General features: G+C 34.0%; 53 protein-coding genes (2 of these 53 cut by a window edge). 21 read left to right on the top strand and 32 right to left on the bottom strand.

Annotated features, from left to right (window positions below; all coding sequences use genetic code 11):
• Together O6P34_RS09260 and O6P34_RS09265 are read right to left on the bottom strand one after the other, a co-directional pair.
• Window positions 1-439: the beginning of a CCA tRNA nucleotidyltransferase gene (locus O6P34_RS09260; protein ID WP_269684224.1), read on the bottom strand. It extends 995 nt beyond the left edge of the window; only the first 439 of its 1,434 coding nucleotides appear in the window; the start codon lies at window positions 437-439; its stop codon lies off the left edge, out of view.
• Window positions 440-505: 66 nt separating this feature from the next.
• Window positions 506-1,066: an L-threonylcarbamoyladenylate synthase gene (locus O6P34_RS09265; RefSeq protein WP_269684225.1), complete on the bottom strand. Its 561-nt coding sequence runs from the start codon at window positions 1,064-1,066 to the stop codon at window positions 506-508.
• 69 nt (window positions 1,067-1,135) lie between these two features.
• Here O6P34_RS09265 and O6P34_RS09270 point away from each other — a divergent pair, with 69 nt between their 5' ends.
• Complete coding sequence (locus tag O6P34_RS09270; RefSeq protein WP_269684226.1) at window positions 1,136-2,113, top strand: WaaS/CpsH family glycosyltransferase; 978 nt, start codon at window positions 1,136-1,138, stop codon at window positions 2,111-2,113.
• Here the strand turns inward: O6P34_RS09270 and O6P34_RS09275 are convergent.
• Window positions 2,095-3,198 carry a glycosyltransferase family 4 protein gene (locus O6P34_RS09275; protein ID WP_269684227.1) on the bottom strand — a complete coding sequence of 368 codons (1,104 nt, stop codon included), beginning with the start codon at window positions 3,196-3,198 and terminating at the stop codon, window positions 2,095-2,097. The genes O6P34_RS09270 and O6P34_RS09275 overlap by 19 nt on opposite strands.
• 153 nt (window positions 3,199-3,351) lie before the next feature.
• On the opposite strand from O6P34_RS09275, the gene O6P34_RS09280 reads away from it, so the two are divergent.
• Window positions 3,352-4,116, top strand: a complete 765-nt coding sequence (locus tag O6P34_RS09280) for a lipopolysaccharide kinase InaA family protein (RefSeq protein ID WP_269684228.1) — start codon at window positions 3,352-3,354, stop codon at window positions 4,114-4,116.
• On the opposite strand, the gene O6P34_RS14930 is transcribed toward O6P34_RS09280, so the two are convergent.
• Together O6P34_RS14930 and O6P34_RS09295 are read right to left on the bottom strand one after the other, a co-directional pair.
• Entirely contained in the window at window positions 4,096-5,964 is a 1,869-nt protein-coding gene (locus tag O6P34_RS14930) for a glycosyltransferase family 9 protein (RefSeq protein ID WP_349293435.1), read from the bottom strand. The two genes, O6P34_RS09280 and O6P34_RS14930, sit on opposite strands and share 21 nt — an antisense overlap.
• 60 nt (window positions 5,965-6,024) lie before the next feature.
• On the bottom strand, window positions 6,025-6,840 hold the full coding sequence (locus O6P34_RS09295) for a 2,3,4,5-tetrahydropyridine-2,6-dicarboxylate N-succinyltransferase (protein ID WP_269684229.1): 816 nt from the start codon (window positions 6,838-6,840) through the stop codon (window positions 6,025-6,027).
• A 203-nt stretch (window positions 6,841-7,043) separates the two neighbouring features.
• On the opposite strand from O6P34_RS09295, the gene ruvX reads away from it, so the two are divergent.
• Window positions 7,044-7,460, top strand: a complete 417-nt coding sequence (gene ruvX / locus O6P34_RS09300) for a Holliday junction resolvase RuvX (protein ID WP_269684230.1) — start codon at window positions 7,044-7,046, stop codon at window positions 7,458-7,460.
• A gap of 120 nt (window positions 7,461-7,580) precedes the next feature.
• Window positions 7,581-9,077, top strand: coding sequence for a malate:quinone oxidoreductase (locus O6P34_RS09305; protein WP_269684231.1), 1,497 nt, complete (start codon window positions 7,581-7,583; stop codon window positions 9,075-9,077).
• A 64-nt stretch (window positions 9,078-9,141) separates the two neighbouring features.
• Here the strand turns inward: O6P34_RS09305 and O6P34_RS09310 are convergent, their stop codons facing one another.
• Window positions 9,142-11,355, bottom strand: a complete 2,214-nt coding sequence (locus tag O6P34_RS09310; RefSeq protein WP_269684232.1) for an FUSC family protein — start codon at window positions 11,353-11,355, stop codon at window positions 9,142-9,144.
• Window positions 11,356-11,542: 187 nt separating this feature from the next.
• Between O6P34_RS09310 and def the strand changes: the two genes are divergently transcribed.
• The 3 genes from def (at window position 11,543) to mazG (ending at window position 13,550) form a co-directional block, all read left to right on the top strand.
• Window positions 11,543-12,130, top strand: coding sequence for a peptide deformylase (gene def / locus O6P34_RS09315; RefSeq protein ID WP_269684233.1), 588 nt, complete (start codon window positions 11,543-11,545; stop codon window positions 12,128-12,130).
• An 86-nt stretch (window positions 12,131-12,216) separates the two neighbouring features.
• The gene (locus O6P34_RS09320; RefSeq protein WP_269684234.1) at window positions 12,217-12,690 is read left to right on the top strand and encodes a DUF5606 family protein; all 474 of its coding nucleotides are present in this window, start codon (window positions 12,217-12,219) and stop codon (window positions 12,688-12,690) included.
• Window positions 12,691-12,776: 86 nt separating this feature from the next.
• The gene (gene mazG, locus O6P34_RS09325) at window positions 12,777-13,550 is read left to right on the top strand and encodes a nucleoside triphosphate pyrophosphohydrolase (protein WP_269684235.1); all 774 of its coding nucleotides are present in this window, start codon (window positions 12,777-12,779) and stop codon (window positions 13,548-13,550) included.
• Window positions 13,551-13,595: 45 nt separating this feature from the next.
• On the opposite strand, the gene O6P34_RS09330 is transcribed toward mazG, so the two are convergent.
• Complete coding sequence (locus tag O6P34_RS09330; protein WP_269684236.1) at window positions 13,596-14,276, bottom strand: Crp/Fnr family transcriptional regulator; 681 nt, start codon at window positions 14,274-14,276, stop codon at window positions 13,596-13,598.
• 112 nt (window positions 14,277-14,388) lie between these two features.
• Between O6P34_RS09330 and O6P34_RS09335 the strand changes: the two genes are divergently transcribed.
• The 8 genes from O6P34_RS09335 to O6P34_RS09370 all read left to right on the top strand — a co-directional run bounded on the left by O6P34_RS09335 (window position 14,389) and on the right by O6P34_RS09370 (window position 23,098).
• Window positions 14,389-16,767 carry a heavy metal translocating P-type ATPase gene (locus O6P34_RS09335; protein WP_269684237.1) on the top strand — a complete coding sequence of 793 codons (2,379 nt, stop codon included), beginning with the start codon at window positions 14,389-14,391 and terminating at the stop codon, window positions 16,765-16,767.
• Between the two features lie 115 nt (window positions 16,768-16,882).
• Window positions 16,883-17,074 (top strand): cbb3-type cytochrome oxidase assembly protein CcoS, encoded by a 192-nt coding sequence (gene ccoS, locus O6P34_RS09340; RefSeq protein ID WP_269684238.1) that lies wholly within the window; start codon window positions 16,883-16,885, stop codon window positions 17,072-17,074.
• 2 nt (window positions 17,075-17,076) lie between these two features.
• Window positions 17,077-19,254: a cytochrome-c oxidase, cbb3-type subunit I gene (ccoN, locus tag O6P34_RS09345; RefSeq protein ID WP_269684239.1), complete on the top strand. Its 2,178-nt coding sequence runs from the start codon at window positions 17,077-17,079 to the stop codon at window positions 19,252-19,254.
• 12 nt (window positions 19,255-19,266) lie between these two features.
• Window positions 19,267-19,446: a CcoQ/FixQ family Cbb3-type cytochrome c oxidase assembly chaperone gene (locus O6P34_RS09350; RefSeq protein ID WP_269684240.1), complete on the top strand. Its 180-nt coding sequence runs from the start codon at window positions 19,267-19,269 to the stop codon at window positions 19,444-19,446.
• A 19-nt stretch (window positions 19,447-19,465) separates the two neighbouring features.
• Window positions 19,466-20,356 carry a cbb3-type cytochrome c oxidase N-terminal domain-containing protein gene (locus tag O6P34_RS09355; RefSeq protein WP_269684241.1) on the top strand — a complete coding sequence of 297 codons (891 nt, stop codon included), beginning with the start codon at window positions 19,466-19,468 and terminating at the stop codon, window positions 20,354-20,356.
• 57 nt (window positions 20,357-20,413) lie between these two features.
• Window positions 20,414-21,832, top strand: coding sequence for a cytochrome c oxidase accessory protein CcoG (gene ccoG, locus O6P34_RS09360; RefSeq protein WP_269684242.1), 1,419 nt, complete (start codon window positions 20,414-20,416; stop codon window positions 21,830-21,832).
• 30 nt (window positions 21,833-21,862) lie between these two features.
• Entirely contained in the window at window positions 21,863-22,312 is a 450-nt protein-coding gene (locus O6P34_RS09365; protein WP_269684243.1) for a FixH family protein, read from the top strand.
• An 84-nt stretch (window positions 22,313-22,396) separates the two neighbouring features.
• A complete protein-coding gene (locus O6P34_RS09370) occupies window positions 22,397-23,098 on the top strand; it encodes a sulfite exporter TauE/SafE family protein (RefSeq protein WP_269684244.1) in 702 nt (233 codons plus the stop codon).
• Between the two features lie 19 nt (window positions 23,099-23,117).
• Here the strand turns inward: O6P34_RS09370 and hemN are convergent, their stop codons facing one another.
• The 6 genes from hemN to O6P34_RS09400 form a co-directional block, all read right to left on the bottom strand.
• Window positions 23,118-24,482, bottom strand: coding sequence for an oxygen-independent coproporphyrinogen III oxidase (hemN, locus tag O6P34_RS09375; protein ID WP_269684245.1), 1,365 nt, complete (start codon window positions 24,480-24,482; stop codon window positions 23,118-23,120).
• A 312-nt stretch (window positions 24,483-24,794) separates the two neighbouring features.
• Window positions 24,795-26,819: a DUF349 domain-containing protein gene (locus O6P34_RS09380; RefSeq protein WP_269684246.1), complete on the bottom strand. Its 2,025-nt coding sequence runs from the start codon at window positions 26,817-26,819 to the stop codon at window positions 24,795-24,797.
• 391 nt (window positions 26,820-27,210) lie between these two features.
• The gene (locus O6P34_RS09385) at window positions 27,211-27,960 is read right to left on the bottom strand and encodes a shikimate dehydrogenase family protein (protein WP_269684247.1); all 750 of its coding nucleotides are present in this window, start codon (window positions 27,958-27,960) and stop codon (window positions 27,211-27,213) included.
• Between the two features lie 2 nt (window positions 27,961-27,962).
• A complete protein-coding gene (locus tag O6P34_RS09390) occupies window positions 27,963-29,357 on the bottom strand; it encodes a tetratricopeptide repeat protein (protein WP_269684248.1) in 1,395 nt (464 codons plus the stop codon).
• Window positions 29,358-29,614: 257 nt separating this feature from the next.
• The gene (locus O6P34_RS09395; protein ID WP_269684249.1) at window positions 29,615-30,802 is read right to left on the bottom strand and encodes an aspartate aminotransferase family protein; all 1,188 of its coding nucleotides are present in this window, start codon (window positions 30,800-30,802) and stop codon (window positions 29,615-29,617) included.
• Window positions 30,803-30,868: 66 nt separating this feature from the next.
• Window positions 30,869-32,500 (bottom strand): OstA-like protein, encoded by a 1,632-nt coding sequence (locus tag O6P34_RS09400; protein WP_269684250.1) that lies wholly within the window; start codon window positions 32,498-32,500, stop codon window positions 30,869-30,871.
• A 273-nt stretch (window positions 32,501-32,773) separates the two neighbouring features.
• On the opposite strand from O6P34_RS09400, the gene O6P34_RS09405 reads away from it, so the two are divergent.
• Window positions 32,774-34,642, top strand: a complete 1,869-nt coding sequence (locus O6P34_RS09405) for an alpha-amylase family glycosyl hydrolase (protein WP_269684251.1) — start codon at window positions 32,774-32,776, stop codon at window positions 34,640-34,642.
• 74 nt (window positions 34,643-34,716) lie between these two features.
• Here O6P34_RS09405 and O6P34_RS09410 read toward each other — a convergent pair whose 3' ends face one another.
• The 7 genes from O6P34_RS09410 to rsfS all read right to left on the bottom strand — a co-directional run bounded on the left by O6P34_RS09410 (window position 34,717) and on the right by rsfS (window position 40,317).
• Window positions 34,717-35,475 (bottom strand): superoxide dismutase, encoded by a 759-nt coding sequence (locus tag O6P34_RS09410; protein ID WP_269684252.1) that lies wholly within the window; start codon window positions 35,473-35,475, stop codon window positions 34,717-34,719.
• A 7-nt stretch (window positions 35,476-35,482) separates the two neighbouring features.
• Window positions 35,483-35,752, bottom strand: a complete 270-nt coding sequence (locus tag O6P34_RS09415; RefSeq protein ID WP_269684253.1) for an acyl-CoA-binding protein — start codon at window positions 35,750-35,752, stop codon at window positions 35,483-35,485.
• Entirely contained in the window at window positions 35,752-36,405 is a 654-nt protein-coding gene (locus O6P34_RS09420; protein ID WP_269684254.1) for a phosphatidylserine decarboxylase family protein, read from the bottom strand. Before O6P34_RS09420 ends, O6P34_RS09415 begins: the two co-directional genes overlap by 1 nt.
• Window positions 36,395-37,285, bottom strand: a complete 891-nt coding sequence (locus O6P34_RS09425) for a phosphatidate cytidylyltransferase (RefSeq protein ID WP_269684255.1) — start codon at window positions 37,283-37,285, stop codon at window positions 36,395-36,397. The genes O6P34_RS09420 and O6P34_RS09425 overlap by 11 nt, the downstream gene beginning before the upstream one ends.
• Before the next feature lies 1 nt (window position 37,286).
• Entirely contained in the window at window positions 37,287-37,889 is a 603-nt protein-coding gene (locus tag O6P34_RS09430; protein ID WP_269684256.1) for a lactate utilization protein B/C, read from the bottom strand.
• A gap of 115 nt (window positions 37,890-38,004) precedes the next feature.
• Window positions 38,005-39,930, bottom strand: coding sequence for an ATP-dependent zinc metalloprotease FtsH (gene ftsH, locus O6P34_RS09435; protein WP_269684257.1), 1,926 nt, complete (start codon window positions 39,928-39,930; stop codon window positions 38,005-38,007).
• 15 nt (window positions 39,931-39,945) lie between these two features.
• Window positions 39,946-40,317, bottom strand: a complete 372-nt coding sequence (gene rsfS, locus O6P34_RS09440) for a ribosome silencing factor (protein WP_269684258.1) — start codon at window positions 40,315-40,317, stop codon at window positions 39,946-39,948.
• Window positions 40,318-40,412: 95 nt separating this feature from the next.
• Between rsfS and O6P34_RS09445 the strand changes: the two genes are divergently transcribed.
• Window positions 40,413-41,141 (top strand): biotin--[acetyl-CoA-carboxylase] ligase, encoded by a 729-nt coding sequence (locus O6P34_RS09445; protein ID WP_269684259.1) that lies wholly within the window; start codon window positions 40,413-40,415, stop codon window positions 41,139-41,141.
• Between the two features lie 62 nt (window positions 41,142-41,203).
• Here O6P34_RS09445 and O6P34_RS09450 read toward each other — a convergent pair whose 3' ends face one another.
• The gene (locus O6P34_RS09450) at window positions 41,204-41,596 is read right to left on the bottom strand and encodes an SRPBCC family protein (protein WP_269684260.1); all 393 of its coding nucleotides are present in this window, start codon (window positions 41,594-41,596) and stop codon (window positions 41,204-41,206) included.
• Between the two features lie 75 nt (window positions 41,597-41,671).
• Window positions 41,672-42,313, bottom strand: a complete 642-nt coding sequence (gene pyrE, locus O6P34_RS09455; protein ID WP_269684261.1) for an orotate phosphoribosyltransferase — start codon at window positions 42,311-42,313, stop codon at window positions 41,672-41,674.
• Between the two features lie 7 nt (window positions 42,314-42,320).
• On the opposite strand from pyrE, the gene O6P34_RS09460 reads away from it, so the two are divergent.
• Complete coding sequence (locus O6P34_RS09460) at window positions 42,321-42,923, top strand: NUDIX hydrolase (RefSeq protein WP_269684262.1); 603 nt, start codon at window positions 42,321-42,323, stop codon at window positions 42,921-42,923.
• A gap of 10 nt (window positions 42,924-42,933) precedes the next feature.
• Here the strand turns inward: O6P34_RS09460 and O6P34_RS09465 are convergent, their stop codons facing one another.
• Window positions 42,934-44,664, bottom strand: coding sequence for a M14 family metallopeptidase (locus tag O6P34_RS09465; protein ID WP_269684263.1), 1,731 nt, complete (start codon window positions 44,662-44,664; stop codon window positions 42,934-42,936).
• A gap of 147 nt (window positions 44,665-44,811) precedes the next feature.
• Between O6P34_RS09465 and O6P34_RS09470 the strand changes: the two genes are divergently transcribed.
• The gene (locus O6P34_RS09470) at window positions 44,812-46,158 is read left to right on the top strand and encodes a DEAD/DEAH box helicase (protein WP_269684264.1); all 1,347 of its coding nucleotides are present in this window, start codon (window positions 44,812-44,814) and stop codon (window positions 46,156-46,158) included.
• Between the two features lie 258 nt (window positions 46,159-46,416).
• On the opposite strand, the gene O6P34_RS09475 is transcribed toward O6P34_RS09470, so the two are convergent.
• The 3 genes from O6P34_RS09475 to O6P34_RS09485 form a co-directional block, all read right to left on the bottom strand.
• On the bottom strand, window positions 46,417-46,995 hold the full coding sequence (locus tag O6P34_RS09475; protein WP_269684265.1) for a PhnA domain-containing protein: 579 nt from the start codon (window positions 46,993-46,995) through the stop codon (window positions 46,417-46,419).
• Between the two features lie 93 nt (window positions 46,996-47,088).
• Entirely contained in the window at window positions 47,089-47,544 is a 456-nt protein-coding gene (coaD, locus tag O6P34_RS09480) for a pantetheine-phosphate adenylyltransferase (RefSeq protein WP_269684266.1), read from the bottom strand.
• Between the two features lie 10 nt (window positions 47,545-47,554).
• Window positions 47,555-48,526, bottom strand: coding sequence for a D-alanine--D-alanine ligase (locus tag O6P34_RS09485; RefSeq protein ID WP_269684267.1), 972 nt, complete (start codon window positions 48,524-48,526; stop codon window positions 47,555-47,557).
• Window positions 48,527-48,747: 221 nt separating this feature from the next.
• Here O6P34_RS09485 and O6P34_RS09490 point away from each other — a divergent pair, with 221 nt between their 5' ends.
• Both O6P34_RS09490 and O6P34_RS09495 read left to right on the top strand, forming a co-directional pair.
• Window positions 48,748-49,374, top strand: coding sequence for a PASTA domain-containing protein (locus tag O6P34_RS09490; protein ID WP_269684268.1), 627 nt, complete (start codon window positions 48,748-48,750; stop codon window positions 49,372-49,374).
• Window positions 49,364-50,404, top strand: coding sequence for an RluA family pseudouridine synthase (locus tag O6P34_RS09495; RefSeq protein WP_269684269.1), 1,041 nt, complete (start codon window positions 49,364-49,366; stop codon window positions 50,402-50,404). The genes O6P34_RS09490 and O6P34_RS09495 overlap by 11 nt, the downstream gene beginning before the upstream one ends.
• 1,073 nt (window positions 50,405-51,477) lie before the next feature.
• On the opposite strand, the gene O6P34_RS09500 is transcribed toward O6P34_RS09495, so the two are convergent.
• From O6P34_RS09500 to O6P34_RS09525, 6 genes are all read right to left on the bottom strand, one after another.
• On the bottom strand, window positions 51,478-52,335 hold the full coding sequence (locus O6P34_RS09500; RefSeq protein WP_269684271.1) for a DUF4435 domain-containing protein: 858 nt from the start codon (window positions 52,333-52,335) through the stop codon (window positions 51,478-51,480).
• A gap of 2 nt (window positions 52,336-52,337) precedes the next feature.
• A complete protein-coding gene (locus tag O6P34_RS09505; RefSeq protein WP_269684272.1) occupies window positions 52,338-53,729 on the bottom strand; it encodes an AAA family ATPase in 1,392 nt (463 codons plus the stop codon).
• Window positions 53,730-53,935: 206 nt separating this feature from the next.
• On the bottom strand, window positions 53,936-54,310 hold the full coding sequence (locus tag O6P34_RS09510; protein WP_269684273.1) for an iron chaperone: 375 nt from the start codon (window positions 54,308-54,310) through the stop codon (window positions 53,936-53,938).
• Window positions 54,307-55,269, bottom strand: coding sequence for a tRNA modification radical SAM protein MnmL/YtqA (gene mnmL, locus O6P34_RS09515; protein ID WP_269684274.1), 963 nt, complete (start codon window positions 55,267-55,269; stop codon window positions 54,307-54,309). Before mnmL ends, O6P34_RS09510 begins: the two co-directional genes overlap by 4 nt.
• A 23-nt stretch (window positions 55,270-55,292) precedes the next feature.
• Window positions 55,293-56,546: an ATP-binding cassette domain-containing protein gene (locus tag O6P34_RS09520; protein ID WP_269684275.1), complete on the bottom strand. Its 1,254-nt coding sequence runs from the start codon at window positions 56,544-56,546 to the stop codon at window positions 55,293-55,295.
• A gap of 23 nt (window positions 56,547-56,569) precedes the next feature.
• Window positions 56,570-57,671: the 3' portion of an MFS transporter gene (locus tag O6P34_RS09525; protein ID WP_269684276.1), read on the bottom strand. 167 nt of this gene lie beyond the right edge of the window; only the last 1,102 of its 1,269 coding nucleotides appear in the window; its start codon lies beyond the right edge, outside the window — the gene reads right to left on this strand; it ends in the stop codon at window positions 56,570-56,572.

The following is a 57,671-nucleotide window of genomic DNA, read 5'->3' on the forward strand; positions in this document are numbered from 1 at the left end:
AAGGATCTAATAACATTCCGAAATTATCTTTGTTTAGCGAAAGTGCCAATGCATTGATGGTAAAATCACGACGGTTTTGGTCGTCTTCAAGTGTTCCGTTTTCTACAACCGGATTGCGGCTTTCCTGATTATAGGATTCTTTTCGGGCGCCAACAAACTCAATTTCAGTGTCTTCAAAACGCAGCATTGCAGTTCCGTAAGTTTTAAAAACTTGTACTTTTGGTTTTTTGGGAAGTAGTTGAGAAACTTTCAATGCTAATTCGATTCCGCTGCCAACAGCAACAATATCAATATCTTTTTTGAAATCTCTGTTTAAAAGTAAATCACGAACAAAACCACCAATTACATAGCTTTCTACGTTAAGTTCTTGTGAAGCTTGTGAGATAACTTCAAAAATTTTATTATGTAAGGCTTCTTTATACGAAGTTTTAATACTCATTTTTAAAATGTTTAAAGCTTAAAGCTTAAAGTTGCTAAACTGAAAACTGAAAACTGAATGCTGAAACTATTTACGAATCACTTTTACCTGAGAATCATTAGTCAACTTAATGATCGTTGATGGTTTTCCACCAATTTTTTCGCGATGCAAATTTACAACATAGTCTACACCTTTTATAATTTCCGGACTAATATCTTTGAAGGCAATAGGAGTAGGTTGTCCAGAGATATTTGCTGAGGTAGAAACCAATGGTTTTTTCATGCGTTCTAATAATTTAAAGCAAAACGGTTCCTTAACAATGCGTATTCCTAAAGTATTATCCGCCGCTATTAAATTTGGCGCTACATTTCTGGGCTTGTCTAAGATTAAAGTAGTTGGGTTTTCGGATAAATCCATGATTTGCCAAGCTACTTCCGGGATGTCTTTGAAAACATTGTACATCATTTTTTCGCCATTCATCAAAACAATCATGCTTTGGGTTTCCGCTCTTTGTTTGAGTTTATAGATTTTGGCCACAGCCTCAGGATTAGTAGCATCACAGCCAATTCCCCAAACAGTATCAGTGGGATATAGAATGATGCCGCCGTTTTTGATTACTTCGTAGGCATTATGGATTTCTTGGTTCATTATATTTTAGGTTTTAATAAATAACTTTCTATTTTTGTGAAGATTAATTATTTTACAAAGATAGCAATAATGAGAAAAACAAAAGCGATTGCAATTCTAACTACTCATTCTTTTGGCTATATTGATTTTTTGGTAGACAAACTTAATTTGAATGAAGATGTTGATTTGACTTATATTAACATCGATGCGATTCCTTTTAGCTATAAAAATAAAGGTTCCAGAATTGCCAATTTTTTTCTAAAACTATTTTTATTTCCAGGTTTAAAAGAAAAAAACAGAACAGAATTCATAAAAAAAGCATTTCGAAAGAAGCCATTATTTGATCAAATATTGGTTATTCGTCCGGATAAACTTCAAAAAGAGGCTTTGGTTTTTTTGAAAAAAAGTACCGTTAAAATGGATTGTTTTTTATTTGATGGAATTGAAAACTTTAAAAATCAAAAAAAAATACTTTCCTATTTTGATACCATATTTAGTTATGATAAAAGAGATGTTGAGAAATACAATTTTCGCTTTTTGACTAATTATATCTTTGATGATGAAATAGAAAAAAATCAGATAACAAATACTGCTTTTAATATTTCTTCATTTGATAGCCGATTTCCATTCTTAGAAAAATTAGCGAATTATTTATCAGAAGCACAAATCTCTTTTCGTTTTATCGTAAAAAAGAATAAATGTTGTAATCATGATACGATTGAAATTTGTACTAAATATTTACCTATAAATGAGGTTAAAGAAATTATATCCAGTAGTTTAGTGATGATTGATTTGCAAAAAGAGAATCAATACGGATTGAGTTTTCGTGTTTTTGAAGCGCTCGGATACAAGAAAAAATTGATTACAAATAATCAGGATATTACTTCGTACGATTTTTATAATGAGAATAATATTTTTGTGATTACCAATGAAAATTATCAAATTCCACTTGATTTTTTTGAAACGGATTTCGTTGAAATAGATCCAAAAATTATAGATAAGTATAAATTAAAAAATTGGATTTTTGAAGTTTTTAATATTGAATGCAATCAAATTAAGGACTTGTAAAACTGATAATAATTCGCTTCCATTACACTCAAATCATGATTTTTTTCAACCAGATTAAACGCATTTGTTTTGATTTTTTCTTGTAAATCGGCGTTTGTTAGTATTTCTAAAACATATTCAGAAAGGGCTTCTGAATCTTTGATTTCAGTCAAAAAACCAGTTTCCCGGTTTAATACTACTTCGGGAATTCCTCCCGCTTTTGTGGCAACAACAGGAACTTTGCAGGCAAATGCTTCATAAACCGTCAAAGGTAATCCTTCGGTAATTGAAGTAATCAGGAAAACATCAAATTCAGGAAGTAAATCGGTTACATTATTTCTGAAACCGGTGAAAAAAACATCATGTTCTAAATCAAGTGATTTGGTATAAGTAACCAAATCATTTTTTAAAGGACCGTCGCCAATAAGAACAAATTTTATAGGCAGATTAGTCTTGTTTTTGTCTTTAATTTTTTTTGCGGCAGCGATAAAAGTATAGATGTCTTTTTGATGGGTCAGTCCGGCGATATTACCAACAATAAGGGTTTCTGGCGAAAAATTAAATTCTTGGTGCAGCAGGTTTTGAGATTTTTTATCCTTAAATTTCGAAACATCAATTGCATCATAAATCGTTAATAAACGTTCTTTGTCAGGGATAATATTTTCGAAAATTGCTTCAACAGCTTTAGAAACACAAACAATTTTCTTGATACTCGGATGTGAATATTTGTATCTGTTCAAAAATTTATTCTTTATTCTATTGTTTCTTTTTCGACTTAAAATTAATGAAGTTTTTTTGTTTAAAAATTTCATTGCAAGTAATCCGGCATTTAATGCGGTAGAATCATGAATATGAATGACAGAAATTGATTCTTTCCTGCAAATTTTCACAATAGCAATAACGAGATTGATGAGCTTCAGTTTATTCTTTTTATAAGTAAAGAATTGGGCATTATCTTTTTTACAAATTCCGGCAAGTACAGAATCTTCAGGACATAAGATATATTGTTTCAAATCACTTTTGTCTTTTAGAAGATTATAAACGGTATACATCTGAGCGTCACCGCCTCGCAATTCCGTTATCGATGTGATATTTAATATCTTCATTGTTTTAAAAGTGTTTCTTTTTGTAATTAAATCCTGAAAAGCCCGACAAAAATATACCTTTAATACTATTTTTAATAAAATTATGTGATTTATTACAAGTCTAAAAAAGCATTTGGTTATTTTTGACCCTTAGAAATATTTAGTTTACAGCACATGTCAGTAGTCATTAATAAGGAATTTAAATCAAAGGAAATCGAATTAAGAAATTACATTACTAATTTCAATTCTTCCGGTAAACTCTTTGGTGACGGACAAAGAAATAAAATAAAACTTTTTGAATTAGAAGGGAAAATGATAAATATCAAATCCTTCAAAATCCCAAATCTAATCAATAAAATTGCCTACAAATATTTCCGAAAGTCTAAAGCCAAACGTTCTTTTGAATATGCCACGACTTTGTTAGAGAAAGGAATTGGTACGCCACAACCCGTTGCTTATCTTGAAAATTACAGTTGGTTGGGTTTAAAAGACAGTTATTATGCAAGTGAACATCTTGAAACTGAGTTGACTTTTAGAGAATTAGTAGAAATTCCGAATTATCCGGATCATGAAAATATTTTAAGACAGTTCACTAAATTTTCTTTCGATTTACATGAAAAAGGAATTGAATTTTTAGATCATTCTCCAGGAAATACTTTGATAAAAAAGACAGCTGACACACAATATAATTTCTATTTAGTAGATTTGAACCGAATGAATTTTCATGATAAAATGGATTTTGATTCGAGAATGAAAAACCTAAGCAGGCTTACGCCAAAGAAAGAAATGATTGCTGTCATGAGCGATGAATATGCAAAATATTATGCACAATCGAGTAGTGTAATTTTCGAAAAAATGTGGCAGGCTACAACTGAATTTCAAGAAAAATTTGCCAAAAAACAACGATTAAAAAAGCAATTAAAATTCTGGAAATCTTAAATTCGATTTTATTTTTTTTAATTCCTGAAAGCGAACAAAAACACTCAAAGCGTTCAGATAACAAATAATAATTCCTTTTTTGCCATCAAGGATTCCGAGTCTCACCAAGTATTGATATAAAAATTGATACAACGGACGAATGTAAAAATGGAAAAAATTAGGTTGCGTTCCCTTATTCAATTCCTCTTCGGCTTTTAATTTCCCATAAAGAATCATTTTTTGTTTGTAGCTGCAATAGTCTTTATACGAAAAATGAATGAGTTTGTTTTTTAATTTCCCGATTGTTCCTTTTACAATTAGTTTTTCATGCACAATCTTTTGTGTAGCATAATGTGCTTTGTCTTTTTGAAAAAGCCTGAATATTTTATCGGTTTGCCAGCCACTAAAGTGTAGCTTTTTGTTTTTGAACATAAAGGTCCTGTCGAAAAAATAGGCTGATGGACCTTCTTTTTGAGCAACAGTTTCAATGATTTCGTCCCTAAGTTCAGTGCTGATTCTTTCGTCAGCATCCAGAAAAAGAATCCAATTGTTTTTGGCTAAACTTATTGCAAAGTTCCGCTGTGCAGCATAATTTTCGAAAGCATGTTGAACTACTTTCACATTTTTATGTGAAGAAGCAATGGCTGTGGTTTGGTCAGTACTAAAAGAATCAATTACCACAATCTCCTCTGCAAAATCTAAATCCTTGATTACAGATTTGATATTTTGTTCTTCATTATACGTGATGATTAAAGCGCTTATAGGCACTTTATTTTGATGAACAGTAATATTTGGTTTTTCGGTATTGTTTAGATTTTGGTTTAAAAAATGTTCAATCTTATCCTCAAACAAATCAGGTGTAAATTCTTGGTATAAAGAAAGCGCTTGTTTCTTGAGTTCCTTTTCTGTTTTCGAATGAAATAATTGAGGCTTAAAATCATTCAAATGCACAGACATGTGTTGTATTCCGTCTTCAAAAGTAGCCCAGATTTTCTTTTCTATCCAAGGCGAAAAAATAATAAAAGAAGGTTTTTCTAATGCTTTTGCCATATTTATAGCACCACCATCATTACCAATAATCAAATCACATTGATTCATAATGGCAATAAATCCTCTTAAATCTTTGGCTAATAAGTCAAAATAGATTTTTTCTTTTGTAGACGTTTTACAGGCATTAAAAATAATTTTAGCATCCTCAATTTGCTTTGGAAAATAATTAAAAAGAATATTCACATCTTGATTATCGGCTATTGTATCAACTACTTTTGCCATATATTCCAGAGGATAAGTCTTTAGTTTTTCACTTCCCAAAAGGCTTATTAAGACTGTTTTTCTGTCTTTTTTTACTTTATGCTGCTCAAAAAAATCTAACGCTTCTTGATTTTCTTTTTCGGTTACAAATAATTTGGGTAATGGGTCAATCTCAATAGGTAAATCTAAAGGTTCTAATAACGAAAGTCTTCTTTCAATTGCTAAACCTAGATTCGTTTTTGGAAAAGCGGCAAAAGGAACATTGTCCGTATATAAAAAAGTGCGGCCTTTCTTCTGGTATGATATTTTTCTTTTGGCACCACTTAATAAAACGATGAGCCAACTTTCTAATTTCGAATACGCATCAATAAGTAAATCGTATTCATTAGCTCGAATTTGAAGGGCTAAGTTGAAAAATTCTTTTTTGCTTTTGCGATGTTTTTCCTGAAAGAGAATGATGTTGTCAATACTTGGATTTCCTTCTAAAACGGGCGTTGTAGACTCATAAACCAAATAATCAATTTGAGCTTCGGGATAAGCCATGCGCAAATTGTTGCATATAATGCTGCTTATCAAAACATCGCCAATCATTTTTTGTTGTATAACCAGTATTTTCATAACATAAAAAAACCTCCCGTTGAAGGGAGGAATATACAATATTTTTTTATTATAAGAATATTAAACTGCTACGTCATATTCGCGTAAAGCATTATTCAAAGAGGTTTTTAAATCTGTTGAAGGCTTACGGGTTCCAATGATTAAAGCGCAAGGAACTTGAAATTCACCAGCAGCAAACTTTTTAGTATAACTTCCAGGAATCACTACAGAACGGGCAGGAACATAACCTTTCATTTCAACAGGTTCGTCACCGGTTACATCAATGATTTTTGTTGAGGCAGTCAAACAAACGTTTGCGCCTAAAACCGCTTCTTTCCCCACGTGAACTCCTTCTACAACAATACAACGAGAGCCTACAAATGCTCCGTCTTCAATAATAACTGGAGCTGCTTGTAATGGTTCAAGAACTCCACCAATACCAACACCGCCACTTAAGTGTACGTTTTTACCAATTTGAGCACAACTTCCTACTGTAGCCCAAGTATCAACCATCGTTCCTTCGTCAACATAGGCCCCAATATTTACATAACTTGGCATCAAAATAACACCACTTGAAATATAAGCTCCGTAGCGTGCTACAGCATTAGGAACTACACGAATTCCTTTTTCGGCATAACCTCTTTTCAATAACATTTTGTCATGATATTCGAAAATTCCAGATTCTAATGTTTCCATTTTTTGAATAGGGAAGTACATCACCACCGCTTTTTTAACCCATTCGTTTACTTGCCATCCGTCACCAACTGGTTCCGCAACACGTAATTTTCCGGTGTCTAATAATTCGATAACTGCTCTAATAGCATCTGTTGTTGTAGTTTCTTGTAACAAAGCTCTGTTTTCCCAGGCTTGTTCTATAATTGTTTGTAATGGATTCATGTTTTTGATAATTTTCCACAAATATAATTCGATTTTTTTTAAAACAAACGCTGTTTATATAATACTAACAGATTTCTTGTTTTTGTTTAAAAAATCAAAAAAAGGGAATAATGTTTAAAAGAAATCTTCACGAATCAGTAATTGATTCTTGATGTGGATAGCATTTTTTCTTTACTTATCTTTGTCCAATAATAACTAAAAAAATGCCAAGAATTCTCGCCATAGATTACGGACAAAAACGCACCGGAATTGCTGTTACCGATGAAATGCAAATTATCGCTTCGGGCTTGACCACCATTCCTTCACAGACTGCCATTGCTTTTTTAAAGGATTATTTTGCCAAAGAAAAAGTAGAAGCAGTTCTAATTGGTGAGCCTAAACAAATGAACGGGCAGCCTTCAGAAAGTGCTTCTGTTATTAAAGGATTTGTCACTCATTTTACCAATCATTTTCCGGAGATGAAAGTTATTCGTGTCGATGAACGGTTTACTTCAAAAATGGCTTTTCAGACTATGATTGATAGTGGTTTGAGCAAAAAGCAACGCCAGAATAAAGGACTTATTGACGAAATTTCGGCTACTATAATGTTACAGGATTATTTGACTCGAAAAATGTTTTAAAATCCTATATATTGTTTTATCTGTAAGATATAACTCCTTTTAAATTACCACTTTTTAACAATTGTTTGTTATATTTTTTTTGAAAAAATGAAGTAAATTTGCGGCTTTTAAATTCTTATTATGCCAGATACAACCATTCGTTTAAATTCAGAAGTAGTTCTTATTGGTGCCGGAATTATGAGCGCCACAATTGGAGTGATTTTAAAAGAATTACAACCCGATATAAAAATTGATATTTTTGAAAGATTAGATAGTGCCGCAGCAGAAAGTTCTGATGCATGGAATAATGCCGGAACAGGTCATTCTGCATTTTGCGAACTTAATTATACTCCAGAAAGTGCTGACGGAACAATAAATCCAAATAAAGCAATCAGTATTGCCGAACAATTTGAAGTCTCCAGACAATTTTGGGCTTATTTGGTTAAAGATGGAAAACTTCCAACTCCAGAAGATTTTATAAAAAGCATTCCTCATATTAGTTTTGTTTGGGGAGATAAAAATGTTGATTTTCTAAAAAACAGGTTTGAAGTTTTGCAATCAAATCCGCTTTTTGCTGAAATGATTTTCAGTACAGATGTTTCTGAATTGCAAAAATGGATGCCATTAGTAATGGAAGGAAGAAATTCAGACGAAAAAGTAGCCGGAACTTCAATGAAAATTGGTACCGATGTGAATTTTGGTACATTGACCAGAAATATGCTGGATTATTTAACCAACTTGGATAATGTGACTATACATTACAGCCATGAAGTTAAAAAATTAAAACAGAGAGATGACAAATCCTGGAGAATAAAAATTACCGATTTGGCTTCAGGCCAAAAGAAGAAAGTATACACCAAATTTGTTTTCATAGGTGCAGGTGGAGGCTCATTACCATTATTGGAAAAAGCAAATGTGCCCGAAGGAAAAGGTTACGGAGGCTTTCCGGTTAGCGGTCAATGGCTAAAATGTACCAATCCCGAAGTAATAGCAAAACACCAAGCAAAAGTTTATGGTAAAGCTAGTGTAGGTGCTCCGCCAATGTCTGTTCCTCATGTAGATTCCCGTATGATTGATGGCGAAAAAGCATTGCTTTTTGGACCGTTTGCAGGATTTTCAACTCGATTCCTAAAAAACGGGAAGTATTCGGATTTGCCGCTGTCCATAAAACCAGACAATGTAATCCCGATGATTGTTGCCGGGTATAAAAACATCCCGCTTACTAAATATTTAATCGAGCAAGTTCGTCAATCTCCAAAGGATAGAATGAACGCTTTGCGCGAATATGTTCCTAATGCCAGAACCAAAGATTGGAAACTGGAAAGAGCCGGGCAGCGGGTTCAAGTGATTAAAAAAGACGAAGAGCTAATTGGAAAATTAGAGTTTGGAACAGAAATTATCAATACAAATGATGGAACTTTGGCTGTTTTACTTGGAGCCTCTCCTGGAGCTTCAACCGCGGTTTCAATTATGGTTGAGTTAGTAAGCAAATGTTTTCCAGAGCAATTTAATTCTCCGGAATGGCAAGAAAAATTGAAAATGATGATTCCGTCTTTTGGACAAATGTTAAATGACAATCCGATTTTATTAGATGAAATCAGAAAAAATACCGGAGAAATCCTAAAACTGAATAATTAGATTGTTAATGAAGATTAAGGTGTTGTATTTTAGATTTTATTCTAATTGCAGCACCTTTTTTGATTTAAATGTGCATTAATAATTGCGTATTTTTTACAATATTTTCCGATAAATTAGTAAGCCAGATTAATTGTTCAATGACCAATTGCGCTTCTTGCATTTTTTGTAAATATGCGTCTTCATCGATTGGATTTCCTTCTTTTAACTCTCTGCTTCGAATGTTTTTTAATTCGGTAAAACGAAGCGCCAAATCATTTTTTGTAATCGTATTGTTTAAATCCAAAGGTGTTTCTTTTAAAAGAGATATTGCATCATCCAGATTTTTAATCACGGTATCAACCACTACATTAAACGCTTCGGAAGCACTTGTCGTTTTATGCGATTGAATATAAGTTCCTAACGATGCGGAAGAGGATAATAAGGTGTGATTAAGCACAGCCAATTTATAAACCAAAGGCAGTTGTTTTTGTTTCGATTTGGGTTCTTGTACCATTCTTTGGAACGAAGCCATTAGATTCCCAATTTCGATAAAAGCATTTTTTCGGGCTAATCGATACGCTGTAGAAACAGTTCCTTTATTATTGTAAAAAAGAGAAATTTCTTTTAAGTAATTCTGATTTGCTTGTATTGATTTCTTCAAATAAACGGGGATATTCAAGAATTCCCAAGAAGGCCACAGAAAATGATTGGCCAAAAAAGCCAAAATTGCACCAGCCAAAGTATCTAAAATTCGATATTGAATTACAGCACCAATATTTGGAGTAAGTATTCCGTAAATAAAAACGATATACATAGTTACAAAAGTGGCGCTGATTTTATAATTGGTTTGAGTAAATGAAAATCCTAAAAGCATAGAAAGAATTGCAAAAATACTGATGGCAATGCTATTATGTATCAGAAATAAGATGCCAAACGCGATTAATCCTCCTAGAATAGTTCCGAAAATACGTTCGAAAGAGCGGTTTTTTGTCAGTCCGTAACCAGGACGCATAATCACAACAATGGTCATCAAAATCCAATATACGTTTTGAAAAGGAAGTATTTTCCCTATAAAGAAGCCTATCATAATAGTGACGGTCAGCCTTAGCGAATGCCTGAAAAGCGTCGATGAAAAACTTAAATTTTCCATTAAAGTGCTCCAGAGATAATATTGTGGTGTAATGAATTTTTCTAAATCTTTATCTTTTCCTTTAAAATCACTCGAATGTTGTGTAAAAGAAAAAGCCCGTTCTACAATTTTGATTTTTTCGACTTGTTTTTCCGCATATTGTAACATGGTTGTCAGCATGAAAACGCCTTCGGAGGCGGTTACTTTTCCTAAATCATTTTCATAATCAATTATGGCCAGTTCCAAAGCATTCAAATCTTTAATCAGATTGTGTTTTGGGATGTATTTGTGTTTGCTTTTTACACTTTTAGACAATTGTTTTAAGCTACTCGCAAGATTATAGGCTAAGTTCTGGTAGGTATTTAAAACATTTGGATGATTGCTGAATTTTAAATGCAATTTATTGTGATCAAATGCAGTTGACAGTGCCAGTTCTAATATTTCTACCAATGAAATAAAAACGATAAGTAACTTTCGGTTTTGATTGGAAGAACTGGAATTAGCATGATTGCTAATTAGTACTTCCCGTATGTTTTGATGGATGGTATTAAGTTCAACCTGAAGGTGTAATTGTTTCTCAATAATCGCTTTCCTATCAGCATCTGGCGACCAGAGATTTCCTCTTAGTTTCAAATATTTTGCTGTTAATTGGATGCAGGTTATCGTTTGTAACTCGGCATAGCGAAAAGGTTTTACATAATGAAAAAGTAATGAAATAAGAAGGTAAAATACTCCGCCAATGAGTATCAATACCGCATGTTGAATCATCGCCCAACCGGTGTTTATATGAGCAAATGCTAATGAAACCGACAATAAAGCCGAAAACGAAACCATTGTTGCCCGCTGACCATAAACAGAAAGCATTGAAAGAAAGAAAATAAGTAAAGCCAGAAAAGGATAAAAAATCCAAGCATACGGATAAACAATATTGACTAATAAATTAGTTCCGGAAACTAATAAAGCGGTAATTAGAACCCCATTAATTTTATGTTTCAGACTGCTGGGAATATCACTTGGATACGTGAAAAAAGCGCCAAGTGCAATGGTAAATCCTATTTGAAAATTTCCGAAAAAAGAGAACAATAATACAGGGATAACAGCTGCTATTGTTATTTTTGAAGCATTGGTAAAATTAGTGCTTTCGGTAAATTTATGGATTTGATTAATCATACAGTAAAGATTATTCGCAAAGGTAAGAATTGTAATATTTGTATGTGGGATAAACGAGTTTGATTTGAAAACTAAATTTAATTCTCGATTAGGAATAATTGAGTTGCATTTTTTTACTATTTTTGCGGACTGAAATAAAGATAGAGAAACTCTGAATTTAAAGAGGACAACACTTAATATAAGAATAATGATTTTACCAATTATAGGATATGGCGATCCCGTTTTAAGAAAAGTTGGAGAAGTTCTTTCACCGGAACATCCCAATTTAAAAGAAACAATTGCTAATATGTACGAGACTATGTATAATGCTTATGGAGTAGGTTTAGCTGCCCCACAAGTTGGTCTTGCTGTTCGTCTATTTGTAATCGACACCACACCTTTTAGTGATGACGAAGATTTAGAAGAGACTAAACAACAAGAATTGAAAGGGTTTAAAAGAACCTTTATCAATGCAAAAATGATTAAAGAAGAGGGAGAAGAATGGAGTTTTAACGAAGGATGTTTGAGTATTCCTGATGTTAGAGAAGACGTTTATAGAAATCCAACTATCACAATTGAATATTGCGAGGAAGATTTTGTGATGAAAACCGAAGTTTTTGACGGATTGATTGCCAGAGTGATTCAGCATGAATACGATCATATAGAAGGAATTTTGTTTACCGATAAAATCTCATCTCTTAAGAAACGTCTGATTCAAAAGAAGTTAAAAAATATTTTGGAAGGAAAAACATTCCAAGAGTACAGAATGAAGTTTTTTGGTAAAAAAGGAAGATAAAATGCATTCTTAATCAGGCCAACTTGGTATGATTTTTGGGTTTAAAAGAAAAAAATAATTGAATTCTTAATAATAAGTAAACAAGCATGAATTTAGAAAAAATATTAGCCATTTCTGGGAAACCAGGTTTATATGTATTAAAAGTACAAACTCGTACCGGTTTTGTTGCCGAATCATTGTCAGACGGAAAAAAAATCACTGTAAACTTGAAAAGTAATGTGAGTTTATTGTCAGAAATTTCTATTTATACCTATGAAGCAGAAAAACCTTTGGCCGAAATAATGTCAAACATTGCCAAGAAAGAAAACAATGGAGAAGCCATTTCTCACAAAGAAGATAATGCTAAATTAACAGCTTATTTTAGAGAGATTTTGCCGGAATATGACGAAGAACGAGTGTATCCATCAGATATTAAGAAAGTATTAAATTGGTACAATATGCTTCAAAGCAAAGGATTAGTTACAGATGAAGCACCTGCTGTTGCTGAAAGTGATGAAACACCAGTTTTAGAAGAAGCTGCAGCAACTGAAAAGCCTAAAAAAGCAGCAGCCAAAAAATAATAAATTTTATATTTAAAATATATTTAGTCCTGTTAAGATGATTTCTTGACAGGATTTTTTTATTTTTACAAAAACCAAAATAAGCAATGAATTCAAGACCACAACAACTTCAAGCCTTTGAAAGATTATTAGATATCATGGATGATTTGCGTGAAAAATGTCCTTGGGATAGAAAGCAAACCATGCAAACTTTACGGCATCTCACGATTGAGGAAACGTATGAATTAGGCGATGCTATTTTAGACAATGATTTAAACGAAGTTAAAAAAGAATTAGGCGATGTATTATTGCACATTGTTTTTTATGCCAAAATAGGAAGCGAAACACAGGATTTTGATATCGCCGATGTGTGTAATGAAATTTGCGAAAAATTAATTCACCGTCATCCACATATTTATAGCGATGTTGTTGTAAAAGATGAAGAAGAAGTAAAGCAAAATTGGGAAAAACTGAAATTGAAAGAAGGCAAAAAATCAGTTTTGGAAGGTGTACCAAAAAGTTTACCGGCATTAGTTAAAGCAAGCAGAATTCAAGATAAAGTAAAAGGAGTGGGGTTTGATTGGGAAGAACCACATCAGGTTTGGGATAAAGTTCAAGAGGAATTACAAGAACTACAAGTTGAGGTTGAATCAGGCGATCAGGATAAAATTGAAGCCGAGTTTGGCGATGTTTTATTTTCGATGATAAATTATGCCCGTTTTTTAAATGTAAATCCGGAAGATGCTTTGGAACGAACCAATAAAAAATTCATCAAACGCTTTCAATATCTGGAAAGTAAAGCGGGGGAATTGGGGAAACCTTTAATGGATATGACTCTTGCCGAGATGGATGTTTTTTGGAATGAAGCAAAGAAACTGTAGTTTTTTATAAAACAGTTTCATTTCATATAAAAAAAGATAAGTGTATTAATCTGCTATCTTTTTTAGTTTACTGATATCTTTTAAAATAATTTTTTTACCGGATAATTCTATTAATCCTGATTTATTAAAATCGGATAATAAACGAATACAGCTTTCGGTGGCTGTACCAATCATACTGGCTAATTCATCTCTGGAAAGTTGTACTTTTAAAGTATTGTCTTCGTTTTTTCCAAAAGTATCATGAAGATAAATGAGTGTTTCTGCTAATCGTTCTTTTACGGTTTTTTGCGCCATGTTGACCATTTGATCATCCGCTTCTTTCAAATCTCCACAAATAGTTTTCATCACATTCATCGAAAACTGATTGTTTTTATCGAAGAATCCCATGACTTCACTTTTTGGAATAAAACAAACTTGCATGTCTTCGAGAGCAACAGCAGTTAAGTTTACAGGTTCATCACTAATCATGGAACGTTGTCCGAGTAATTCTCCTTTTTTAATTAATTTTACGATGTGATCTTTTCCGTTTGGACTTAATTTGGTTAATTTACAGATTCCATCTTTCACACAGTAAATACCATTTATAGTATCTCCTTCTTCAAAAATCACTTCTCCTTTCTTGACAATATGTGATGTTTTACAATCGGAAAGTTTTACGAGCTCTTCTTTATTGAGGGCTTTTAAAGAACTAAATTCTCTAACGATACATTGTTCACATTTACTCATTTTAGATTGGGGATTAATTAGTCCGACAAATTTAAACATTTATATGACATTTGTCATATTTTTAACTCATTCAATTTGTAACCTTTGTTACAGGTAAAATGAGCAAAGATTTATGGACACACAAAACTGTTTCCATTGTGGTTTAGATATTGTAAATACGGAAGAAATTATTTTTGATGACAAAGAATTTTGTTGCAATGGTTGTAAAACTGTGTACGAAATTTTCAGTCTCAATGATATGACTTGTTATTATGATTTTGAAAAATCACCTGGAGCAACCCCGCAAGAAATTAATGGTAAATACGATTTTTTAGACAATGAAAGTATTGTTTCAAAGCTTTTGGAATTTCAAGAGGATACAACCGCAATTATTTCACTTAACATTCCTCATATTCATTGTAGCTCGTGTATTTGGATTTTGGAAAATCTACAGCGTCTTCAAAAAGGAATAAATACTTCTCAAGTTAATTTTCCCGAAAAGAAAGTACGTATTACTTACAATCCAGAAACGGTTTCACTCAAGACTATTGTTTACTTGTTGAGCTCCATTGGTTATGAGCCATATATTAGTTTAGAAAATTACGAAACTGGAAAGAATAATGTTGACAGGAGTTTGACCTATAAACTCGGAGTCGCCTTTTTTTGTTTTGGAAATATAATGTTACTCTCCTTTCCGGAATATTTCGAAGTTAAAGAATATTGGCTGGATCAATATCGAGGTTTTTTCCGTTGGTTAATTTTTGCTTTGTCTTTGCCAAGTTTCTTTTATTCGGCAAGCGGGTATTATGTTTCTGCTTATAAAAGTATCAAATCAAAAATGCTTAATATCGATATTCCTATTGCTCTTGGAATTGTCGTAATGTTTGTGCGAAGTACGGTAGATATCCTTATGGATTATGGTTCCGGCTTTTTTGATAGTTTGACCGGTTTGATTTTCTTTATGCTTTTGGGAAAAATGTTCCAAATTAAAACCTATAGTTTTTTGAACTTTGAAAGGGATTTTAAATCCTATTTTCCAATTGCAATAACCAAAATTAATGCAGATGCAACAGAAGAAAGTATTCCTGTTTATGATATTCAAAAAGGGGATCGATTACTCATTAGAAATCAAGAATTAATACCGGTTGATGGAATTTTGATTGCTGAAAAAGCAGAGATTGATTATAGTTTTGTTACTGGAGAAGCTATTCCGATTACTAAAAAATCAGGAGATAAAATTTTTGCCGGCGGAAAGCAAATAGGTAAAGTGATTGAAATGGAAGTTTTGCACTCGGTTTCACAGAGTTACCTGACACAATTGTGGAGTAATGATGTGTTTCAGAAGAATGTAGAACAGAAACATAAAACCATCACCGACAGGATTTCCCGTTATTTTACTCCTATATTATTACTAATTGCTTTTGCGGGATTTGGATATTGGATTTTTACCGATACCAATACTGCTTTTAATGTTTTTACGGCTGTTCTTATTGTGGCTTGCCCTTGTGCATTGGCTTTGACAGCGCCGTTTACGACCGGGAATGTGTTGCGAATTTTAGGAAAAAAGAAATTTTATCTCAAGAATGCTTTAGTCATCGAACAATTGGCGAAAGTGGATACGATAGTTTTTGATAAAACTGGAACGATTACCACAAATAAAAAATCGAATATTTCATATGAAGGTGAAGCACTTTCTGAAGCGCATTTAATGGTTATAAAAAATGTACTTCGCGCTTCTAATCATCCATTGAGCCGAATGTTATATGATTTTTTGCCAGATGTTAAAAAAATAAAAATAAATGAATTCGAAGAGATTACAGGAAAAGGAATTTTAGCTCAAACTGAAGATGTTGAGGTTAAAATGGGTTCTGCAGCTTTTGTGGAATTGTCGGATGAAGACACGAGACAACAAACGTCGGTTCATATAAAAATTAATGGAGTCTATTTAGGGAAATACGTTTTCAATAATCAATATAGGGAAGGTTTAGCACAGCTTTTTGATACCTTGAAAAAAGGATATCAAATTAAGGTTTTGTCGGGCGATAATGAAGGAGAGCGTTCTACTCTGGAAGTACTTTTGCCTAAAGGAACAGAATTGGTTTTTAATCAAAAACCAGAACAAAAATTGGAGTTCATTAAGAACCTGCAAAAAGAAGGTAAAAATGTAATGATGGTTGGTGACGGGCTGAATGATGCAGGAGCTTTGGCACAAAGTAATGTGGGAATTTCCATTTCTGAGAATGTGAATGTTTTTTCTCCGGCTTGTGATGCAATCTTAGATGCCAGCGAGTTTCAAAAACTGAATTATTATATGAAATTGTCTAAAAAAGCGATTACAACTATCAAAATGAGTTTTACACTTTCGTTGTTATACAATGTAGTTGGGTTATCCTTTGCTGTGACCGGAAATTTATTGCCTTTGGTCGCTGCCATTATTATGCCGTTGAGTACCATTACGATAGTGAGTTTTGTTACAATTATGAGTAATTTCTATTCAAAAAGGCTGAAATAATTAAAACTGAAAAGATTGATTTTTATTCATAAATTTAACATAAATGTTTAAGCATGATAAATGTCATATTTTATAAAAATTTCTGAAAGTATTTTTGTTAACATAATTTTAAGGTATGAGTGTCATTTATTTATTAATCTCCATTAGTATATTGGTTGCTATTGGCTTTTTTATTGCTTTTATAAGAGCAGTAAAAACCGGTCAGTATGACGACGACTATACGCCATCGGTCAGAATGCTTTTTGACGATGAGCTCAAAATTGAAAATCCAAAATCAATACAAACAACAGAAGAAAAACAAATTTAATTATGGAAATGCAACAATTTTATTACGACAACAAAATTGTAAAGAAATTCATTTACGCCACCATTGTTTTTGGTGTAGTGGGGATGTTAGTTGGACTTATTCTGGCTATTATGTTTCTTTTTCCAAACATCACCGACGGAATTTCGTGGTTGAGTTTTGGTAGATTGAGACCTTTACATACCAATGCAGTTATTTTTGCCTTTGTGGGGAATGCTATGTTTGCAGGGGTTTATTATTCACTACAACGATTGCTGAAAGCAAGGATGTTTAGTGATTTTTTAAGTAATCTTAACTTTTGGGGATGGCAGTTAATCATTGTCGCCGCAGCAGTCAGTTTGCCTTTAGGATACAGTACATCAAAAGAATATGCTGAATTAGAATGGCCAATTGATATTGCTATTGCCTTAATCTGGGTAGCATTTGGTATCAACATGATTGGGACCATGATAAAAAGAAGAGAGCGTCATTTGTATGTTGCAATCTGGTTTTATTTGGCAACATTTGTTACTGTAGCAGTTTTACATATTTTTAATAGTTTAGAATTGCCGGTTTCTGCAATGAAAAGTTATTCTGTATACGCAGGAGTTCAAGATGCTTTAGTACAATGGTGGTATGGTCATAATGCTGTTGCCTTTTTCTTGACAACACCATTTTTAGGATTAATGTATTATTTTGTACCAAAAGCAGCTAATCGTCCTGTATATTCTTACAGACTTTCTATCGTTCACTTTTGGTCTTTAATCTTCATTTATATTTGGGCTGGACCTCACCACTTATTATATTCTGCATTACCGACTTGGGCACAGAATTTAGGAGTTGTTTTTTCTATAATGTTGATTGCTCCATCTTGGGGAGGTATGATTAACGGATTGTTAACTTTGAGAGGAGTTTGGGATAAAGTGCGTGAAGAGCCAGTTTTAAAATTCTTCGTAGTAGCAATTACCGGTTACGGAATGGCGACTTTTGAAGGGCCTATGTTGTCTCTTAAAAATGTAAATGCTATTGCGCATTATACGGATTGGATTATTGCTCACGTTCACGTTGGTGCATTAGCTTGGAATGGATTTATGGCTTTTGGTATGATCTATTGGTTGATTCCAAGAATGACAAAAAGCACTTTATATTCTACTAAATTAGCCAATTTCCATTTTTGGATTGGAACATTAGGAATTATACTTTATACACTTCCGATGTATGTTGCCGGTTTTTTACAGGCATCTATGTGGAAACAATTTAATCCAGACGGAACTTTAACGTATGGTAACTTCTTAGAAACAGTAACTCAAATCATGCCAATGTATTGGATGAGAGCTGCCGGAGGTACTTTATACTTAACAGGAATGTTAGTATTAGTGTATAATATCATTCAAACAGTAAGAGCTGGCGCTGCAATCGAAGATGAATTAGCTGAAGCACCAGAATTAGTGAAAATTAGTTCAGGAAGAGTAAAAGGAGAGAAATTCCACCCTTGGTTAGAAAGAAAACCAATTCAATTGACAATTTTAGCTACAATAGCAATTCTTATTGGTGGAGTTATTCAAATTGTACCTACGATTATGGTAAAATCTAATATTCCAACAATTGCTAGCGTAAAACCATATTCTCCATTAGAATTGGAAGGTCGTGATTTGTACATCCGTGAAGGTTGTGTGGGTTGTCACTCTCAATCAGTTCGTCCTTTCCGTAGTGAAGTGGAGCGTTATGGACCACAATCTAAAGCAGGAGAGTTTGTATATGATCACCCTTTCTTGTGGGGATCTAAACGTACAGGTCCGGATTTATTAAGAGAAGGTGGTAAATACAATGATAATTGGCATTTTAACCATTTCTGGAGTCCTCAAAGTATTTCTGCCGGTTCAATTATGCCTGGATATAAATGGTTGTTTGATAATGAGCCAATGGATATTTCTTTGACTCAAGATAAAATGAAAGCCATGGTTGCATTAGGGGTTCCTTATTCAGATGCTGAAGTTGCTAATGCTCAAAAAGATTTGAGAGCACAAGCGTTACTAATTGAGGAAAGTCTTAAAAACGATCCTGACTTTGTAAAAAGTTACGATGACAGTAAGAAAAAAGCTGAAGCAAAAGGGGAAAAATTTGTTCCAATGAATGAAAGAGAAATTGTAGCCTTGATTGCCTATATTCAAAGACTTGGGACTGATATTAAAGTAAAAGAATAAATAATAATAGTTATGTTCGAACAAATAAAACACAATATGGAAACCATCGCGGGAGTTGCGATATATCCAATACTATCGTTATTAATTTTCTTTTTCTTTTTCGTGGGACTTGGGGTGTGGGTTTTCTCATATAAGAAAGAAAAAATTGATGAGATGAGCCAAATTCCATTGAAAGACAATCAAATAGTATAATTTTTTAAAAATTTAGAAAATGAAAAAATTAATTCCTGTATATGTAAGAGTTCCACTTATTTTCTTTGCTGTTTTTGCCGCAATGGAATATTTTATTGACTCTGGAGATAGACCTGCTTTTATAAAATTTCCGATGGTTTCTCTTTTCTTGTTTGTTTTTCTTTTCCTTTTGATAGCGATAGAAATTACGATTAGCGCCATTGATAAAATTACATATCAATTACTTACTGAGGAACAAAGAGCAAAATTAGAAGCTGCAAGTTCTGTTGGTTTCAAAGACAGCGAATGGTATAGTAAATTGCTGAAAAAATTAACAAAATCAGAACCTATTGAAAACGAAGGACAACTTTTGTTAGATCACGATTATGATGGTATTAGAGAGTTAGATAATAATTTACCACCATGGTGGGTATATTTATTCTATGCTTGTATTGTATTTGCAGTTGTATATCTTGTGCGTTTTGAAATTATGGGTGCAGACAATCAAGAAATGGAGCTTACAAAAGAAATGGCTCAAGCCAAAATTGAAGTTGCTGAATACATGAAAACAGCACCTGACTTAATGGATGAAAAAACAGTAACGTTATTGACAGATGCTGCTGCTTTAGCAGAAGGAAAAACAATTTTCACAACCAATTGCGCTGCTTGTCACAGAGCAGATGCAGGAGGACAAATTGGACCAAACTTAACAGATGATCATTGGATTTTAGGTGGAGGCATCAAAAATGTATTCCATACTTTAGTAAATGGTGGACGTGATGGTAAGGGAATGATTTCTTGGAAGGGTACTTTAAAACCAAAAGAAATGCAGAAAGTAGCCAGTTATGTTTTATCTTTGAGAGGAAGCAATCCAAAAGATCCAAAAGCTCCAGATGGAGAAATATGGGTTGAAGCTGCTGCAGCAAAATAAAAAGTAAATAAAGACCAATTTTGCACCCGCAAGATTGGTCTTTAAAATTAAAAATAAATGTCAAAAATACCAGACGAAGCTTTTAGAGATACCATCGGAACGATTGATGAAGAGGGGAACAGAAAATTTATTTTTCCTAAAAAACCTTCAGGCAGGTTCTACGATTACAGGAAATGGGTTAGTTATTTCTTACTAATTATACTTGTTGCTAATCCTTTTATAAAGATTAATGGCAATCAGTTTATGATGTTTAATGTGTTAGAAAGAAGATTCAATATTTTTGGATTTCCTTTTTGGCCACAAGATTTTTATTTGTTTGTCCTTTTTATGATTGTTGGAGTCGTTTTTGTGATTCTGTTTACCGTAATTTTTGGTCGAATATTTTGTGGCTGGGTTTGTCCTCAAACCATATTTTTGGAAATGGTTTTCCGTAGAATTGAATATTGGATTGAAGGAGATCGTGGTGCTCAAATTCGATTAAGTAAACAAGAATGGAATGTTGAGAAAATTAGAAAAAAAGGAGTAAAATGGATTATTTTCCTAATCATTTCTTTTTTTATTGCTAATATTTTTCTGGCGTACTTGATAAGTAGCGATGAATTGTTCAAAATGATTGAAGAAGGGCCGGAGAACAATGTTAGTACATTAGTAGCATTGCTTATTTTCACAGGTGTATTCTATTTTATTTTTGCATGGTTTAGAGAACAAGTTTGTATTATAGCTTGTCCTTACGGAAGATTACAAGGCGTTTTATTAGACGATAAATCGATTAATGTTGCATATGATTTTGTTCGCGGTGAAAAAGAAACCGGAAGAGCAAAATTCAACAAGCAAGAAGATAGAGCAGCAACCGGAAAAGGAGATTGCATTGATTGTAAACAATGTGTGAATGTTTGTCCAACTGGTATTGACATTCGTAACGGAACGCAGTTAGAGTGTGTAAATTGTACCGCTTGTATTGATGAATGTGATACAATTATGGATAGTGTCGGTCTGCCAAAGGGATTAATTCGTTACGCATCTGAGGATGAAATTGAGAAAAAATCCAAGTTTAAGTTCACAGCTAGAATGAAAGGCTATTCAGCAGTATTATTTATTCTAATTGGTATTTTGGTTGGTTTATTGTTTTTGAGAACTGAGGTAGAAGCTTCTATTTTGAGATTGCCAGGACAATTGTTTCAACATAAAGGAGACAATATCAGTAATATTTATACTTTTAAAATTATCAATAAAACCAATAATGATTTCAATGATATTCATTTTAAATTAGTTGGAATTAAAGGAACCTTAAAAGTTGTTGGAAAACAGGATTTGAAAGTACCAAAACAAGGCATGAACGGAGGAACTTTGTTTATTGAAATCAATCAATATTTATTAGAGAGTGACAAGACTAAGTTGCGAATTGATGTATATGACGGCAACAAAAAAATTGAAACCAGCACAACCAATTTCTTAAGTCCAAGAAGTTTTGATTAATAAAAGTATATAAATTTTAAAGTAAAAATAATGAAAATAAGTTGGGGAACAGGAGTTATAATTGCGTTTGCATTATTTATGACTTTCATTTTATATTTTGTTTTCACAGTACAATCGAACTCAAAATACGATAATGATTTAGTTGTAGAAGAGTATTATAAGCACGATGCTCATTTTGGAGACGAAATGGTTAGAATTCAAAATGCTCATGATTTAGCTCAAAAACCTTCTTTTACATCTACTTCGGAAGGAATTATTGTTTCTTTCCCTGAGTTTTTTATTCCTAAAAATATAAAAGGTAATTTGTCCCTATATAGGCCGTCTAACAAAAAGCTGGATTTTGAAGTTCCAATTTCGCTATCCGGTTCCACTTTGCTCATACCTAAAAAAAGTTTGGTAGACGGTCGTTGGGATATTAATATGGAATGGCAATACGAAGGAAAGTCATATTTAACAAAGGAAATTATTTATATTAAATAGTCAAAAAGTCACAAATCATAAAAGTTAAATGAGTTAATCGTTTGTCTTTTATGATTTTTGTCTTTTTGACATTACTTTTGAAAAATGTTATATTCTGCTTTTATCTTTGGTTTAATCAGTAGTTTGCACTGCATTGGTATGTGTGGGCCTATTGCTCTAATGTTACCTGTTGATAGAAATAATCCTGCCAAAAAAACAACTCAAATCATTACTTATCATTTAGGTCGATTAACCGCTTATGGTACTATTGGTCTTATCTTCGGATTGTTAGGAAAAGGTTTTTTCTTAGCGGGAATTCAACAACAATTATCAATATTTATTGGTATTGCCATGATTATTATAGTCTTGGTACCTGAAAAAATTTTTGCAAAATATAATTTTTCAAAGCCAGTTTTTAAATTGATTTCTAAAATAAAAACCACTTTAGGAAGGCAATTTAAGAACAAGAGTTACAAATCATTATATACAATTGGTTTACTCAACGGATTCTTGCCCTGCGGGATGGTTTATGTCGCTTTATTTGGAGCAATTGCCATGCAAAGTGCCAGTTATGGTGTTCTATATATGATTCTTTTCGGATTAGGAACTGTTCCTCTAATGAGCAGTGTGGTTTATCTCAATTCGTTTTTAACGCTTTCTTTCCGTAACAAAATTCAAAAAGCAATTCCGTATGTAGTCATACTAATTGGAATATTATTTATTTTACGTGGTTTGGGATTAGGAATTCCTTATGTTTCACCAACCAATATGAGTTTGTTTGTTCAAGAAAACCCGAATTGTCATTAATTCAATTCAGAAAATGACATTAAACAGTCATCGAAAACAAGGCCGTTTCTGGAGCTTTACGTTTTAAAAGTAAATCAAAAGCCATGCAAATGTTTCGTACAAATGGTTTTCCAGCTTCAGTAACCTGAATTCCATTTTCTTTAAACACAACTAACCCGTCATTTTGCATTTCTTCAAGTTGACTCAAAACAGTAGGGATTTCTTCAAAATAAGTTGAATTGTCAGCCCAAGAGGTTTCAAATTGGCACATTAAATTTAAGATGTGTTTTCTAATGATTAAATCTTCATTGGTTAACAAATGCCCTCTAAAAACAGGTAATTTATTCCATTCTAACATTTGATAATAATCTTCTAAATTTTTTACATTCTGTGCAAAACTATACCAGCTGTCACTAATGGATGACACGCCCAATCCTATCATTAATTGTGTTTTTGAAGAACTGTAACCCATGAAATTACGGTGTAATTTTCCAGTTTCAAATGATTCAAAAAGACTGTCCGTTTTCAAAGCAAAATGATCCATACCTATTTCATGGTAATCGTTTTCATATAAAAGCTGTTTTCCTGTTTCGTATAAAAGTCTTTTTTGATCATCTTTAGGGATATCTTCATCGTTAAAACCACGTTGTCCGTTACCTTTTATCCAAGGCACGTGAGCGTAACTGTAAAAAGCCAAACGATCCGGCTGTAATGATTTTGTTTTTTCAATAGTATCAATTACATCATCAATTTCTTGAAAAGGCAATCCAAAAATGATGTCATGTCCAATAGACGTATAACCAATTTCTCTAGCCCAAAATGTCACTTTTGCCACATTATGAAAAGGTTGTTCGCGATGAATTGCCTTTTGTACTTTTTCTGAATAATCCTGTACACCAAAACTTACGCGTCTGAAGCCTAAGTCATAGAGTTTTTGCAAATGAGCATGCGTAGTATTATTAGGATGGCCTTCAAAACTGAATTCGTAATTATTAGCTTTGTTAGCATGAGAAAATATACCGTTGATTAAGTCTTCTAGGTTTTTTGTAGAAAAGAAGGTTGGAGTTCCACCTCCCAAATGAATTTCTTTTATAGTTGGTTTCTCACCTAATAAATTGCAATACAGAGTCCACTCCTTTAATACGGCTTCAATATAAGGGTTTTCTACATCATGATTTTTTGTAATACGCTTGTTACATCCACAAAAAGTGCACATGCTTTCGCAAAAAGGCAAGTGAATATAAAGACTGATTCCTTCGGAATTATTGCTTTCTATAAATGATTTTTTCAAGGTCTCTGCCCAAATTTCATACGAATAATCAGTTTCATTCCAGTAAGGAACGGTTGGATAACTAGTGTATCTTGGACCAGGAACGTTATATTTTTGTATCAGTGAATTTTTCATAGCGGAGTCATTTTCAATATTCAAAAGTAATCCGACTTCTAATATTATCAAATGATAATTATCATATTTAAAATTAATGGTATTTAGGAGACATCAGACTCAATGAAGCCTCTTTTATTTGTTTTATTTGACTTAATTTAAAATAGAATAGTTTGTTATAATGTTCTATTTTTTCATTCGTTTAAGCCTTTTATAAACGAATTTTTTCTAATAGATTTATAGGAATAATTATTATTATATGGTAATTCATTGCATAAAAAAACCTCGAACTATTTAAGAACGAGGTTTGTATTTGTGATATTTTAAATAAAATTATTCTTGATTTAAATTTCTCAATTGTTTGAGTTTTTCTTTCCAAACATCAAGGCTTTCTTTATGAATTGCAATATTTTTTCGAACTTCTAAAACTATAGAATTTTCTTTTTTTGCATTTCTGGTATTGGTAAAAAATTGAATATTATTTTCCAATTGAAAAATTTCATTTTGAACTTCATCAATTTTACGCATTAAGAAAATCTTTTCGTTATCTAATTTTCTGGAATCATTGCTTTCAGACAAATGCCCCATTCTGTTAGAGAAGCGCATCATTTCCGAATCTTTTTTGCTAAGACTCAATTTTTCAAAAAGAGCATCCAGGATTTTATTGAATTTTCCTTCGATATGTCTTCTTGGGAAAGGAACTTTTCCAAAGTTTTTCCAAGTTTCAATATGCAATTTTATCGCGTCCAAGTCCGTTTTATGATCTCCTGTTAATTGAAACTCTCTCAACGTTTCTAGGTAGGCTTTTTTATTATCAAAAGCTTCTACTTCCTCACTGTTTTCCTCATTTTTTTGCTCTTTTAATTTATCAAAATAATGATTACAGGCATCTTTAAATTCTTTCCAGATTTTATCTGAATATTTTCTTGGAACATGACCAATTTGTTTCCACTCTTCCTGAATTTGTTTCATGATTGGAGTAGTGGCTGCAAAATCAACACTTTCTTGCAATTCTTTGGCTTTGGCTACAAGAGCTGTTTTTTTGTTTAAATTATCAGTCTGATCTTTCTTGATATCTTTATAAAATGAATTTTTAAAGGTATTGAAGTTTCTAACTGCGGTTTTAAAAGCGGCCCAAGTTTCTTCATTAACTTCTGATGGAACTTTCCCGGCAGAGAAAAAAGCAGTTCTTAAAGCTTCTACTTTTTCTATTTGAGATAACCATTGTGAATGTGCATTAACTTTCTCGGTTGCTAGAACTTCTATTTTAGCAATAATTTCTTTTTTCTTTTCTAAATTTTCAAGTTCGGTTCCTCTTAGATTTTCAAACAAAACTTCGCGTTTATCATGCATTTGTTTCGTTAAATCACTGAATTTATTCCAGATTTCATCACGATGTTCTCTTGAAACGGGTCCAATATCTTCTTTCCAGATGCGGTGTAAATCTTGTAATTCTCGGAATGCTTTATTAATATCAGCTTCGTTGATTAATTCTTCTACACGTGCTACAATTTTTTGTTTTTGTTCTAAATTGTGTTTGAAATCTAAATCTCTGGCTTCTCTGTCTAAATGCAAATAATCGTAGAAATTTTCAACATGAAAATGAAAATTATTCCAAACGTGATTGTATTTGTCTTTTGGGATTGGTCCGGCATTTTTCCATCGTTCTCTTAAATCATTAAAATGTTTTAAGGTATCCTTGATGTTTTCCTGCGGATTTATAAGTTCTTTCAATTCTTCAACAATTGCCAATCGATTTTCTAAATTCGATTTTAGATTGGTTTGCAAGCTCTTGAAATGGGTATTTTTATTTTCTTTGAATAAAGAATAAACCTGATCAAATTTTGTTTTTAATGGGGAATGGTATTGAAATTCCTCGTTTGGATCTTGATTTTCGGCTAAATATTCTTCTTTTTTCTCTTCGATGAGATGATTGTATTTTGCTAAGAATGCTTTTTTAATTTCCTCCACATGCTCTTTTACAGACATTACTTTTTCATTGGAAACTAAATTCTGCAATTCATCTACAAGCGATTCTAATGAGAAAGTATCGTAATCTTGCATCGGAATATCATGTCGTTCCTTGAGTGTTTCGTCTTCACTTTCTTCGGCATTCGTATCGGCAATAGCATCAACTATTGTTTGATTTTCGGTTTCAGCAGCATTAGTATCTGCTAAAGGTGTTTCCTCCGAAATAGCTTCAATAGGAACTTCAACGGATTCTTGTTTTTCAGTAGTATTTGATTCTGTTGTTTCAACTGTTTCTAAAACCGGAGTTTCAGATTGCGTTGTTTCTAAAGAATCGTTTCCTAAATTTCCATCTGCTTCTTGCAGGTTATCATTCTTTTCTTCTAACATTATTTCAATGTATAAGGTTTCTATTTTATCGAATGCGAAAGATAGTGAAGGACTATGAAATTACAAAATAAATCACTTATTTATAATTGATAAAGTAAGAAAAGGTATGTTTATTTGTGGTTTTTTTCAAAAAAATATATTTTTCAAAAAAAAATAGAAATATTAATATTCAAAAAAAACGGACTAGATTTTGGTTCTTATTCTTTGAATTTTGAAAAGAAAAAAAATCTTTTTATTTTTTTACTGTTTTAGAAGTTGGATTAATTTTTAATTCGATTTTATTAAAATAAGTTAAAGAAGTTTCAGCTCTAATTTTCTTGTTTTTTGTCTTTTAAATCAAAAAAGCTACAACTGGTTGGTTGTAGCTTTTTTGATATATCTGAATAAGAATTTATTTATTCCAAATTTCCCATGCTTTCTCCGCTTGAAAAATAAGCATGTCTAACCCGTTTTTAATTTGTGCACCTTGCGCTTTGGCTTTCTTTAGAAATTGCGTTTCTGCAGGATTATAAATCAAGTCATAAGCAATGTGTTTTTTAGTAAAAAAATTATATGGGATTTCAGGATAAGCTTCAGTATTTGGGCTTGTTCCCACAGGAGTAGAGTTGATGATGATTTGATATTCGTCAAAAACTAAATCGGTAATTTGATTGTATCCCAACACTTTCTCACCGGCTTGTCGCGAAACAAAAGTATACGCAATACCTAATTCATCCAAAGCATATGCGACTCCTTTTGAAGCGCCACCTGTACCAAGTATTAGTGCTTTTTTATGATGTGATTGTAATAGTGGTTCTAATGATTTTTTGAAGCCGTAATAATCCGTATTGTAGCCTTTTAGTTTTCCTTTTTTTGTGAATTTAATAGTATTTACAGCGCCAATTACAGCCGCCTTTTTGGATAATTTAGTCAAAAAAGGAATGACAACTTCTTTATAAGGAATTGTTACGTTAATTCCTTTTAAGTCGGAATTGTTTTTTACGAGTTCGGGGAAAGAACTGATTTCGGGAATATCAAAATTTTCGTAAGTACAACCTTCAAAGTTTTCGGCATTAAATTTATCAGTAAAATACCCTTTTGAAAAGGAATAATTTATGTTTTGCCCCAGTAAACCAAAGCGTTTTCTTAAAATGTCAGTCATTATTATTTTTTATGTTTCGCAATATAATTTTGTACCATTTTTCGTGTCCAAACCACCGGAAATAAATCTTCGATAATCACGTAATTATCAAAATTCAATCGCATAGCATTACTCAAATGGAATTTAGCTTTTGTTGTGTCTTGAATCATAAAGTATAATCCTGCCAATCTATATTCGACTTCGTTTTCTTCCGGAAAATATTCTGATGCTTGTAATAAAGTTTGAATAGCACTTTCGAATTCGCCTAAAAACTGAAGAATGTCCACCCAAAATAACCAAGTGTCCAGCTGGTAATCACCAAATTCAACTGCTTTTCTATATCCAAATTCAGCTTCTTCAAAAAAGTTCATTTGTTTGTTTATTGTAGCAAATCGTTTCCAATACAGTCTATTTTGATTGTCAATGGCTAATGCTTTATTGACATAGAATAAGGCTTTCTGAAAGTTTTTTTGACGTACATAGAAATCGGTAATTGCAATCCAGCCTTTGTCTAAAAGCGGATCTTCATGAACTGTTTTATTAAAATATTTTAAGGCTAATACTTTGTTTCCTAATTTTTCATAGCATTTTCCAATTCGCAGTAAAGCGTATGAAGTAGCATCATCTAATTCGATAGTTCTGTTGTAACTTTCGATGGCTTCTTCATATTTTTTTAATCGTTCAAAAGCTTTGGCTCTTTCCATAAAAGCGCCAAGAAATTCGTCGTCAATCAATGTGGCATAATCAAACGCGCGAATCGCATTTTCATATTCTTTCACGCCATAATACAAGCGTCCCAATTGATGCCAAGCGATTTCACTGTATGGGTTTTTGTCAATGTATTTGTTCAAGTAGATTATTGCTTCTTGGTTTTGATCTAAAAACTCAAAACAATACACTACATTATATAATGCAGATTGGTCTTCTAAATCTTCTTCTAAGCATTTTATAAAGCTCTCTTTTGCCATTTCAAGATTATCCATAAAGAGGTATTCCATGCCTATTAAATTATAAACATCGGCATAATCATCTGTATATTGAAGGGCGATTTTAAGTAACTCTACCGCTTTTTCGTGTTGGTCTCTTTTAGAACAAATATTAGCTTTTTGAATGTAAATTTCTTCATTAGTTGGTTCTATAGCAAATAACTCATTCAATAGCTTTTCGGCCAATTCGAGTTTGTCATCATAAACTAGCATTTCTACTTGAACTAATTTAAGACCAGTAGATCTTGGGTGCTGTTCCAGAGCTAATTTTAATGCTTTTTTTGCTAATGAGGCTTTTCCCATATCAAGATAATGAAGAATAATTTCTTCAAATTCTTCAGAGTCAAAAAAGAGCACTTTGTTGGTTTTCAACATGGACTCAAATTTCGACAAGGATAAGTTATAGTCTTCTTCTTCGTTGCTTAATTGCATACTGTGTGAGTTTAATTTGGCCTAAATAAATTTAGGGAATCGTGTGTGTTCTGTGAGGAAAAGTTACAATTGTTGTGAACAATTTAATTAACAAAAAAAGCGTTGATTTATACGGATGCCATTGCCCCGATTACTTCTCTATTCTTTTGTTTTACTTGGAGTTCAGAGAACTTCATTTGAAGTGGAAATCTCACGCTTTTCGCGTGGATTGTATCGTATAGCGGGGAATAGTTCCCAATTGCGATATTTTTTAATAATTAATTCTTGTTCAAAATTTCATCCATTACTTCTAGTATGATACTGCAACCTTCTCGTATTTCTTCTTCAGAAATGGTTAGCGGTGGCGTTATTCGGATGGCGCATCCTTCAAACAGTAACCAGAATAAGATAAGTCCTTTGTCTTGACATTTGAGAATCACTTCATTAGTGATGTCTGCACTTTTTGTCATAGCGGCCAGCATTAATCCTTTTCCTCTAATTTCCTCTATCAAAGGATGTACCAAAAGCGATCTAAATAGTTTTTCTTTTTCTATTGCTTTGGACATTAAATTCGTTTCAGTTATTTCCTGCAAAGTGGCTAAACAGGCTGACGCAATGACAGGATGACCTCCAAAGGTGGTAATGTGTCCCAGTTTTGGATTCTCGCTTAATAAATCCATCATGGCTGAAGAGGCTGTAAAAGCACCAACCGGCATTCCGCCACCCATACCTTTTCCCATTACGACAATGTCAGGAACGACATCGTAATTTTGAAAACCGAAAAGCTTACCGGTTCTTCCAAAACCAGGTTGAATTTCGTCGAGAATCATGAGGGCTCCAACTTCGGTACAACGTTCGCGAACTTTTTTAAGAAAATTATTCTCCGGTTGAATAAACCCGGCTCCACCTTGAATAGTTTCAAGAAGAATACCAGCGGTTTTAGTGGTGATTTTTTGTAAATCGTCTTCGTTATTAAAAGTGATAAAATCAACATCAGGAATTAAGGGACGAAATATTTGTTTGCGTTCTTCAAATCCCATAACACTCATCGAGCCCATTGTGTTTCCGTGATACGCATTGTGACACGAAATCAATTGGCTTCTTCCGGTGGTACGTCGAGCAAGTTTTAAAGCACCTTCAATGGCTTCAGTTCCTGAATTGACTAAATAAGTTTTGTCTAACGGAGCGGGCAGGAGCGAGGCTAATAGTTTGCAGTATTCAACAGCAGGACTTTGAGAATATTCGCCATAAACCATGACGTGTGAATATTTGTCCAACTGATCTTTGATCGCTTGATTAACTCTTGGATGTTGATGACCAAGCGGGCATGCAGAAACTCCAGCTACAAAGTCTAAATATTTTTTGTTGTTTGTGTCGTAAATATATGAGCCTATAGCGTGAGAAACTTCCATTCCTAAAGGATATGGAGAGGTTTGTGCTTGGTATTTTATGAAATCGGTATTCACGTTTTGTTTGTTTAATCGTTTATTGGTTTAAATGCTAATTAAAACCTGTAATCTATAACCTGAAAACTACTTCTTCCCTTTTTTCTTATCGTAATTTAATGTTTCTTTTCGAATTTTCATGGGAACATTTTTCTTTGCTTCTTCTGCTTTAGTTGCTTTGGCAATCTTTTCGTTATCTACATTTTCTTCGGGAGGAAAAATATCGTCTTTAGACTTTATCCGTTCTTCTCCACGCCAGGCAAGTCCTCGTAGCTTTCGGGCATTTTCGGGTAAATCTTTTTCGGGATAAATATCACCATCAACTTGTTGAAAAAAGGTAATGGTTTCGACTGCATTTTTCTCTAAAATAAGATTGATTTTACTACTTACATTTTTGTTGATACCAATGAGTTCGTGTGCGTCATTTCGCATGTAATAAATGACTTCGGTGTTTTTTATGATGTCTACATCGTGTAGTTTTCCTTCCAGAAACTTCCCAAATAGATTTTGCCCTTTTACTTGATTATAACCTGTTCCCAAAGTATCTTTCGAGACCAGAAAAGTATTGTTGAGGACTTTGAGGGAATCCAGTTTTTGGGTCGTATTATTCCCGATAAGGTGCATAATATCCCCCGTTATTTGGTTTTCACCATTCCAAAGAATTGGGTTTCCAATTAGTTTTGTCAAAGCTATTTTTGAACTGGAATGAATCGAATCGCATTTGCCACTCATATCTGTTTTGAAAAATCGAACATTATTAAAAGCACGGATAATTCGGTTGCCTTCTTTTCCGGTTACCATCAATTTTTTACCATGAATATAAACAGAGTCATTTTCGACAAAGTTCACTGCAACAGCTCTTTTGGTAACAAAAACGGAATCCTTTTTTTTATATAATTCGGCATAATGCCCTTTGATAATTCCACGATTGATTGAATCTGTGATTTTTACATTTCGGCTGGCAGAAGCAAACTCCCGGTTTCGGTCATAATACAAACTGTCGCCTTTTATGATTCGGTCATCGTATTTGATATAGGATTTATTGAGAAAATGTGCCAGATTTTTTTTAGTGTCATAAAATCCTTTTTCGGTATAAATATAATTGGCTTTACTGGTTATTGTTGAAGGTCCAAAAAGATAGGAATGTCCCGAATTGCTGTAATAATCCAAATGATTTGATTTTATCACATAAGTAGGATTGGTAATGGTAACAGCAGTCAGGAACTGGAATTTTTTTTGTGCAACATAATACCTTCCGGAGTTGCTGACTAAAGTATTCTGCAGGTTTGTGATAGTCCCTTTTGTATTATAATATACTTCTTGAGTGTTTCGGTCAAAGTTGATGGTGTCTGTTACCAAAGTCGCATCAGGCGATGTCATTACAGGATTTCCGGTAGCGAATGCTTTTTTTACATTTCCGCTATATTCAGCATATTTACTGTTCAAAAATAAAGTATCTCCTTGAACTAATTGTACGTTTCCAAAAGCTTTAATGTAGTTTTCTTTTTGAAAATAGTACGCTTTATTACACGTCAGAACAACTCCGTCATGATTTACCCTCACGTTTCCGGTGAGCAAAAAAGCATCTGGAATTTCAACTTGATTGACATCAGCAAAATCAGAATGCTCGACAATAATTTTTTTTGGGGCTTGTGCCAAAACCAAATTGCAAAAAGAAAAAAGCAAACAGCAAGCAATGAAATATAAGGACTTCTTCAATGGATTTAATTTTTGTCAAATTTATGAAAAAGGAAACAATCCTAATCCATATTAGGATTTATTTATAATTGTATAAAATGGGCAAAAAACGTTTGAGTTGGTCTTATAGTTGTCAACAAAAAAAGGAACTCTTTCGTTGTAGTTGCTATTTCTGAATCGTTAGTGGTTGCTGATTTCTGAGAAATATCAAAAAAAACATTAAATTTATAGATTGATGTTCAAAAAAATAGGATATCAATAAAAGAATTCAAATTACCTTAAATAATTTTTTGTATGATAAAAAAAATAACTATTGTTGCAGGAATAAGCATTATGCTTTTGGCGACAGCCTGTAAAACGAAAGATTTGAAAATGAGTGCAGATAAGAAAGAGACCGTCTCCGATAAAAAAGTAGTTGTATACCAAGTTTTTACTCGGTTATTTGGTAATACAAATACCAATAATAAACCTTGGGGAACCATCGAAGAAAACGGTGTGGGTAAATTCAATGATTTTACAGATAAAGCGTTGCATGAGATAAAGGATTTAGGTGTTTCGCATATTTGGTACACAGGAGTTCCGCATCATGCTTTGATTCATGATTATACGGCAATAGGAATTTCAAATGATGATCCGGAAGTGGTGAAAGGTAGAGCAGGTTCGCCTTATGCTGTGAAAGATTATTATAATGTAAATCCGGATTTAGCCGTAAATCCTGTAAATCGTCTGAAGGAATTTGAAGCTTTGATAAAAAGAACGCACAAAGCAGGATTGAAATTGATTATTGATATTGTTCCAAACCATGTTGCCCGTAAATACGAAGGCAGAAATAATCCGAAAGGAGTTCGTGATTTTGGTGCAGATGATGATGTAACGGTTGAATATAAGCGCGATAATAATTTTTATTATATTCCAAATACTCATTTTGAAGTTCCAGATACTGCTAAACCTTTAAACGGCGAAAAGAATCCGCTTGTTGACGGGAAATTTGAAGAATACCCTGCAAAATGGACGGGAAATGGTTCTCGTTTAGCCAAGCCGGATAAGAATGATTGGTATGAAACCGTGAAAGTAAATTACGGAATTCGTCCTGATGGTTCCAAAGATTTTCCTGAACTTCCTACTGGATTTGACACGAAATCATATCAAGAGCATTTTGATTTTTGGAAAGGCAAAGAAGTACCTAGTTCTTGGATTAAATTTAGAGATATTGCTTTGTATTGGACCGCTAAAGGTGTTGATGGTTTTCGTTATGATATGGCCGAAATGGTTCCTTATGAATTTTGGAGCTATATGAATTCGGCTATTAAGGTAAAAAATCCCGATGCATTTTTATTGGCAGAAGTCTATAATCCAAATGAATATAGAAATTATATCCGTTTAGGAAAAATGGATTATTTGTATGATAAAGTAGAATTGTATGATAAATTGAAGGAAATTGTGCAGGGAAGAAGCCAAACGGATCCTATTACTACCATACAAAATGGAATGGCAGATATTGAGCATCATATGTTACATTTCCTAGATAATCATGACGAACAACGTTTGGCAAGCCCAGAATTTGCTGGAACACCCGAAAAAGGGAAACCATTAATGGTTGTTTCTGCAACGATTAGCAGTTCGCCTACTATGATTTATTTTGGACAGGAAGTCGGGGAGGCCGGAAATGAAAATGGAGGTTTTGGAACACATTCCAGAACATCTATTTTTGACTATGTTGGCGTACCCAATCATCAGCGTTGGATGAATGAGGGCAAATTTGACGGAGGACAATTATCTCAATCCGAAAAAGACTTGCGTGATTTTTACAAAAGGCTTTTAAACTTCACTTTGAATAGTACTGCCTTGATGGGACAATACCAAGAAATACACGGATTAAATCGCTACGCAACAGAGGGATATTTTCCTGAAGTGTATTCCTATGTTCGTTGGTCTGATACTGAAAAATTAATTATAATAGCTAATTTTTCATCAGAACACACCAGCCATTTTGAATTGAAAATTCCTAAAGACATAATTCAAAAATGGAATTTAAAAGACGGTAACTACACTATTACAGACCAATTATACGAAAAAAGTAGTTTGCAATTACAAGTTATCAATGGAGAAGGGAAGGTTCAAATTACAATCGCTCCATCAGAATCATTTATATATAAGTTATAATTTAGAAGTAATAAAAAAAGGGGAAATATGAATTCATATTTTCCCCTTTTTTTATGTTGAATACTTATGAGCCTTTATATTTTTATAGTTGCATCGTAGTTCTCTTCTACTTTATTCCAATTAATAACATTAAAAAAAGCATCAATATAGTTTTTTCTTTTGTATTGATAATCTAAATAATAAGCGTGTTCCCAAACGTCTAATGCTAAAATAGGTGTTCCTTGGATAATTGCATTTCGCATTAATGGATTGTCTTGGTTTTGAGTGCTGGTAACTTGCAATTTTCCAGAACGGTCTACAACAAGCCAAGCCCAACCAGACCCAAATTGAGTTGTTGCTGCGTCTTTAAATGCGGTTACAAAATTCTCAAACGAACCAAAATCTTTAGTAATAGCATCCGATAAAGCACCTTTGGGTTGTCCCCCAGCTTTTGGACCCATGCATTTCCAGTACATGGAATGATTGTAAAATCCACCGGCATTATTTCTTATAGCATCATCATTCAAGTCTAATCGAGACAAAACTTCCTCAATGGTCAGATTCTCAAGCGGTGTTCCTGCTATAGCTTTATTTAGATTGTTGGTGTACGTTAAATAATGTTTAGAATAGTGCATTTCTAATGTCAAAGCAGATATATGTGGAGCTAAGGCATCGTATCCGTATGGTAATTTTTCTAATTGAAAGGCACCATCTTCTGCTTTTACATCATCAGGTATGCCTACAGAAATTTTTTCTTGTGCAGTAGGTAGTGGAACCTCCACAACTTCAGTATATTTTTTTTTGTTACAAGAAAGTAAAGCAGTAAATACTAGGAAGTAAATAATTTTTTTCATGGCTAGTCTATTTTGTCAACAAGGAATTTATGATTTCAATATACTGTTCTTTGGCTTCATCAATGGTTAAATGACTAATCTGAATCCAGGCATTTGTTTTAAATGCATTACGTAAATCAAAATTATCAGACAGATTGTATTTAGCAGTACCAAAAGTCGCCTGTTTGTAAAAGGCATAAAGGCGCAATTGAACATCTTGTGGTAAAGATGCCTGTGTCATCTTTGAAGCAATTTCTACAGCTTCTGTAAATTGTGTATCTAAATCTTTTTCAATCATTATTCTTTAATAGCAATAATAGTTTTTCCGCCAATGGCTTTTTGATTTAAAACTACATTCACGGGTGTGCCTAGTGGCAAAAATAAATCTACTCTTGAACCAAATTTTATAAAACCGGCATCTGTACCTTGTATCACTTGCATTCCTTCTTCTGCATAATTTACAATACGTCTTGCCAAAGCTCCTGCGATTTGTCGGTATAAAACAGCTCCAAATGTTTTGTTTTCTATGACAACTGTAGTTCTTTCGTTTTCTTCGCTCGCTTTTGGATGCCAAGCTACCAAAAATTTACCGGGATGGTATTTGCTGAATTTCACCAATCCACTAAGAGCATAACGGGTTACATGTACATTTATTGGAGACATAAAAATAGAAATCTGCAATCTTTTGTCTTTGAAATATTCTCCTTCATATACTTCTTCAATCACAACCACTTTGCCATCAACAGGGGCAAGAATATGATTGTCATTAAGAACGAAAGTCCGTTGCGGATTTCTGAAAAATTGCAAAATAATAATCAATAGCAATAATGTTATTATTTGGATTCCTTTTTTTATCCAATCGGTATCAATAAAAGCATCTGCTAATAGTAGTACTATAGCGGTAAACAATGTACCGAATAAAATGCTTTGGGTTCCTTCTTTATGAAACATAGTTTAAAATTTGATAAAATAAATATACAATTGGTGCTACAAATATAACACTATCCAGTCGATCTAGAATGCCTCCGTGTCCAGGCATGATTTTTCCGCTGTCTTTTATGCCAGCAATACGTTTAAATTTGGATTCAATTAAATCACCTATGGTGCCAAAAACTCCAACAATTAATGCAATTGTAGTCCAGATTAATATTGATTTTTCGCTAAAACTTGGACTTGCTTTAATGTATAATTTTGAAATTAAATAGCCAGTAAAAATAGCAAAAACTACTCCGCCAATAAAACCTTCAATGGTTTTTTTAGGAGAAATTCGTTCTAATAATTTATGTTTTCCAATAGATTTGCCTACCAGATAAGCAAAGGTGTCATTAGTCCAAATCAAAATGAATAGTCCGATAATTATTTTAGGATTATAGTCTTTAATTCCAAATGAAATTTTAACGATAAAAATAAAAGGTAATAAGATGTAGCCTAATAAGTACAGGTATTTTGATGGTGTGGATATCGATTGGACTCTGTCATCAAATAGAAAAAAAATACATTTTACAGATACTATTAAGGTTGTAATTAATAGTATTGTGTTGACCAGATTGATGTCTATAGTCAATGTGATATTTTTATTTTGAATGCTGTTAATGTAGTTTTCAGTCTCAATTTTATAAAAACTTATCAGAGAAATAGTTGTATAAAAAAGAGAAACAAATAAAATCGGGAAAATTTTATTCAGCTGAACCAGATTACAAAATTCGTACGTTGCAATAATTAGAAAAACTCCGAACAGAATAATAAAACTTTCAGTTGAAAATTGGATAGAAGTTAACAACAACGCAATATAGACGGCGCCTGAAATTCCTCTTTTGAGTGTTTCATTCATCTTAAAGATCCTCTAGAAGCAATAAATATAGATTTTTTGCAGAACTTCCGTATTGCGTAAAGTCTTCTTCTTTTGCTTTTTCGAAATATTTTATGGTAGTAATATTAGTAGGGTAATCTCTTTCGTATTTCTTTTTTATAGCACTAAGCCCATCACTTTTCGCAGCAAGAATTTGACTTGTATTTGCTAGAATGATGATATTGGTAGGTAATTCGTTAGGTTTGTTTTGTTTAATTTGTTTTGAAGAAAATAAAATGGCACCTTCTTCAGCGATTAAATTTTCGCAACTGGCAAGAAGAAATTTAGGGTTTGCCGGTTTAATATAAGTAAGTTTGTTTTCATCTAGCATTTGAAAAAGTGAAGTTTCATAACATAAGACTTCGCTTTCAAACCAATCATTTTCTTCTAAGATGTTTTCAAATTGTTCTTTTACTTCATCAGTATTTTCGCAGTATAAAAATTTACCTCCATTTTTCTTAAAATTATAGATGAATTGTTCATCTATAGACATATTAGCGTCAGGAAACGATTTGCTGTATTCTCTTTCTTTTTCTTCTTCTGAAGCGGGATTACTTGAACCAAAAAATTTTCTAAAAAGACTCATATGCTAATAAACTACTTAATTTGTTATTTGAAAACGTTCAAAGATAAAAAAATCTTAATTCAAAAGTAGTTTTTGAATTAAGATTTTAAAAATAATTAAATTATGTAGGCTTATTTTATGATACTACTTCTTCCAGATTTTTATCAAAAGTTCTTTTTCCAAATATAGCTTCTAAATCATCTTTGAAGATTACTTCTTTTTCAATTAGTATATCGGCTAATTGATTTAATTTATCTTTATTTTCTTCAAGAATTTCAATTGCTCTTTGGTATTGACTTTCAATTAGTAACGAGATTTCTTCGTCAATAACTTTTGCAGTTTCTTCAGAATAAGGTTTTGAGAAACTGTATTCACCTTGACCAGTAGAGTCATAATAAGTGACATTTCCTATTTTGTCGTTCAATCCGTAAATCGTAACCATAGCACGAGCTTGTTTGGTTACTTTTTCTAAATCACTCAAAGCACCAGTTGAAATTCTGTTAAAAGTTACTTTTTCAGCAGCTCTTCCTCCCATTGTAGCGCACATTTCGTCCAACATTTGATCCGGACGAACAATTAAACGCTCTTCTGGTAAGTACCAAGCAGCACCAAGGCTTTGACCTCTGGGTACAATAGTTACTTTAATTAAAGGTGCAGCATGCTCTAACATCCAACTAACTGTTGCATGTCCCGCTTCATGAATTGCTATTGCTTTCTTTTCTTCGGGAGTAACAATTTTATTTTTCTTTTCTAAACCGCCTACAATTCTATCAACAGCATCAAGGAAATCTTGTTTGTCAACAGCAGTTTTATTATTTCGGGCAGCAATCAAAGCAGCTTCATTACATACATTTGCAATATCGGCTCCTGAAAAACCAGGTGTTTGTTTGGCTAAAAAGTCGGTATCTAATCCTTCAATTTTTTTCAAAGGAGCAAGATGTACTTTAAAGATTTCGGCTCTTTCTCTAATGTCTGGTAAGTCAACAAATATTTGTCTGTCAAAACGACCTGCACGCATCAACGCTTTGTCAAGAACATCAGCTCTGTTTGTAGCGGCCAACACAATTACATTTGAATTAGTACCAAAACCATCCATTTCTGTCAGTAATTGATTTAATGTGTTTTCACGTTCGTCATTACCGCCTGACATATTGCTTTTTCCTCTTGCTCTACCTACAGCATCAATCTCATCAATAAAAATGATTGCAGGTGATTTTTCTTTGGCTTGTTTAAACAAATCACGTACACGAGAGGCTCCAACTCCTACAAACATTTCTACAAAATCAGATCCTGATAAAGAGAAGAAAGGGACTTGAGCTTCGCCGGCTACGGCTTTTGCCAATAAGGTTTTTCCGGTTCCAGGAGGTCCTACAAGTAGGGCTCCTTTGGGAATTTTTCCTCCAAGATTGGTGTATTTTTCAGGATTTTTCAAGAATTCAACAATTTCTTGAATTTCTTCTTTTGCTCCTTCTAAACCGGCTACATCTTTGAAAGTCGTTTTAATATCTGTTTTTTCGTCAAAAAGTTTAGCCTTCGATTTTCCGATATTAAAAATCTGTCCGCCACCGCCACTGCCACCGCCGGACATTTTTCTCATGATAAATATCCAAACAGCAATTATTATAATGATAGGCAACAAGCTAATAAGAATGTCTGACCAATTGTTTTTTTGTAAGAAGTTGAAATCTTTTAATTTTCCTTCTGCAACAGCTTTCTCTAATTTAGTTTGAAAGATTTGATCATTACCAATTTCTAAAGTGTAATGTGGGCCTTTGTTAGGTCTGTCAAAAACGTCTTTAGCTAATTTTGAATGAATTTTTTCTTTCAAAGCAGCAGCAGTCAAATATACTTCAGCTTCATTTTTGTTGTAAACAATGACTTTTTCAATTTGACCTTTTTCTAAATAATTATTAAATTTAGAAGAGGTTAATTGCGCAGGTTCCTGTAAACTGGTTCCTCCTGTGGCAAAACTGATGAATAAGAATATCAATAGTATTGCGGTATAGATTAACCACGGGCTTACTTTGAATTTATTCGAATTGGGATTATTATCTTTAGCCATTACAAGTGTGTTTCTTTAGTATTTGTTTTCAATTGTAGTAATTTTTGCATCACCCCAAAGACTTTCAATATTGTAATATTCACGAATGTGTTTTTGAAACACATGAACCACAATATTTACATAGTCCATTAATACCCATTCGGCATTATCAGTACCTTCAACATGCCAAGGCTTGTCTTTTAACTCTTTTGAAACTGTTTTTTGGATGGAGTTAACAATTGCGTTAACTTGTGTATTCGAATTTCCGTTGCAGATGACGAAATAGTCGCAAACAGCGGTGTCTATTTCTCTTAAATCCAGAATGTCAATATCATTTCCTTTTACTTCCTCGATTCCTTTGATGATATTTGCCAATAGCACATCATTATTTATAGTCTTTTTCGCCATGAATTATTTTTATATAAGTTTGTAAAGTTACCATTTTTTGTGATTATTTTTGAACCTTAACATAATATTAAATTCTGTTTCACAAAAAAACGTATATGCAACTAATCAAACTCGATGCCATAGATTCTACTAATGAGTTTCTAAAAGGGTTATCGAACAAACAAAACCTCGAAAACTTTACTGTTGTAACTGCCGAAAGCCAGACCAAAGGAAAGGGGCAAATGGGTTCTGTATGGAGTTCTGAAGCTGGTAAAAATCTAATAATGAGTGTTTTGGTTAAGGGTTTTTTATTTGATATTAATCAGATTTTTACGCTCAATATTGCCATTTCTCTTGCAGTTATAGAGACGCTGGAGTCAATTAATATTCCTGATTTAAGTATAAAATGGCCTAACGACATAATGTCATATAATAAGAAAATCGGAGGGATTTTGATTGAAAATAGCATTAAAGGCGAAGATACAATCACTTCTATTGTCGGTTTAGGGTTGAATGTCAATCAAACTAATTTTGAGAATTTGCCCAAAGCTTCTTCTTTGGCAGTAATTGCGAACACCACATTTGATAAAGGTGTACTTTTAAAAATGATTATTAAGAATCTGGAATTGAAGTTGCAGCAATGGAATCAATTTTCAGAAATGTTTTGGAGTCATTATACAGATCGGTTATTCAAAAAAGGAGTTCCAATGCCTTTCTCAGATCAAAACAACATCAATTTTATGGGAATTATTCAAGGTGTTTCTACCATTGGGAAACTTCAAGTCCTTTTAGAAGATGACAGTATTGCGGAGTTTGATATAAAGGAAATTCAGATGTTATACTAAAAAAAGCGGTTTAAGATTGAAAATACAAATCTTAAACCGCTTTATTATTTTGGTTTTATGTTCTATAATTTGGTCATATTCACAGCCAAAGTTTCTATAAATTTACTTATTGGGCCTTTTATCATCATGGCCATCATTGGGTTAAAATCACCTTCAAAATCTAATTTTACGGCACTTGAATTTGCAGAAACGCTATCAATATTTGCCACCAAAGTAAAAGGAAGTTTATCGCTTGCAGCACCTAAGACAATTTTGTTTGGAGCTGTTTTTTCTTTCATCTTCAATTTGATTTCAGGCATCCCTTTTAATCCAAAAATAAAAGCATCGTCACCAATAACCTCAAATTTAGCAATATTTTCAGGCATTAATTTTTCGAAATTTTTTACGTCGCTCAATAAATCAAATAATTCTTGTGCAGATTTTTCGACAGTAACTTTTGGGCTTTCTAGGTTCATCTTTTTTATTTTTATGGCAATATAAAATGGCGATTATTCATTCTGATCTTTTCAAATTCAGAAAGTAATATGCTGTTATTTCCCCCAAGTCGATGGGCTTACGCTCCATTCTCTCAAGGTTTGTTCTTCTTCCTCGGTGATGTATTTTTTGGCTACAGCCAAGTTCAAAAGATTCTGGTAATTGCTTAAGGTAAACAAATCAATATGGGCATTTTTGAAGTTTTCTTCGGCCACACCAAAACCATAAGTGAATATGGCAGCCATCCCTTTTATGTTGGCTCCAGCTTCTCTTAAAGCTTCTACGGCAAGTAAACTGCTGTTCCCTGTACTGATTAAATCTTCTACTACGACTACGTTTTGTCCTTTTTGCAAGAAGCCTTCTACTTGGTTTTGTCTTCCGTGTTTTTTAGGTTCTGGGCGAACATACACAAACGGAAGTCCTAAACTTTCGGCTACTAACATCCCAATTCCTATTGCTCCGGTAGCTACTCCTGCGATAACATCTGGTTTGCCAAATTGTTTTTCTATATTTTTGGCAAACTCATCGCGGACATAATTTCTTATAGCTGGAAATGAGAGGATTAATCTATTATCGCAATATATTGGCGATTTCCATCCAGAAGCCCATGTAAAAGGATTTCTTGGATTCAATTTAATTGCATTTATTTGCAAAAGCAATTCGGCTGTTTTTTCGGCTGTATCTTTATTAAAAATCATAGTACAAATGTATAAAGTTTTTGTTAACGACAAACCACTTTTTTTGACAAATCAAATCTCTAAAGAGACCGATTTTCAGATATTTTTGCTGGAAAGCATTGATATAAAACAAGTTATAGTAAAAATATTTCAAAATAAAATTCAAAAAGCGTGTCTTTATCATCCCGATGAAAAGGAGATTATGAAAACTTTGAAAGCAAAAATCCCGGTTTGCAAAGCAGGAGGCGGTTTGGTTTATAATAAAAAAGGCGAGGTTTTATTCATTTTTAGAAACGGAAAGTGGGATTTACCCAAAGGCGGAATAGAAAAGGGAGAAGAAATTGAAGCTACTGCCATGCGAGAAGTAGAGGAGGAAACAGGAGTGGATTTGTTGACAATTACCAATAAACTTCAAAAAACCTATCATGTTTTTAAACGCAACGGAAAATATAAATTAAAAATTACTCATTGGTTTGAGATGCAATCTACTTTTGAAGGTACGCCTCAAGGCCAATTGGAAGAAGGAATTGAGAAAGTAGCCTGGATTAAACCAAGTGATATTCCGGAAGCCTTAAAAAATTCCTATGAGAATATAAAATTATTGTTTGAAGATAAAAAGCTCCCAGTATAGGAGCTTTTTTTTATTTCAAAATGCGATAGATTGGATATTGTAAATGAGCCTTTTCATAGTAAACAGAATGCTTGTAAATCCAGTCTAATTGCGCTTCGGGATTGGTGCTAAACGAAATGTCGGTTTGTTTTTTAGTTTCGAATTCTGCTTTTAAATTTGTGTTTTCTTTTAAAATTTGTGCAGCTGTATCTTCAAAAACATAATCAGAATAACCTTCTTTTTGTTGCAGCATTGTGTCGAAAAAATTCCAATTAAAAAAAGAATCTACCGCTTCGGGTTCTAATGTTTCCAATACATATTTTACTCCTTTTTGTTGCGTTGAAATGATGTAGTCTCCTTTTGCGAAAGCCACTTTTTGTAGGTTGGATGTTACGGTAGTATTGCGGTGTAAATAGTGTCCTTCGTAAGCGGAATTAGTTGTTTTAAAATCTGCAATTTTATAGCTTTCCACTTCAATCAGGGTGTCTTTTTTTAAGGTATTACAAATGATGTTATTGCTTTTTAACAGCTCAATAACTGGCCAGAATCCTTTTGAAATTATATAGTAGTTTGGAATAATAATTTCTTTTGCCGACTTGAATTCTTTGATATAAGGGATGTCTTTTTTGAATGGATTTGTCCGGTCATAAAACAATCGATTTCCCGTAGTTGCTTCGCTCTTTTTATAACCGGCTTCATAGCCCAAAAACGGAAAAGTAGTTGTTTTTGTAGTATCTATTTCCCATTTGATGGTGTATGATTTTTGAGGTTGGTATTGTTCCTCATTTTTTAAACGCAGTTGTTTTATTTTTTGATAATTAGCATCGGTAAAATCAATTGCGGAACGCATGTATTCGTATGTCACTTTGACGCGCTCTGCATATTTCTTGAGCATATGAGTTTCTACCACAAATCCGATGGTGTTGAATAAGGAAGTATAACCGGTCGCAAATCTTGGGCTGTCAAAAAATTGACCAAAACCTTTGTCGGGAGTATCCTCAAAAGAGTTGACATAAGGAGTGGTTTCGATATTCTTTTTTTGTAAATTATGGACTATTTCAGGCATCATTTCCGTGTTCATAAAATCACCCAAGACGGTACCCAATTTGTTGTGTTGGGTCATAATATACGTCAGTTTGTATTGGTAATCAGAGCCGTTACTTACATGGTTGTCAATAAGAATATCAGCATTTATTTTTTGAAAAATTGCCACAAAACTCTTCGTGTTTCGTGTGTCTGATTTAATGAAATCCCGATTCAAATCATAGTTTCTGGCATTACCACGAAAGCCATATTCTTCCGGTCCGTCCTGATTGGCTCTTGTAGTTGAGTTTCGGTTTAGAGCGCCACCGATATTGTATACCGGAATACAAACAATAACGGTGTTTTTAGGTGCTTTTACTTTGCCTAAAGCTAAATCCCGATACAACTGCATAGTTGCGTCAATTCCGTCAGGTTCTCCTGCATGTATGCCATTGTTGATGAGAATGACTGCTTTAGTTTTCTTAATTTTTTCAAAATCAAATTCCTTTTCAGCGTTGAAAATAACTATATGTAACGGTTCACCACTGTCGGTTAATCCCATTTCCTGTATTTCGATTGTGGCAAAATCATGAGCCAGGAGTTGGTAATATTTGATGGTTTCTCGATAATTGGCCGATTGGTTTCCGTTGCCTTTTTCAAAAAAAGTATCGTATTTAGTGTCTTTTTGTGCAAAGGAATGGATTGAGAATACTAAAAAAAGGAATGTGAAAAATCTCATATTTCGGTTTTTAAATGGAATTTCAAATGTAGTTTTTTTCGAGAAGAATAGCTTTTGCATTTTGATAAAAGTAGTAGCCTGTTTAAAAAATGAAAAAATCGTAATTGGGAATTCCTAATTCGTAATTCAAAGAACTATCTTTGCAAAATGAATAAGAAACACCATTCCAACAATATACTTTTGAATTTAGGCATCGAAAGCCTGAATGAGATGCAGGAAGTAGCGCAAGACGCTATTTTAAATGACAATAATGTTTTATTGCTTTCACCAACGGGTTCCGGAAAAACACTAGCTTTTTTATTACCTGTTTTAGAAATGTTACAACCTGAAATTTTATCGGTTCAATGTTTAATTCTGGTTCCATCACGTGAATTGGGATTGCAGATTGAGCAAGTTTGGAAAAAAATGGGAACGGATTATAAAGTAAATGTGTGTTACGGCGGACATTCTATTGATACCGAAATCAAAAATTTAAGCAATCCACCGGCTGTTTTAATTGGTACTCCGGGACGAATCGCAGATCATATTGACAGAGGCACTTTTCGTGTAGATAAAATTCAAACGTTGATTCTGGATGAATTTGATAAATCATTGCAATTGGGTTTCCATGAGCAAATGTCATTTATCATTGGGAAACTAACCAAATTGAATAAACGGGTTTTAGTTTCGGCAACTTCTGATATTGAGATTCCAAGATACACGCGAGTGGTGAATCCAACCATTTTAGATTTTATTCCGGAGCATAAAGAAGAAACGAATCTTGCTATGAAAATGGTGGTTTCGACTGCAAAAGACAAGATTGGCAGTTTATTCAATTTGATTTGCTCCTTGAAATCACAATCGGCTATCGTTTTTTGTAATCATCGTGATGCTGCGGAACGTATTAGTGACACTTTAAACGAAAAAGGAATTTATTCGACCTACTATCACGGCGGAATGGATCAGGATGAAAGAGAACGCGCTTTAATTCAATTTCGAAACGGAAGTGTGAGCTATTTAGTTACCACCGATTTAGCGGCTCGTGGACTGGATATCCCGGAAATGAATCACGTTATTCATTATCATCTGCCAATGAAAGAAGATGAATTTACCCATAGAAACGGACGTACTGCTCGTATGTTAGCTTCGGGAACCGCTTATATCATTGCTCACGAAAGCGAGAAAAAAATGGAGTATATTGATTATGGAATGAGCGTTCTAAAAGTAGATCATGCTACAACATTGCCAAAACCTCCCGAATTTCAGACTATTTATATCAGTGGCGGAAAGAAAACCAAATTGAATAAAATTGATATTGTCGGGTTCTTTTCTCAAAAGGGAAAACTCGAAAAAGGGGATTTAGGTTTAATCGAAGTGAAAGATTTTATCTCGTTTGCCGCAGTGAAATTCAATAAAGTGAAAGATTTACTGCATGCCATTAAAGACGAAAAAATGAAAGGCAAAAAGTTTAAAATTGAAGTCGCCAGAAAGGTGATTAAGAAAGAGGAGGAGTAGGTAGTGGTGAATAGTGAATTGTGAAAAGTGAGTGGTGAAAAGTGAAAAGTGAATCGTGAGAAGTGAAGAGTGAAAAGTGAAAAGTGAGTGGTGAAAAAAGTACTGATTCCTTTTCTGGTGTTTTATAAAAAAAATCGTTAGTAGTAAAACTTTACTGCTAACGATTTTTTATATTAAAAATGATTCTTTTGGAGGTCAGTGTACGTCTGAACTATTCACCACTCACCACTCACGATTCACTTTTCACTAAAAAAAGAATTATATTTTCTTCACGTATTGTGTGATGATTACAATTTGTTGACCATCTACTTTTCCTTCGATGTATTCGGCATTTTCGTGGTCTAGTCTGATATTGCGCACTGCAGTACCTTGTTTGGCTACCATGCTTGATCCTTTTACTTTCAAATCTTTGATTAAAACGACTGAATCTCCGTGTTCTAAAATTACGCCGTTACTGTCGCGGTGAATCACTTTGTTCTCATCATCTTCTCCTTCACCGGTTGCTTGCGCCCATGTTAAAGTGTCTTCGTCTAAATACATCATGTCTAACAATTCTTGCGGCCATCCTGCTGCACGTAAACGGCTTAACATTCTCCAAGCGACTACTTGAACCGGAGTTTGTTCGCTCCACATGCTGTCGTTCAAACATCTCCAGTGGTTCAAATCAACTTTGTCCGGATTCTCGATTTGGTCAATACACGTACTGCAAGCAAAAATGCTTTCGTCCAGTCCGCCTTTTTTGGTAGGTAAAACGATATATTCTTTTAGGTTTTCGGTAGCAGCACACAATTCACATTGACCGCCACTTCGTTTGTTTAATTCTCTATCTAAACTCATTAGTTCTATTTTTTGGCGAAAGTAACGCTAAATCACGCTTTTCACAAATTTATCTTTTTTGGTTTGTCTTCGCTTGGTAAAATTGATTTTGAATTATTTTACTCTAACGGCTTCGGGGACTAACATTTCATATTCGCCATGGTTGCGGATGACGTCTCTCACGATGCTGGAACTGATGTAAGAGGTTCTCGCAGCTGTTAATAAAAAGACAGTTTCTATTTTTGACAAACGGCGATTGGTGTGTGCAATGGCTTTTTCGAATTCGAAGTCGGCGGGATTGCGCAAGCCACGCAGAATAAAGTTTGCATCTATTTTATGGCATAAATCAATCGTTAGTCCTTCGTAAGTGATGACTTTTATTTTGGGTTCATCTTTGAATGTTTCTTCGATGAAGCGTTTTCTTTCTTCTAATGAAAACATGTATTTCTTTTCGGCATTGACACCGATGGCAATTACTATTTCGTCAAACAGGGAAATGCCTCTTTTGATGATGTCTTCATGTCCTAAAGTGATGGGGTCAAAGGAACCCGGAAAAATGGCTTTTCTCATTTTAATATTTTTAGGCTAAAGCCAATTCGATTGCATTGGTAAACAAATCCTCTAATGAAATTCCGGCTGCTTTGGCTTGTTGCGGAATCAAACTTTCGGTGGTTAATCCTGGAATGGTGTTCATTTCGAGCATGTGAGGTTCGCCGTCAACGATGATGAATTCGCTGCGGGAGAAGCCTTTCATCTTTAAGACTTCGTAAGCGCGTTTGGCTATTTCGCTTACTTTTTGAGTCATTTCATCTGAGATTCTCGCAGGTGTTATTTCCTGTGATTTGCCTAAATATTTAGCTTCGTAATCAAAGAAATCATTTTCGGAAACTATTTCGGTTATTGGTAAAACGGTTACGGTTCCTTTGTAATTGATAACTCCTACAGAAACTTCGGTGCCGTCAAGGAAACTTTCTATGATGATTTCGTTGTCTTCTTGGTAAGCCACTTCAATGGCGATTGGCAATTCGGCAGCGGTTTTTACTTTTGAAATTCCGAAGCTCGAACCTGCTTTATTGGGTTTTACAAAACAAGGCAATCCTACTTTGGCAACAATTTCATCAGTATTTATTAAGTCTCCTTTGTTTAAGTAATAGGAAGTGGCGGTTTTGATTCCGTAGGGTTTAAGTACCGAAAGTAAATCGCGTTTGTTGAATGTTAATGCGGCTTGGTAATAGTCGCAGGCGGTTTGCGGGATATTCAGCAATTCGAAATAGGCTTGCATGAGTCCGTCTTCGCCGGGAGTTCCGTGTATGGCGTTGAACACACAGTCGAAACTGATTTTGTTACCCTCAACAGTTACTGAAAAATCATTTTTATCGATTGGGAATTCTTTGTCACTGGCATCTACATAGACCCATTTTTCTTTGAAAATATGAATTCTAAATCCGTTGTATTTTGTTTTGTCCAGAAATTGGTATACGACGTTTCCGCTGATAAGTGAGATTTTATATTCGCTGGAATATCCGCCCATGATGATGGCAATGTTTTTCATTTTTTAGGTATTGGGTGTTAGGTATTGGGTTTTAGGTGTTGGTGTTAGGTTTTGGTTTGTTTTTTAGCCCCGATAGTAATGGAAATCCTTTTTATCAGCTTTTTCGGCTGGTAAAAAGATTGTAACGAATAGCGGGAAACAGCTTCAAAAAGCATTAAACAAAATTATCATTTTTTTTGAAATGAAATAGCTTTATCTTTGCGACATATAAAAATAAATTTATGAGTTTACGTAAGTATCTTACCAGCCGTGTATTTTTTGGACAATTGTTGATTGCTCTTGCTATTATTGCTGTTTTGGGTTATTTGTTTATGCATTGGTTGACGTTTACAACGGATCACGGGCATGAAATTGCGGTTCCGAATTTGAGTAAATTAACGGAGGAACAAGTAGAGGAGAAGCTGGATGAGCTGGACTTGGACTATGAATTGCTGGACAGTGTTGATTTTAGAGGGGATTACCCTAAGTTTACGGTTGTGGAGCAAGATCCTTTGCCGGGTACGAAAGTGAAAGTAGGCAGAAAAGTATATATAAAAATTAATTCATCGGGGTTTTCGTCTGTGCGAATTCCTGATTTGATTGAAAAAACATATCGTGAAGCGGTGCCAACCCTTAAAGCGTTGGGACTTGAAGAAGGAACGATTACGTATGTGCCCAATCTTGGAAAAGATATGGTGCTGGAAATGCGTTACAAAGGCCGAAACCTAAAAGTAGGCGACAGAGTACTGAAATCATCTAAGATTGATTTGGTTTTGGGCGATGGAAAAGTGAGTTATGAAGAGCAAACCCAAGTCGATACTATGACGGTAGCTCCAACAGAAGAAGAAATACCAGTAAATGAACAATAATATAGAACCATTAGATTTAGAAGAAGAATTATTTGAACATTTCAGGTTTGAAGTTCCAAAGGGTCAGGCGCCTTTGCGGATTGATAAATATTTGATGAGTCTGATACAAAATGCGACTCGGAATAAGATTCAGAATGCGGCTACGGAAGGGAATATTTTTGTGAATGATGCGATTGTAAAGTCGAATTATAAAGTAAAAGCCTTTGATGTGGTTCGTGTAATGCTTTCCCACCCTCCTTATGAAAACCATATTATTGCGGAAGATATTCCGTTGAATATTGTGTATGAAGACGACGCTTTGTTGTTGATTAATAAGGAACCCGGTATGGTTGTGCATCCCGGTCACGGGAATTATATGGGAACGCTGGTACATGCTTTGGCGTATCATTTTGATAATTTACCCATGAACAGCAGCGAGCGCCCGGGATTGGTGCATCGAATTGATAAGGATACTTCGGGATTGTTAGTGATTGCGAAAACGGAGGCTGCGATGACGCATCTTGCCAAGCAGTTTGAGGCGAAAACTTCGGAACGGGAATACATTGCGCTGGTTTGGGGTAATGTGGCAGAAGAGGAAGGAACGATAGAGGGCAACTTAGCCAGACACTTGAAAGACCGTATGCAAATGGCGGTTTTTGCGGATCCCGAAATTGGGAAACCTGCTGTGACGCACTATAAGGTGTTGGAGCGTTTTGGGTATGTGACTTTGATTTCGTGTCAACTGGAAACGGGAAGAACCCATCAGATTAGAGCGCACATGAAACACATTGGGCATCCGTTGTTTAATGATGAGCGTTACGGAGGTCATTTGATTTTGAAAGGGACTACGTTTACCAAATACAAGCAGTTTATTGATAATTGTTTTAAAGCGTTGCCAAGACAGGCTTTGCATGCTAAAACATTAGGATTTATTCATCCGGTTACGGGTGAGATGATGCGTTTTGATACGGAACTTCCGGATGATTTTAAGGATTGTATCGAAAAATGGCGCAATTACTCGAAGTCGCATCATACGGACGAAGAGGAATAACAGTTTGCTGAATACTTGCCACTGATGCCTACTTGTTTTGTAGTTGTATTGTTGGTCACTGCTATAATGAAAGCCCCTTGTTTGGGGCTTTTTTTGTGGGGGATTCTAAAAATGCATACGAGAATCGTGAATGTGCATCCGAGTATCGTGAATGTGCATGCCAATATCCTAAATGCGCATAGGAGAATCGTGAATGCGCATGGCAATATCGTGAATGTGCATGGCAATATCCTAAATGCGCATAGGAGAATCGTGAATGTGCATGGCAATATCGTGAATGTGCATGGCAATATCGTGAATGTGCATGGCAATATCCTAAATGCGCATAGGAGAATCGTGAATGTGCATAGGAATATCGTGAATGTGCATGGCAATATCCTAAATGCGCATAGGAGAATCGCGAATGCGCATTGCAATATCCTAAATGCGCATAGGAGTATCGCGAAATGCATAGGAGAATCGTGAAATGCATACGAGTATCGTGAAATGCATACGAATATCGTGAAATGCATACGAGTATCGTGAAATGCATACGAGAATCGCGAAATGCATACGAGAATCGCGAAATGCATACGAATATCGTGAAATGCATACGAGTATCGTGAAATGCATACGAGAATCGCGGAATGCATACGAGTATCTACAGGTAGGAGAATCGCAACTGCAGCCCCGAGAATCTTAACTGCAGGTAGGAGAATCGTAACTACAGCCCCGAGAATCGCAACTGCAGGCACAAGAATCTTAAAAAAGTGTGGCTTTTACTTATTATGGTATTGCCGGAGCATTGTTCCGATTGGCCACGGATGACACCGATTTGACGGATTAAAAAACGGATTTTTTACGTGGTTTTTAGTATTTGGTGGTTGGAGCGGGGAACTAAATTTAGCTGCCCCTTTCCTTTTTAATTCTTCTTTAGCTATAAAAAAAGCGATACCTTTTTTATGGGTATCGCTTTTCTGACTGGTGTTTTCTGGACTTGTTTTTTGAGTATAGAATGGAGTTTTACTTGAACGATTGTGTATATCTGTGTAATCGGAAACTTTACTTCAAATGTGTATTATTATAAATCACTTTTACTTTGTGTATTCGTTAATTGAAATTTTTAAATATTCCAATTCTTTAAATTCACAATTTTTAGCTAACCTGTAAACAAATGTGGATAGATTACTTTGTGAAAATTTAAAAATTTTTTTTAGTTTGAAATTTAATATATTTAAAATATATTTTCCGGGAATGTAAATCAAACCATTATAAATATCCTTAAAATGAATTTTTAGTTTTTTTATTTGGGTTGAATATTTTAATCTTGGTTTTTTCTTTTTTAATTCTATTTCTATTTTTTTATAAAATGGAATAACAAACGAGGGTTTTAAACATAATGGATCTAAATTGCAATCTCTATAAGATTCTATTTTTAAATATTTTATACCTAATTCATATTTATTAATTAATAATAAGTTGCTAGAAAGTTCACTTAAAATATTATGGCATTCTCTATAAAACTGTTTTAAAACAAATTTTCGGTTCACTTCTGAAGTTTTTATTTTAGTGTTTTCTTCTTTTACGAACTCAATTATTGCGTTTTTTTCAACTAAATAATTTTCTATACTATATTTTTCTAAATAGAAAATATTTTCATAAACTTCCTTCTTATTTAAAACTTCATCAAAATCTAAATCTAGAATAAAAACTTTTTTATTGTTATTTAATGATTTCTTTGCTTTTTTTATAACGGGCTCTTTTCCACCAAGCGGAAAAATTTTACTTATCTTAATACTTGGGAATAATTTTTTTAGAATTTGTAGATAGAAATTTTCTTGATACAGATCTTCAACGTAGAAATTTATTTCATTAAATTGAGACCAAACTACATCTTGTCCCTTTAAATAATTCTCTCTTTTTTTAGGGAAACTTTCTTCAATGCTTATCATATTTAATTATTATAAGGTAATAAAACTGTACAAAACTCTTCTTTGTCTCCAATTACTTCTGGTGAATGTGTCGCAATAATTAATTGTGATTCATTTGGCATTAATTTTTCTACTGCATCAAGAAACTCTCCTTGCCATTTTGGATGTAGAGATAATTCTGGTTCGTCAATAATAAATACGTTTAGGTTTCTATTATATTTAATATATGTTAGTAAAATTAATATCTGTTTTTCTCCTGAAGATAAATTTTTAATGTCTCTATTGTCATCAATCTTTTTTCCATCTCTATTCAAAATATTAAACTTTACTTCTGAATTTTCTTTATCAAAATAAAGTTGCTTTGCAGAATCTATGAAGAAATTATTTAATGTATCTAAAAATTCTTTTAATGGAAAATATACTTGTTGAGTATCGTTTTCAAATTTTTTAAATTCTATAATGAGATCATTAATTTTTTTAAACTGGCTTATATTAGTAATATAAAGTAAATCATATTCGTTATCGTTATTTTGAGATTCTTTCAGAATTAATTTTAAAGTGTCAAAATAATTATTTATTTTTTTAATTGAAAATTCAATATTTTTTCCTTTTTTGTATTTTAAATTTTGATTCTCTCTCAAAAAATTTACAACCTGTTCTTTTAAAATTTCAATTGTATTTACAGATGGTTTTGGCTCTTTTAATAATGATTTAATATTAGTTTTTGTAAATATTTTGTCAAAAGCTGAAAGCATAATCTTTTCATTTAAAGAGCTATATAGCTCTAAAACATTATTTCTGTAAATATTATGTTCTGTGCTTAATAATGATTTTACTTTCTCTAGCGGAGAAAAATTATTAGATTTATTTCTTCGAGTTGTTCGCTTATTTTCGATTGTATTGTATTCAGATTGAATTCTAATCTCTTCTCCCTCCTCTGTAAATAGATTTCTGTCTAATCCTATGACAATTGGTTTAGGTATATTATTAAATAAAAAAGACCAAGTTTCTTTTTCATGATCTTCTGGTCCTAAATTTTCATACGCTCCTTGCATAGATTCTTTTAGTAGTTCATTCTTTGTTAGTTTATTCGGGTGAATTTTAAATGTAGCTTGGATTTGATTGTATTTTTTAGCTTTTGTAATATTTTCTAAATCAACGGTTATTTCTACCTTATTTTGATTACATATTAGTATGTATTTATCTTCTTTAAATTTAAAATGAAGAGAAATTTTTTCGAATTCAATTAGGCACAACTCGGATAAATTTGGTTTTAGTAGCCAATTAATAATATTAAGAACGCTTGTTTTTCCAGAACCATTTATTCCAACTAAAATTGATATTTTGTTGTTGAATTCAATTTCTTTGTCAATAAAACCATAGAGTTTTTTTATTGAAATTTTTTCTATATACATTTCTATTTTTTTAATATTACTTCTAACTTCATATTCATAATTTACTTCAATCCACTTTAAAACGGACAGTATTTTTGTAAAACAAATACTTTTAAGTTGAAAAACGAAAGTACAAACCTTTTCTTACACTACAATATTATTTTTAACTATATGCTTATTATTTTTAAATTATAAGTATTTGTAAATCAAAAAAAAAGACCGAAGCCTTAGTGTTTGTTGGTGTTGGCTTTGACCCGAGCCTGTAGTATTTTTTTTAGTAAAGTGTCGGGAATTGGCTTTTCGGGGGTGAATTGTATGGTGCCTGCTGATGTTTTGAAGTCTTTTAACTCGGTTTTGAAGTCTTCGACGGTTTTAGAATCCCAAGGGAAGTAGCTGCAGTGTTTTTTGAAAGCGGCAAAACCACATAACATGCCGTGATAGCGGTAGGCTGGCATTTTGTAACTGATGAATTCCTCGACTTCGGGAACTAGTTTTTTGATGGTTTGACGTAGTTTTTCGAGTGCTGCTCTTTGGTCTTCGGGCAGTTGTGCGAGGTATTGGTTTACGGCTTCGCTATTGTTTTTGGTTGTTTCTTTTTTCATACTTCGAGCTTTACTTCTTTATAAAGGGATCCCTGAATGATTTCGCGGCGTTCTATTTCTTTCTCGATATAGGCTTGAATGTTGGATTTGGTCAACCCCCAATTGGGTGCTATGAGCAGGTTCCAATCGGATATTCCAAACAAGCGCTGAATGACGATATCGGGACGCAGGAGCGGGATTATTTCGCAAAGCAAATTAGTGTATTCTTCTAAAGTGAAGAGTTTGAACGGGTTTTTCTTGTATTTGACTCCCATGATTGAGCCTTCGACGATGTGCAGGTGGTGGAATTTCACGAATTTGATTTGGGGAAAACGGTTGATTTCGTGAATGTAGTCCAGCATCATTTCGTGTGTTTCCCAGGGGAAGCCAAAAATGGTATGGACGCACAAATCGATGGGGCTGTCTTGCAGCAATTGAACTGCGGCGACAAATTCGGCATGGCTGCATCCTCGGTTGATTTGCTCGAGGGTTTCGTCATAAATGGATTCCATTCCCATTTCCAGGTCTACGTCAAAGCGATTGCAATAGCTTTCGAGCAAGGCTACTTTTTCGGCATCGATGCAATCCGGACGTGTTCCCACAGCGAACCCGACAACGTCTTGGGTATTGATGGATAAGGCTTGGTCGTACATTGTTTTTAAGTACGAAACAGGCGCATAAGTATTGGTATTGGGCTGAAAATAGACAATGTATTTTTCGGCTTTGTAGTGGTTTTTGGCGCGTTGCATTCCGTCTTTAATCTGGGCTTGCATGGTTGTTGCGGTTCTGGAAATTTCGGGGGTATAGGAATCGACATTGCAATAGGTGCAACCGCCGTATCCTTTGCTTCCGTCTCTGTTGGGGCAGGAAAATCCGCCATCAACAATTACTTTATAGACGCGTTGTCCGTTGTATTTTTCACGCAAGTGTGTGCCGTAATTGTTGTATCCTTTGGTGCTGGGTGGGGGTGTTGTGCTCATGTCTCAAAAATACGAAATTCGATTCAGAGCACGTGGTTTGGTATTTGGTTTATTTTGCCAATCGAACCGGTTTTTGTTGGAATTAATTCAAAAACGGCGGTGGGTTTGAGAGTGGGTTCTATGCGGTGGGAAACGTACAAGATGGTCATGTTTGTTTCCTGTTTTAAAATCGTGATGAGTTGAATGACCAGTGCCACATTCTCATCGTCTAAGCCTTCTACGGGTTCGTCGAGAATGACTAAAGGCGGGTGTTTGAGAATGGCGCGAACGATTAAAACGACTCTTTGCTGCCCGATGGAGAGTTTGTTGAAGGGTTTGTTCTTTAGGTGACTCATGGCCACGACTTGCAACCATTGTGCAGCGATTTGTTTTTGCAGGGTGGTTGGTTCGATGTATAAGCCGATGGAGTCAAAGAAACCGGAGAGTATCATTTGTTCTACGGTTTGGTTTCTTTTGAACAAATCGGTCATGGCGGTAGAGAAAATACCTATTTGTTTTTTGAGTTCCCAGATGCTTTCGCCGCTTCCTTTTTTCTTTCCAAAAAGGTATAATTCTTGTCCGTAGCCTTTGGGGTTATCTCCCGTAATCATGGATAATAAAGTGCTTTTTCCGGAACCGTTAGGACCAATGAGCTGCCAGAATTCCCCTTGTTTGATAGTCCAGGAAATGCGGTCTACAATTTTTCGGTCTTCGTAACTCACGGAAACCTCTTTCATTTGAATCAGAATGTTTTCCTGTGTATCAAAGGGTTTGAGGGGTTTTGGGATTTGTACGGGGATTTCGTTTTTGGGTTGGTTTGGTGTTGCGTCTATTTCGTGAAGTACAAAAGAATTATCGGTAATCCGTGCTTTGTTTGGGATAAAAGAAAGGACATCGGCAACACGATTGACTACTTGTATGATGCAGACCGTATGGGCCAATTGTTCTAAAGAGTGTGCTAAGGCTACCCGTGACGCTTGGTCTAAATGATCGAAAGGATTGTCGAAAATAATGTAATCGGGAGTTTGCTTGAGGCAGTATTGTAAAAACACTTTTTTTTGTTCGCCCGACGAAAAAGTGCGCAGTTTTCGGTTGGATTCCGGTGCGGTTTCGAGTATGTCGTACTGGTCTTCTTTTTCGATGAATTTCTGAATCGAAATATCAGAAAAAAGGATTCCTCTGCGGGAATTGAGATAGCTTAATTCCCCTGTGGCAGTTCCGGAAAGCAGGGTTTCTATAAAGGCATTTTTATGCACTTGATTTGACAAAAGAATGTCCCAGTGGGTGTTTTTTTTCATTTTGATGAAAATGATATTAGCATTTATAGGTTTGTGTTTTCAGAATAATTTAAATCGGTATGAAAGGTTTCTTTCAATTTCCAAAGGGCGATTGCGGCAATGATGAACAGCAGCAGTCCTACTATCATTCCCGCCAGAAGGATGTCCCCGTTGAACATACGGTCTCTGAAAAAACTGTAGATAAGGATAATCAGCGGTAGTGCGCCCCGAACAAAATTAGGGACGGTTGTGGTTACGGTTGCCCGAATATTAGTGCCAAACTGCTCGGCAGCGATGGTTACAAACAGCACCCAATATCCCACAGAGAAGCCCATGATGGCGCAGAGTATGTAAAATGTTGTTGCAGAAATACCAAAAGCATTCAGGAAAACAAAAATCATAATGCAGTTGAAAACCAAGAAGCCGTACATGATTTTTTTTCGGCTTTTGCACCATTGGCTTAGTAAACCACTGGCGATATCTCCAAAAACCAATCCCGTGTAACAGAAGGCAATTGCTTTTCCGGCAGCAATGGTTTCAAATCCTTGTACGCCTAAAACTTTGGCAAACTCCGGTGAAAAAGTAATGAGTACCCCGACCAAAAACCAAATGGGAATTCCGATAAGAATGCATTGCAGGTATTTGAAGAAGCGTTTTTTATGGGTGAACAAAGAGAGAAAGTCACCTTTCTTTTCTTGGCTTTGCTGTACTTTTTTGAACATTCCGGACTCGGAAATACTGATTCGTAAAAACAATAAAAGGATTCCCAGAACGCCACCGGCATAGTAGCACAAGCGCCAGTCCTGAAAAATCTGGTACACTAAGTAAGCGACTACAGCTCCCGAAACACCTACTGTGGCTACAATCATGGTTCCGTAGCCTCGTTTTTCTTTGGGCAGACTTTCGGTAACGAGTGTGATTCCTGCGCCCAGTTCTCCTGCAAGTCCTATTCCTGCAATTAATCTCCAAAACGCGTAGGCATCGACGGTGGTTACCATTCCGTTTGCAATATTGGCGACCGAATAAAGCAGGATAGAGCCAAACAAAACAGAAATACGTCCTTTTTTGTCGCCTAAAATGCCCCAAAGGATTCCTCCAAAAAGCATTCCGAACATTTGCATACTGATGAGGTATTCGCCTTGATTG

The organism is Flavobacterium lacustre (genome assembly GCF_027474525.2).
Lineage (GTDB): Bacteria > Bacteroidota > Bacteroidia > Flavobacteriales > Flavobacteriaceae > Flavobacterium > Flavobacterium lacustre.

Coding starts and splice junctions, on each gene's coding strand:
- O6P34_RS09420 (WP_269684254.1), bottom strand. CDS start 36,405: ATGTTTCATAAAGAAGGAACCCAAAGCATTTTATTCGGTACATTGTTT.
- O6P34_RS09310 (WP_269684232.1), bottom strand. CDS start 11,355: ATGATTAATCAAATCCATAAATTTACCGAAAGCACTAATTTTACCAAT.
- O6P34_RS09445 (WP_269684259.1), top strand. CDS start 40,413: ATGCAACTAATCAAACTCGATGCCATAGATTCTACTAATGAGTTTCTA.
- O6P34_RS09295 (WP_269684229.1), bottom strand. CDS start 6,840: ATGAATCCATTACAAACAATTATAGAACAAGCCTGGGAAAACAGAGCT.
- O6P34_RS09270 (WP_269684226.1), top strand. CDS start 1,136: ATGAGAAAAACAAAAGCGATTGCAATTCTAACTACTCATTCTTTTGGC.
- ruvX (WP_269684230.1), top strand. CDS start 7,044: ATGCCAAGAATTCTCGCCATAGATTACGGACAAAAACGCACCGGAATT.
- O6P34_RS09520 (WP_269684275.1), bottom strand. CDS start 56,546: ATGAAAAAAAACACCCACTGGGACATTCTTTTGTCAAATCAAGTGCAT.
- O6P34_RS09380 (WP_269684246.1), bottom strand. CDS start 26,819: ATGTTAGAAGAAAAGAATGATAACCTGCAAGAAGCAGATGGAAATTTA.
- O6P34_RS09280 (WP_269684228.1), top strand. CDS start 3,352: ATGTCAGTAGTCATTAATAAGGAATTTAAATCAAAGGAAATCGAATTA.
- rsfS (WP_269684258.1), bottom strand. CDS start 40,317: ATGGCGAAAAAGACTATAAATAATGATGTGCTATTGGCAAATATCATC.
- O6P34_RS09405 (WP_269684251.1), top strand. CDS start 32,774: ATGATAAAAAAAATAACTATTGTTGCAGGAATAAGCATTATGCTTTTG.
- O6P34_RS09265 (WP_269684225.1), bottom strand. CDS start 1,066: ATGAACCAAGAAATCCATAATGCCTACGAAGTAATCAAAAACGGCGGC.
- O6P34_RS09460 (WP_269684262.1), top strand. CDS start 42,321: ATGTATAAAGTTTTTGTTAACGACAAACCACTTTTTTTGACAAATCAA.
- O6P34_RS09305 (WP_269684231.1), top strand. CDS start 7,581: ATGCCAGATACAACCATTCGTTTAAATTCAGAAGTAGTTCTTATTGGT.
- mazG (WP_269684235.1), top strand. CDS start 12,777: ATGAATTCAAGACCACAACAACTTCAAGCCTTTGAAAGATTATTAGAT.
- ccoS (WP_269684238.1), top strand. CDS start 16,883: ATGAGTGTCATTTATTTATTAATCTCCATTAGTATATTGGTTGCTATT.
- O6P34_RS09355 (WP_269684241.1), top strand. CDS start 19,466: ATGAAAAAATTAATTCCTGTATATGTAAGAGTTCCACTTATTTTCTTT.
- O6P34_RS09475 (WP_269684265.1), bottom strand. CDS start 46,995: ATGAGTTTAGATAGAGAATTAAACAAACGAAGTGGCGGTCAATGTGAA.
- O6P34_RS09335 (WP_269684237.1), top strand. CDS start 14,389: ATGGACACACAAAACTGTTTCCATTGTGGTTTAGATATTGTAAATACG.
- pyrE (WP_269684261.1), bottom strand. CDS start 42,313: ATGATTTTTAATAAAGATACAGCCGAAAAAACAGCCGAATTGCTTTTG.
- O6P34_RS09370 (WP_269684244.1), top strand. CDS start 22,397: ATGTTATATTCTGCTTTTATCTTTGGTTTAATCAGTAGTTTGCACTGC.
- O6P34_RS09415 (WP_269684253.1), bottom strand. CDS start 35,752: ATGATTGAAAAAGATTTAGATACACAATTTACAGAAGCTGTAGAAATT.
- coaD (WP_269684266.1), bottom strand. CDS start 47,544: ATGAGAAAAGCCATTTTTCCGGGTTCCTTTGACCCCATCACTTTAGGA.
- O6P34_RS09350 (WP_269684240.1), top strand. CDS start 19,267: ATGTTCGAACAAATAAAACACAATATGGAAACCATCGCGGGAGTTGCG.
- O6P34_RS09275 (WP_269684227.1), bottom strand. CDS start 3,198: ATGAAGATATTAAATATCACATCGATAACGGAATTGCGAGGCGGTGAC.
- O6P34_RS09500 (WP_269684271.1), bottom strand. CDS start 52,335: ATGATAAGCATTGAAGAAAGTTTCCCTAAAAAAAGAGAGAATTATTTA.
- ccoN (WP_269684239.1), top strand. CDS start 17,077: ATGGAAATGCAACAATTTTATTACGACAACAAAATTGTAAAGAAATTC.
- O6P34_RS09495 (WP_269684269.1), top strand. CDS start 49,364: ATGAACAATAATATAGAACCATTAGATTTAGAAGAAGAATTATTTGAA.
- O6P34_RS09365 (WP_269684243.1), top strand. CDS start 21,863: ATGAAAATAAGTTGGGGAACAGGAGTTATAATTGCGTTTGCATTATTT.
- O6P34_RS14930 (WP_349293435.1), bottom strand. CDS start 5,964: ATGAAAATACTGGTTATACAACAAAAAATGATTGGCGATGTTTTGATA.
- O6P34_RS09485 (WP_269684267.1), bottom strand. CDS start 48,526: ATGAAAAACATTGCCATCATCATGGGCGGATATTCCAGCGAATATAAA.
- O6P34_RS09330 (WP_269684236.1), bottom strand. CDS start 14,276: ATGAGTAAATGTGAACAATGTATCGTTAGAGAATTTAGTTCTTTAAAA.
- ftsH (WP_269684257.1), bottom strand. CDS start 39,930: ATGGCTAAAGATAATAATCCCAATTCGAATAAATTCAAAGTAAGCCCG.
- ccoG (WP_269684242.1), top strand. CDS start 20,414: ATGTCAAAAATACCAGACGAAGCTTTTAGAGATACCATCGGAACGATT.
- O6P34_RS09510 (WP_269684273.1), bottom strand. CDS start 54,310: ATGAAAAAAGAAACAACCAAAAACAATAGCGAAGCCGTAAACCAATAC.
- O6P34_RS09425 (WP_269684255.1), bottom strand. CDS start 37,285: ATGAATGAAACACTCAAAAGAGGAATTTCAGGCGCCGTCTATATTGCG.
- hemN (WP_269684245.1), bottom strand. CDS start 24,482: ATGAAAAATTCACTGATACAAAAATATAACGTTCCTGGTCCAAGATAC.
- O6P34_RS09465 (WP_269684263.1), bottom strand. CDS start 44,664: ATGAGATTTTTCACATTCCTTTTTTTAGTATTCTCAATCCATTCCTTT.
- O6P34_RS09320 (WP_269684234.1), top strand. CDS start 12,217: ATGAATTTAGAAAAAATATTAGCCATTTCTGGGAAACCAGGTTTATAT.
- O6P34_RS09470 (WP_269684264.1), top strand. CDS start 44,812: ATGAATAAGAAACACCATTCCAACAATATACTTTTGAATTTAGGCATC.
- O6P34_RS09450 (WP_269684260.1), bottom strand. CDS start 41,596: ATGAACCTAGAAAGCCCAAAAGTTACTGTCGAAAAATCTGCACAAGAA.
- def (WP_269684233.1), top strand. CDS start 11,543: ATGATTTTACCAATTATAGGATATGGCGATCCCGTTTTAAGAAAAGTT.
- mnmL (WP_269684274.1), bottom strand. CDS start 55,269: ATGAGCACAACACCCCCACCCAGCACCAAAGGATACAACAATTACGGC.
- O6P34_RS09410 (WP_269684252.1), bottom strand. CDS start 35,475: ATGAAAAAAATTATTTACTTCCTAGTATTTACTGCTTTACTTTCTTGT.
- O6P34_RS09490 (WP_269684268.1), top strand. CDS start 48,748: ATGAGTTTACGTAAGTATCTTACCAGCCGTGTATTTTTTGGACAATTG.
- O6P34_RS09430 (WP_269684256.1), bottom strand. CDS start 37,889: ATGAGTCTTTTTAGAAAATTTTTTGGTTCAAGTAATCCCGCTTCAGAA.
- O6P34_RS09505 (WP_269684272.1), bottom strand. CDS start 53,729: ATGTATATAGAAAAAATTTCAATAAAAAAACTCTATGGTTTTATTGAC.
- O6P34_RS09385 (WP_269684247.1), bottom strand. CDS start 27,960: ATGACTGACATTTTAAGAAAACGCTTTGGTTTACTGGGGCAAAACATA.
- O6P34_RS09390 (WP_269684248.1), bottom strand. CDS start 29,357: ATGCAATTAAGCAACGAAGAAGAAGACTATAACTTATCCTTGTCGAAA.